The organism is Clostridium gallinarum (assembly GCF_014836325.1).
In the GTDB taxonomy this organism is placed as follows: domain Bacteria; phylum Bacillota; class Clostridia; order Clostridiales; family Clostridiaceae; genus Clostridium; species Clostridium gallinarum.
In genome coordinates, this window is the sequence record NZ_JACSQZ010000002.1 from 1 (window position 1) to 57,671 (window position 57,671).

At 26.8% G+C, this 57,671-nt stretch carries 55 protein-coding genes, 1 tRNA gene and 1 other annotated feature (1 of these 57 running past the window's edge); of the genes, 7 read left to right on the forward strand and 49 right to left on the reverse strand.

All coding sequences use genetic code 11. The annotated features are described in order from the left end of the window. Positions 1-9: 9 nt before the first annotated feature. A complete protein-coding gene (locus H9660_RS00550) occupies positions 10-1,014 on the reverse strand; it encodes a hypothetical protein (RefSeq protein ID WP_243190566.1) in 1,005 nt (334 codons plus the stop codon). An 11-nt stretch (positions 1,015-1,025) separates the two neighbouring features. Next, positions 1,026-1,847, reverse strand: coding sequence for a diaminopimelate epimerase (gene dapF, locus H9660_RS00555; protein ID WP_191747443.1), 822 nt, complete (start codon positions 1,845-1,847; stop codon positions 1,026-1,028). 95 nt (positions 1,848-1,942) lie between these two features. On the opposite strand from dapF, the gene H9660_RS00560 reads away from it, so the two are divergent. After that, a complete protein-coding gene (locus tag H9660_RS00560) occupies positions 1,943-3,691 on the forward strand; it encodes an Rqc2 family fibronectin-binding protein (RefSeq protein ID WP_191747444.1) in 1,749 nt (582 codons plus the stop codon). 52 nt (positions 3,692-3,743) lie between these two features. Here H9660_RS00560 and H9660_RS00565 read toward each other — a convergent pair whose 3' ends face one another. From H9660_RS00565 to ychF, 21 genes are all read right to left on the reverse strand, one after another. Continuing rightward, complete coding sequence (locus H9660_RS00565) at positions 3,744-4,901, reverse strand: THUMP domain-containing class I SAM-dependent RNA methyltransferase (RefSeq protein ID WP_191747446.1); 1,158 nt, start codon at positions 4,899-4,901, stop codon at positions 3,744-3,746. An 11-nt stretch (positions 4,902-4,912) separates the two neighbouring features. After that, the gene (gene pyrR / locus H9660_RS00570) at positions 4,913-5,452 is read right to left on the reverse strand and encodes a bifunctional pyr operon transcriptional regulator/uracil phosphoribosyltransferase PyrR (protein ID WP_191747447.1); all 540 of its coding nucleotides are present in this window, start codon (positions 5,450-5,452) and stop codon (positions 4,913-4,915) included. 10 nt (positions 5,453-5,462) lie between these two features. Continuing rightward, complete coding sequence (locus tag H9660_RS00575) at positions 5,463-6,377, reverse strand: RluA family pseudouridine synthase (protein ID WP_191747449.1); 915 nt, start codon at positions 6,375-6,377, stop codon at positions 5,463-5,465. Positions 6,378-6,480: 103 nt separating this feature from the next. Continuing rightward, complete coding sequence (locus H9660_RS00580; protein ID WP_191747451.1) at positions 6,481-7,080, reverse strand: DivIVA domain-containing protein; 600 nt, start codon at positions 7,078-7,080, stop codon at positions 6,481-6,483. A gap of 17 nt (positions 7,081-7,097) precedes the next feature. Next, positions 7,098-7,868: a YlmH/Sll1252 family protein gene (locus H9660_RS00585; protein WP_191747453.1), complete on the reverse strand. Its 771-nt coding sequence runs from the start codon at positions 7,866-7,868 to the stop codon at positions 7,098-7,100. Continuing rightward, a complete protein-coding gene (locus H9660_RS16640; protein WP_191747659.1) occupies positions 7,868-8,122 on the reverse strand; it encodes a YggT family protein in 255 nt (84 codons plus the stop codon). The genes H9660_RS00585 and H9660_RS16640 overlap by 1 nt, the downstream gene beginning before the upstream one ends. A 6-nt stretch (positions 8,123-8,128) precedes the next feature. Continuing rightward, positions 8,129-8,578 carry a cell division protein SepF gene (locus H9660_RS00595; protein ID WP_191747455.1) on the reverse strand — a complete coding sequence of 150 codons (450 nt, stop codon included), beginning with the start codon at positions 8,576-8,578 and terminating at the stop codon, positions 8,129-8,131. Beyond that, the gene (locus H9660_RS00600) at positions 8,571-9,248 is read right to left on the reverse strand and encodes a YggS family pyridoxal phosphate-dependent enzyme (RefSeq protein ID WP_191747457.1); all 678 of its coding nucleotides are present in this window, start codon (positions 9,246-9,248) and stop codon (positions 8,571-8,573) included. Before H9660_RS00600 ends, H9660_RS00595 begins: the two co-directional genes overlap by 8 nt. 90 nt (positions 9,249-9,338) lie before the next feature. Continuing rightward, positions 9,339-10,076: a DUF881 domain-containing protein gene (locus H9660_RS00605; RefSeq protein ID WP_191747459.1), complete on the reverse strand. Its 738-nt coding sequence runs from the start codon at positions 10,074-10,076 to the stop codon at positions 9,339-9,341. Beyond that, the gene (locus H9660_RS00610; RefSeq protein ID WP_191747461.1) at positions 10,077-10,427 is read right to left on the reverse strand and encodes a small basic family protein; all 351 of its coding nucleotides are present in this window, start codon (positions 10,425-10,427) and stop codon (positions 10,077-10,079) included. A gap of 15 nt (positions 10,428-10,442) precedes the next feature. After that, a complete protein-coding gene (locus H9660_RS00615; protein WP_191747463.1) occupies positions 10,443-11,153 on the reverse strand; it encodes a DUF881 domain-containing protein in 711 nt (236 codons plus the stop codon). 15 nt (positions 11,154-11,168) lie between these two features. Continuing rightward, the gene (locus tag H9660_RS00620) at positions 11,169-11,918 is read right to left on the reverse strand and encodes a cell division protein FtsQ/DivIB (RefSeq protein WP_191747465.1); all 750 of its coding nucleotides are present in this window, start codon (positions 11,916-11,918) and stop codon (positions 11,169-11,171) included. A 174-nt stretch (positions 11,919-12,092) separates the two neighbouring features. Beyond that, the gene (gene spoVE / locus H9660_RS00625) at positions 12,093-13,211 is read right to left on the reverse strand and encodes a stage V sporulation protein E (RefSeq protein WP_191747467.1); all 1,119 of its coding nucleotides are present in this window, start codon (positions 13,209-13,211) and stop codon (positions 12,093-12,095) included. A 21-nt stretch (positions 13,212-13,232) separates the two neighbouring features. Further along, positions 13,233-14,207: a phospho-N-acetylmuramoyl-pentapeptide-transferase gene (mraY, locus tag H9660_RS00630; RefSeq protein ID WP_191747469.1), complete on the reverse strand. Its 975-nt coding sequence runs from the start codon at positions 14,205-14,207 to the stop codon at positions 13,233-13,235. A gap of 35 nt (positions 14,208-14,242) precedes the next feature. After that, entirely contained in the window at positions 14,243-15,604 is a 1,362-nt protein-coding gene (locus H9660_RS00635; RefSeq protein WP_191747471.1) for a UDP-N-acetylmuramoyl-tripeptide--D-alanyl-D-alanine ligase, read from the reverse strand. An 11-nt stretch (positions 15,605-15,615) separates the two neighbouring features. Next, the gene (locus tag H9660_RS00640; protein ID WP_191747473.1) at positions 15,616-17,070 is read right to left on the reverse strand and encodes a UDP-N-acetylmuramoyl-L-alanyl-D-glutamate--2,6-diaminopimelate ligase; all 1,455 of its coding nucleotides are present in this window, start codon (positions 17,068-17,070) and stop codon (positions 15,616-15,618) included. A gap of 99 nt (positions 17,071-17,169) precedes the next feature. After that, entirely contained in the window at positions 17,170-19,365 is a 2,196-nt protein-coding gene (locus tag H9660_RS00645) for a stage V sporulation protein D (RefSeq protein ID WP_191747482.1), read from the reverse strand. 84 nt (positions 19,366-19,449) lie between these two features. Then, a complete protein-coding gene (locus H9660_RS00650) occupies positions 19,450-19,887 on the reverse strand; it encodes a cell division protein FtsL (RefSeq protein ID WP_191747484.1) in 438 nt (145 codons plus the stop codon). Positions 19,888-19,922: 35 nt separating this feature from the next. Continuing rightward, positions 19,923-20,855, reverse strand: a complete 933-nt coding sequence (rsmH, locus tag H9660_RS00655; RefSeq protein ID WP_191747486.1) for a 16S rRNA (cytosine(1402)-N(4))-methyltransferase RsmH — start codon at positions 20,853-20,855, stop codon at positions 19,923-19,925. Between the two features lie 11 nt (positions 20,856-20,866). Then, complete coding sequence (mraZ, locus tag H9660_RS00660; RefSeq protein WP_191747487.1) at positions 20,867-21,295, reverse strand: division/cell wall cluster transcriptional repressor MraZ; 429 nt, start codon at positions 21,293-21,295, stop codon at positions 20,867-20,869. Between the two features lie 235 nt (positions 21,296-21,530). Then, a complete protein-coding gene (ychF, locus tag H9660_RS00665) occupies positions 21,531-22,628 on the reverse strand; it encodes a redox-regulated ATPase YchF (RefSeq protein WP_191747489.1) in 1,098 nt (365 codons plus the stop codon). A gap of 186 nt (positions 22,629-22,814) precedes the next feature. Between ychF and pdaA the strand changes: the two genes are divergently transcribed. Next, positions 22,815-23,567, forward strand: coding sequence for a delta-lactam-biosynthetic de-N-acetylase (pdaA, locus tag H9660_RS00670; protein ID WP_423738997.1), 753 nt, complete (start codon positions 22,815-22,817; stop codon positions 23,565-23,567). Between the two features lie 11 nt (positions 23,568-23,578). Here the strand turns inward: pdaA and H9660_RS00675 are convergent, their stop codons facing one another. The 8 genes from H9660_RS00675 to H9660_RS00710 all read right to left on the reverse strand — a co-directional run bounded on the left by H9660_RS00675 (position 23,579) and on the right by H9660_RS00710 (position 32,947). Beyond that, positions 23,579-24,235: a cyclodeaminase/cyclohydrolase family protein gene (locus H9660_RS00675; RefSeq protein WP_191747491.1), complete on the reverse strand. Its 657-nt coding sequence runs from the start codon at positions 24,233-24,235 to the stop codon at positions 23,579-23,581. A gap of 1 nt (position 24,236) precedes the next feature. Continuing rightward, the gene (locus H9660_RS00680) at positions 24,237-25,385 is read right to left on the reverse strand and encodes a glycosyltransferase (protein WP_191747492.1); all 1,149 of its coding nucleotides are present in this window, start codon (positions 25,383-25,385) and stop codon (positions 24,237-24,239) included. A gap of 1 nt (position 25,386) precedes the next feature. Continuing rightward, the gene (locus H9660_RS00685; RefSeq protein WP_191747494.1) at positions 25,387-26,667 is read right to left on the reverse strand and encodes a glycosyltransferase family protein; all 1,281 of its coding nucleotides are present in this window, start codon (positions 26,665-26,667) and stop codon (positions 25,387-25,389) included. Then, a complete protein-coding gene (gene murJ, locus H9660_RS00690; RefSeq protein ID WP_191747496.1) occupies positions 26,668-28,203 on the reverse strand; it encodes a murein biosynthesis integral membrane protein MurJ in 1,536 nt (511 codons plus the stop codon). A gap of 3 nt (positions 28,204-28,206) precedes the next feature. Next, complete coding sequence (locus H9660_RS00695) at positions 28,207-28,929, reverse strand: WecB/TagA/CpsF family glycosyltransferase (protein ID WP_191747498.1); 723 nt, start codon at positions 28,927-28,929, stop codon at positions 28,207-28,209. A gap of 179 nt (positions 28,930-29,108) precedes the next feature. Further along, positions 29,109-30,197, reverse strand: coding sequence for a tetratricopeptide repeat protein (locus H9660_RS00700; RefSeq protein WP_191747500.1), 1,089 nt, complete (start codon positions 30,195-30,197; stop codon positions 29,109-29,111). A 310-nt stretch (positions 30,198-30,507) separates the two neighbouring features. Continuing rightward, positions 30,508-32,235 carry a phospho-sugar mutase gene (locus H9660_RS00705; RefSeq protein ID WP_191747502.1) on the reverse strand — a complete coding sequence of 576 codons (1,728 nt, stop codon included), beginning with the start codon at positions 32,233-32,235 and terminating at the stop codon, positions 30,508-30,510. Between the two features lie 112 nt (positions 32,236-32,347). After that, a complete protein-coding gene (locus H9660_RS00710) occupies positions 32,348-32,947 on the reverse strand; it encodes a 50S ribosomal protein L25 (protein ID WP_191747504.1) in 600 nt (199 codons plus the stop codon). A gap of 195 nt (positions 32,948-33,142) precedes the next feature. Between H9660_RS00710 and H9660_RS00715 the strand changes: the two genes are divergently transcribed. Continuing rightward, positions 33,143-34,606 carry an aminotransferase class I/II-fold pyridoxal phosphate-dependent enzyme gene (locus H9660_RS00715; protein ID WP_191747507.1) on the forward strand — a complete coding sequence of 488 codons (1,464 nt, stop codon included), beginning with the start codon at positions 33,143-33,145 and terminating at the stop codon, positions 34,604-34,606. A gap of 36 nt (positions 34,607-34,642) precedes the next feature. On the opposite strand, the gene H9660_RS00720 is transcribed toward H9660_RS00715, so the two are convergent. From H9660_RS00720 to ytxC, 14 genes are all read right to left on the reverse strand, one after another. Then, the gene (locus H9660_RS00720) at positions 34,643-35,755 is read right to left on the reverse strand and encodes a D-alanyl-D-alanine carboxypeptidase family protein (RefSeq protein WP_191747509.1); all 1,113 of its coding nucleotides are present in this window, start codon (positions 35,753-35,755) and stop codon (positions 34,643-34,645) included. Between the two features lie 39 nt (positions 35,756-35,794). Further along, positions 35,795-36,811: a hypothetical protein gene (locus H9660_RS00725; protein WP_191747511.1), complete on the reverse strand. Its 1,017-nt coding sequence runs from the start codon at positions 36,809-36,811 to the stop codon at positions 35,795-35,797. A 1-nt stretch (position 36,812) separates the two neighbouring features. Beyond that, entirely contained in the window at positions 36,813-37,262 is a 450-nt protein-coding gene (locus H9660_RS00730; RefSeq protein WP_191747513.1) for a 2-thiouracil desulfurase family protein, read from the reverse strand. Positions 37,263-37,347: 85 nt separating this feature from the next. Next, positions 37,348-39,705: an endonuclease MutS2 gene (locus tag H9660_RS00735; RefSeq protein WP_191747515.1), complete on the reverse strand. Its 2,358-nt coding sequence runs from the start codon at positions 39,703-39,705 to the stop codon at positions 37,348-37,350. A gap of 17 nt (positions 39,706-39,722) precedes the next feature. Beyond that, positions 39,723-42,074: a U32 family peptidase gene (locus tag H9660_RS00740; RefSeq protein ID WP_191747517.1), complete on the reverse strand. Its 2,352-nt coding sequence runs from the start codon at positions 42,072-42,074 to the stop codon at positions 39,723-39,725. Positions 42,075-42,216: 142 nt separating this feature from the next. Next, a complete protein-coding gene (locus H9660_RS00745) occupies positions 42,217-43,197 on the reverse strand; it encodes a cell division protein ZapA (protein ID WP_191747519.1) in 981 nt (326 codons plus the stop codon). 160 nt (positions 43,198-43,357) lie between these two features. Beyond that, a complete protein-coding gene (gene pheT, locus H9660_RS00750) occupies positions 43,358-45,733 on the reverse strand; it encodes a phenylalanine--tRNA ligase subunit beta (protein ID WP_191747521.1) in 2,376 nt (791 codons plus the stop codon). A gap of 19 nt (positions 45,734-45,752) precedes the next feature. Beyond that, positions 45,753-46,772: a phenylalanine--tRNA ligase subunit alpha gene (pheS, locus tag H9660_RS00755; RefSeq protein ID WP_191747523.1), complete on the reverse strand. Its 1,020-nt coding sequence runs from the start codon at positions 46,770-46,772 to the stop codon at positions 45,753-45,755. A gap of 132 nt (positions 46,773-46,904) precedes the next feature. Next, positions 46,905-47,125, reverse strand: a binding site (T-box leader). Positions 47,126-47,186: 61 nt separating this feature from the next. Continuing rightward, complete coding sequence (locus H9660_RS00760; protein ID WP_191747525.1) at positions 47,187-47,978, reverse strand: TrmH family RNA methyltransferase; 792 nt, start codon at positions 47,976-47,978, stop codon at positions 47,187-47,189. Positions 47,979-47,991: 13 nt separating this feature from the next. Then, positions 47,992-48,660, reverse strand: coding sequence for a potassium channel family protein (locus H9660_RS00765; RefSeq protein ID WP_191747527.1), 669 nt, complete (start codon positions 48,658-48,660; stop codon positions 47,992-47,994). A gap of 13 nt (positions 48,661-48,673) precedes the next feature. Then, positions 48,674-50,014: a TrkH family potassium uptake protein gene (locus H9660_RS00770; protein ID WP_191747529.1), complete on the reverse strand. Its 1,341-nt coding sequence runs from the start codon at positions 50,012-50,014 to the stop codon at positions 48,674-48,676. A gap of 107 nt (positions 50,015-50,121) precedes the next feature. Continuing rightward, positions 50,122-50,481: a 50S ribosomal protein L20 gene (gene rplT, locus H9660_RS00775; RefSeq protein ID WP_191747531.1), complete on the reverse strand. Its 360-nt coding sequence runs from the start codon at positions 50,479-50,481 to the stop codon at positions 50,122-50,124. Between the two features lie 19 nt (positions 50,482-50,500). Further along, positions 50,501-50,698, reverse strand: coding sequence for a 50S ribosomal protein L35 (gene rpmI / locus H9660_RS00780; RefSeq protein WP_008679235.1), 198 nt, complete (start codon positions 50,696-50,698; stop codon positions 50,501-50,503). A gap of 239 nt (positions 50,699-50,937) precedes the next feature. Next, a complete protein-coding gene (ytxC, locus tag H9660_RS00785) occupies positions 50,938-51,828 on the reverse strand; it encodes a putative sporulation protein YtxC (protein ID WP_191747533.1) in 891 nt (296 codons plus the stop codon). A 130-nt stretch (positions 51,829-51,958) separates the two neighbouring features. Here ytxC and H9660_RS00790 point away from each other — a divergent pair, with 130 nt between their 5' ends. Then, a complete protein-coding gene (locus H9660_RS00790) occupies positions 51,959-52,660 on the forward strand; it encodes a DUF6873 family GME fold protein (protein WP_191747535.1) in 702 nt (233 codons plus the stop codon). 247 nt (positions 52,661-52,907) lie between these two features. Here H9660_RS00790 and H9660_RS00795 read toward each other — a convergent pair whose 3' ends face one another. Then, positions 52,908-53,576, reverse strand: a complete 669-nt coding sequence (locus H9660_RS00795; protein WP_191747538.1) for an HD domain-containing protein — start codon at positions 53,574-53,576, stop codon at positions 52,908-52,910. Between the two features lie 94 nt (positions 53,577-53,670). On the opposite strand from H9660_RS00795, the gene H9660_RS00800 reads away from it, so the two are divergent. Further along, a tRNA-Cys gene (locus H9660_RS00800) sits at positions 53,671-53,745 on the forward strand. A gap of 159 nt (positions 53,746-53,904) precedes the next feature. Here H9660_RS00800 and hslO read toward each other — a convergent pair. The 3 genes from hslO to H9660_RS00815 all read right to left on the reverse strand — a co-directional run bounded on the left by hslO (position 53,905) and on the right by H9660_RS00815 (position 55,945). Further along, entirely contained in the window at positions 53,905-54,789 is an 885-nt protein-coding gene (hslO, locus tag H9660_RS00805) for an Hsp33 family molecular chaperone HslO (RefSeq protein WP_191747540.1), read from the reverse strand. Further along, a complete protein-coding gene (locus tag H9660_RS00810; protein WP_191747542.1) occupies positions 54,789-55,544 on the reverse strand; it encodes a class I SAM-dependent DNA methyltransferase in 756 nt (251 codons plus the stop codon). The genes hslO and H9660_RS00810 overlap by 1 nt, the downstream gene beginning before the upstream one ends. A gap of 149 nt (positions 55,545-55,693) precedes the next feature. Continuing rightward, the gene (locus H9660_RS00815; RefSeq protein ID WP_191747544.1) at positions 55,694-55,945 is read right to left on the reverse strand and encodes an alpha/beta-type small acid-soluble spore protein; all 252 of its coding nucleotides are present in this window, start codon (positions 55,943-55,945) and stop codon (positions 55,694-55,696) included. A 193-nt stretch (positions 55,946-56,138) separates the two neighbouring features. On the opposite strand from H9660_RS00815, the gene H9660_RS00820 reads away from it, so the two are divergent. Continuing rightward, positions 56,139-57,131, forward strand: coding sequence for an aspartate-semialdehyde dehydrogenase (locus H9660_RS00820; RefSeq protein WP_191747552.1), 993 nt, complete (start codon positions 56,139-56,141; stop codon positions 57,129-57,131). Continuing rightward, a protein-coding gene (dapA, locus tag H9660_RS00825; protein WP_191747554.1) for a 4-hydroxy-tetrahydrodipicolinate synthase crosses the window boundary here: on the forward strand, positions 57,131-57,671 show its 5' portion. 341 nt of this gene lie beyond the right edge of the window; only the first 541 of its 882 coding nucleotides appear in the window; its start codon is at positions 57,131-57,133; the stop codon falls past the right edge of the window. The genes H9660_RS00820 and dapA overlap by 1 nt, the downstream gene beginning before the upstream one ends.

Consider the following 57,671-nt stretch of genomic DNA (forward strand, 5'->3'; position numbering starts at 1 on the left):
TAAATACTCCTAATTATATTCTATAAAATAATAATTTCCATCTTCCACATCTATTGAACTTATTGCTTCATCAATACATATATATATTTTTTGATTATCTATATCTTCTCCTCCAACAAATAATATATTTCCTTCACTATCTTTTGATAATCCTTTTTCTAAATTTATTATTTTAGGAAAATCATAAACAAGCCTCTTTATTTTTCCATCTTTTAATTCATATAAAGAATAATTATTATTTTCTACTTTACCTAAAACAAATACTCCATTAGAAGTTTCTTCTATATCAATAGCTTCAACTATATTATTTAAAGAATAACTTACTTCACCAGTTTCATTAATAAATTTTAAATATTTTTGCTTGCCCTCCTTTTCTTGAAGGAATACTAATCCATTATCTAAAACTTTTAAATATTCAACGTATCCTGAGTCCAGTTTGTATAAAAGTTCTTCTGTTCCTTCCTTTATGTTATATATAAATAATCCGTTATTCTTATTTTTATCTACTCCGTAATAAACTAAAGTATCTTTATCTAACCAGTCTAGTAATTCTCCTGAAATATAAACATTACTATTAATATCTATATTTTTATTTTCAGCTAAATCTTTTATCTTTAAATCCAAATAACCATTTTTAACAAAATAACTTAAATAATTCCCACCTCTTGATAACTTAGCTGAATATATATTATCATTATCATTTTCATTTATTAAGAATTCTTCTCCTAAATAATTTACTTTAAATTCTCCATTTTGATTAAAAATAAAATTACCACTTTGTGAATCAAAGGATGTTATTACATATCCTAACTCTACTTTCTCATATATTCCATTACTAAAATTATAAACATTATATTCACCTGATTTTTCAATTGCTATTGCTCCACTATTTAAATCTACTTTAATATATTTTTCTTCTTTATTCTTACATCCGTAAAATATAGATACTACAAATATCATTAATATACTAAGGCTCAATCTTTTTCTTTTTGTTTTTCTTCCTATACTTCTCATATTTTACCTCTTTAAAACAATAATTCACCTTTGCAGATAAACTCTGCTCCTCCAATCATATAAATTTCTTCATTTATAATATTAACTTCTAAATTTCCTCCTAATGTTTTAACTTTTACTTTATTATTAGCTAATCCAAATTTATTTAATGTAGCTACAGATGCACAACATCCTGTTCCACAAGCTAATGTAGCTCCAGCACCTCTTTCCCATGTTTTTACTTCTATATTCCCTTTATCTATTATTTTTACTATATTTACATTAGTACCTTCTAAAAATAAATCATGTTTTTCTATTATTTTACCATCATCTATAGTATATTCATTATTATTATTTATTAATATAGTGTGAGGTACTCCTATTAAAAGACTAGTAATTTTATATAGTTTATTATTTATTAAAATTTCTTCATTTATTAATTCTTCTTTTAATTTTAGTGGTATATCTTCTCCTTTAAAGCTTACCTTACCCATTTTTACTTTAATCAAGTCAACTTTGTTATTTTTTAAATATAGTTCTACTTCTTTTATTCCATCACCTGTTTCAATTAATAACTTATTTCCTTTTATAAATTCTATTTCATATAAATATTTAGCAAAGCATCTTATAGCATTACCACACATATTAGCCCTAGACCCATCACTATTAATAATTATCATTTTTTTATGGCCATAATTAGATTCTCTAACTATAACCAATCCATCAGCTCCTACGCCAAATTTTCTATTGCAAACCTTTTTTGCAATTTGAATTTCATTTTCAATTATTTTTTCATCAGAATCATCAATTAAGATAAAATCATTTCCTAAAGCTTGCATCTTAATAAAATTCATAAAATCCCCTCCATTTCTCCTTATATACCATTGATAAAATTAACTATTAAATGTTATACTATGCTTATGTTATTACCAAAGAAAGGATGATAAATATGGCCTTTGATGGAATCTACTTATATAGTTTAGTACATGATTTCAAAAAATCAATATTAAATTCTAAAATAGATAAAATAAATCAACCAGAAAAAGATGAAGTTATTTTAACACTTAGAAAAGGAAGAGAAAACGTAAAATTATTAATATCTGCCTCTTCAAAATTTCCTAGAATTCATTTAACTAACATAAGTAAACCTAATCCTCTTCAAGCACCAATGTTCACAATGGTAATGAGAAAATACTTAATTGGTGGAAGAATAACTGATATAACTCAATTAAATGGTGATAGAATAATTAAATTACATATCGAATCTACCGATGAACTTGGATTCGATAGTAAATATATTTTAATAGTTGAAATCATGGGTAGACATAGTAATATTACTCTTGTTAGAGAAAGAGATAATAAAGTTATGGAGTGTATTAAACATATATCTTCTGATATAAACACCTTTAGAGTCTTATATCCAGGTGTAAATTATGTATATCCACCTAAATCTAACAAGTTAAACCCATTTGATTTCTCTCTTGATGATTATAATATGTTTTTATGTAATAAAGAAATACAATTTAATGAAGATTTCTTTACAAATGTTTTTACTGGAGTAGGAAAACCTTTATCTAGAAGTTTATATATAAATTTCCTACAAGATAATAATACCATAAATCTAAAAACAATTTTTAATTTCTTTAAATTTTTTATAGAAAATATAAAGAATAATTTTTCTTACTCTATCTATAAAGATAAAGATGTATTCAAAGATTTTTATTGTATTAATTTAGAAAATCTTCAGGATAAATATTTACAAATTAAATTTGATAATCCTAATTTATTATTAGATGAATTTTTTACCGTAAAAGATAAGCAAGATAGACTGTCAGCTAGAAGTATGGATTTACAAAGATTAATTTCTACTAACATAGAGAGATGTGTTAATAAAGAAAAAAAACTTAGATCCATATTAAAAGAGTGCAATGAAAAAGAAAAATTTAAAATTCAAGGAGATTTATTGACTTCGTATATTTATATGATAGAAAAAGGACAAAAGGAAATATCTTTATTAAATTTCTATAATGAAAATGAAGAAGAATATTTAACTATAAAATTAGATGAAAATAAATCAGCCTCTGAAAATATTCAAAAGTTATATAAAAAATATAATAAGCTAAAAAAATCAGAAGAATCTGCAATAGAACAACTTGAAAAAAACAATTCTGAAATAGAGTATCTTAATTCTGTATTAACAAATATTCTAAATTGTGAAGATTATGCAGAAATAGATGATATAAAAAAAGAACTTATAGAAACTGGATATTTAAAATTTAAAGGAAGCTCTAAAAAGAATAAAAAAGATAAAGGATCTAAGCCAATTCATATAATATCTTCTGATGGAACTGATATATATATAGGCAAAAATAATATACAAAACGATTATTTAACTTTAAAATTTGCAAATAAAAATTATTTATGGCTTCACACAAAAAATATTCCTGGTTCGCATGTTATACTTTGCAGCTTTGAACCATCTGATACAGCTATAGAGGAAGCAGCAATTCTTGCTTCTTATTACAGTAAAGCTAAAAACTCTACTAAAGTACCAGTAGATTATACTCTTGTTAAAAATATAAAAAAACCAAATGGTGCTAAACCTGGAATGGTTATATATAATACTAATTACACTATTTATACTGAACCAAGTGAATACAATAATTTAAAATTTGAAAATAATAAAATATTAAAATAATTGATAAAAGAGTTGTCGCATATTATTATGAAACAACTCTTTTTTAGAGACTTTATATATGATTTATAACCATATCTCCAGGGTTTTTAATTAATTCATTATCAAAGTATTGATAATAATAACATTTTAACTTACCATTATAAAGCTTTCTATTTTTGCTTGATTTTATTCCAAAAGGAACTTCAAATTTTTCATAGGAAGTAAGTATATTATAATCCCAATTTATAAATTTTTTCTTATAAGCTCCAAATATCTTATATAGTTCTTCTACTTCCTTCTTTTCTCCTAATCTTTCACCATATGGAGGATTAGAAATCATAAAACCATACTTTTCACCACTTGAAAACTCCTTGAAATCTCTTCTGTGAAACTCTATATACTTAGCTACTCCTGCTTTTTCTGCATTACTTCTAGCTACTCTTAATATTCTTCCATCTATATCATATCCTAATAATTTAATATCTTTATTTTTTATTGCTCTTTCAGCACCTTCTCTTACTTGTTCAAAAATATCTTCATCCATTGTAGGCCATGTTTCACAAGTAAAAGATCTACATAGTCCTGGCGCTATATTTTGCATTATCATAGCAGCTTCTATTAATATAGTTCCTGATCCACAAAAAGGATCTACTAAAACAAACTCCTCTTTCCATCTTGAAATTAAAACCATAGCAGCAGCTAAAGTTTCTTTTAAGGGAGCTGCACCAGCCTCTTCTCTATATCCTCTTTTATGAAGACCTGGGCCTGAGGTATCTATAGTTAATGTAACAACATCCTTTAAAATAGATACTTCTATTTTATATAATGGTCCATCTTCTGCAAATTGTGTAACACCATAAGAATCACTCATACTATCTACGATAGCTTTTTTTACTATAGATTGACAATCTGGAACGCTATGTAAAGTAGATTTTACTGATTTACCATTAACATGCATAAATCCATCTATAGGAATTAATTCACTCCATTTTATACTTTTAGTTCCTTGAAATAACTCTTCAAAACTCCTTGCTTCAAATTCTCCCATTTTTATTAAAATTCTATCAGCAGTTCTTAAATGAATATTTGCAATTGCAATATCCATTTCATCACCCTTAAAATGAACTTTACCATTTTCTGTTCTTAAATCCTCATATCCTAGTGCCTTTAACTCTTTAGCAGTAATACCTTCTAAACCAAAGGTTGTTGTTGCAATTAAATCATATTCCATACTTATCTCCTCTATTTTCCTTCGTAAATTTTAACAGAGTCTTCTCCGTCTATTTCTTCAATTTCTACAGCTATAATTTCACTTTTAGAAGTAGGAATATTCTTTCCAACATAATCTGCACGTATAGGTAATTCCTTATGCCCTCTATCTATTAATACTGCTAATTGTATTTGATCTGGTCTTCCTGAATCCATAACAGCATCTATTCCTGCTCTTACAGTTCTACATGTATATAAAACATCATCTACTAATATTACCTTTTTCCCTATTACTTCTACACCTAAATTAGAATTATTAACCTTTGGTGTATCTTTAATTTCCGTTATATCATCTCTATATAATGTAATATCTACTGAACCAACAGGAACTTTAATTCCTTCAATACTCTCAATATTTTTTGCAATTCTTTCTGCTATAGGATATCCTCTTCTTTTTATTCCTATTAAAACAACATCTTCAACGCCTTTATTTTTTTCTATTATTTCATGAGATATTCTAACTAAAGTTCTTCTTATAGCTTTATCATCTAATAAATTTGCTTTTAAATTCATTTTTTCACCTCTATTTTCTTAAAGTATTTAATAATTCTATATAATAATCTGGTAAATCAGAATCAAATTCCATATATTCATTTTTAGTTGGATGAATAAATCCTAAAGTTTTTGCATGCAAAACTTGCCCCTGTAATTTAAACTTTTGCCTTTTAAGTCCATATAAAGGATCTCCTACTAACGGATGACCAATAGATGCCATATGAACTCTAATTTGATGAGTCCTTCCAGTTTCTAATACACACTTAACTAAAGCTGTATTATTATTGTATTGTTCTAACACTTCATAATGTGTAACTGCTCTCTTCCCATCATCAACAATTGCCATCTTTAATCTATCTTTTTTATTTCTTCCTATTGGTTTATCTACTGTTCCTTCTAATTTATTAAACTTACCTTCTACTAGTGCATAATATTCTCTTTTTATACTATGCTCTTTAAATTGAGCAGCTAAAATATTATGTGCCTCATCATTTTTAGCTATAACTAATATACCAGAAGTATCTTTATCAATTCTATGTACAATCCCTGGTCTTATTACTCCATTTATTCCTGATAAATCTTTACAATGATAAAGTAATCCATTTACTAAAGTACCCGAGTAATTTCCAGGAGCTGGATGAACCACTACTCCTTGAGGTTTATTTAATACAATTACATCTTTATCTTCATAAATTATATTTAGTTCAATAGGTTCTGCTTTAACATCTAACTCAATAGGCTCTGGCATAGTAACTTCTATTTCATCTTGTAGCTTAAGCTTATAATTACTTTTAATTACTTTTTTATTTACAAGTATAGAATTTGAGTCTATCAACCCTTGAATAAATGACCTTGATTTTCCTTCAATTACATTTGATAAGTATTTGTCTATTCTTAAATTTTCATCATTTTCATTTGTTATTTTAAAAAATAATTTATCCATTATAATTCTCCAAAATTTTAATTCTTAACACATTATAATATAACAAACCTTTTCTCTCAATATATAAATTTATTAAAAACAAAAAATCCGTATTAAACGGATTTTATTCTTCTGTTTTAGCAAAAAAGCTTTTTATTTCATCCATATCTTCGGTATATACTTCATCTATCATTTCAATATTATTCGATGATATTTGTATACCTTTTTCTTCAATAAACTTTTCTGTAGGTTCAGAAACATTATAATGTTTAGTTAAATCTTTTTCTAGCTCATCAAAAGTTTCTGTTTGAGCATTCATAAAGTTTCTAAATTTAGCTCTAAATCTTACAAACTCTTGTTTTACTTTTTCATACTCATCATTAATAGATATTACATTATCATGTGCTTTATCTAAAATTTTCTTTGCTGCTTCATTTGCATTTTTTAATATCATGTCTGCTTCTTTTTGAGATGCCTCTCTAGCTTGCTCTGCAGCATTTTGAGCTAATAATAATGTATTTTGTATTGTATTTTCTATTTTAACATAATGCTCTAATTTTTCATTAACTCTTGATAAATTTTCCTTTAGTCTTGAATTTTCTTTAAATAATTCTTCATAATTATCTATTATTTCATTTATAAACTCATCTACTTCTTCAGTATCGTAGCCTCTAAATCCTTTTTTAAATTCCTTATTGCTTATATCCATTGGAGTAAGTTTCATACAATCACCTCTACACATTAAATATATTTTTTTATTATAACTCTCTTTTTACCACTTCTTGTTTCGCCAATAATCTCTCCAATTATATATTTGCCCTTTCCTCTTATGGTTACTCTTGAGCCCTTTAAAAGTTCTTGGCTTTTATCTTTAGTTTTTACATAATCCACCAAAACTTTACTGCTTTCTAAAAGTTCCAAAGCCTTAGCTCTAGATATATTGGATATTTTTGCAACTATATTATCTAATCTTAATGAAGATATATTTATTATTAATTCCTCAAAATTTACAGAAGGTATCATATTTAAATCATCTAAAATTTTTGTTTCAACTGGTGATCTACCAATACAATTCAAATTTGATAAAACATAACTACTTATTTCCTCTATAATAGGAAAATATGCTCTATTTTCTTTTACTACAATATCTCCTATTTTATTTCTTTCAATTCCTAAAGATAATATTGCACCTAAATAATCTTTATGTTCTAATTTAGAAAAATTAGATTTATTAATTACTTCAATAATATTAATAGGATAATCTAATTTATAGGGATTATTAAATGAAATCATTCTTCTTTCAGATTCATCAAAAATTCCATTAGTCTCAATTAATAAACTATTTTTATTACAATACTTTTCAAAGAAACTCCATATATTTGGAGAACAAAAACTACTTGTAAAAATAGTTATATCTTTTTCATAAGCTAACCTATAATTTTCATAAACTTTTATAGCTTCTTTTGCATCTTCATCAGAAAAGTTTTTAAGTAAAATTTCTTTAGTTAACATTAAAATAACATCCTAATATAAGATAATAACATTATTGCAAATAATGGTGAAAAATCTATTATATTATTCTTAAAAACTTTACTTTGTATAACTCTAAAAGGTTGCAAAATTGGATAATTAAAAGATGCTATAATATTATACAACGAATTCTCCCTTATATTAGGGAAAATAGATAATATAATTTCTAAAAAAATAGTTATTTCTAAAGCTCTAGTTAATAATCTAATTGCTAAAAAAACTATTTCTATTTTAATCTCCTCCTATTTGTTCCAATTAAATAACGCTTTGGAACTTAATTCATTTTTTAATTCATTTGTTACTTCAACATTTGAAGGCGATAATAAATAAACTCTATGCTCAATTTCTTGTAAAGTAGCACCTAAAACATAGCAAGAACCGCTTATAAAGTCTACTAATCTTTGAGCAACCTTAGTTTCTAAAGTTGTAGCGTTAACTAAAACTATTTTTCTAGCCTTTATTGCATCAGATATTTCTCTTGCATCATCATAATTAGCAGGTTTAGTAACCATTACCTTAGCTGTTGAAGCTGTATGTATGTTAACTACCTTATTACCTTTTTGTTTTGATATTATAGGTTCCATTTCTTCTTGATTTTCTTCTTCTACTTCTATTTCTTCTAAATCATCGAATTCATCCTCATAGTCTCCAAGCCCCATTATTTCCTTAAATTTTCCAAACATATTACTCATTAGTCAATCCTCCTATTATATTTCTTTTGCCAAAGATTCCTTCTCCAACTCTTATCAAGTTGGAACCTTCCTCTAAAGCTATTTTATAATCATGAGTCATACCCATTGATAAAATTTCCATTGTAATATTTTTGTATGATTTTTTACTTAAATTATCATATATTATTTTCATTTTTTTGAAATAATATCTATTTTCTTCATCATTTCCTTTAGGGATTATAGTCATTATTCCTTTTACCTTACAGTTATTGCAAGCTTCAACCTCATTTATAAAACTTTCTATATCTTCCTCAAAAATTCCACCCTTTGTTTCTTCTCTCCCTATATTTATTTGAATTAAAACATTAGCAATGCAATCTTTCTTCGCAAATTCTTCATCAATTTTTTTTAAAAGTTTTATACTCGATAAAGAATGTATTAAGTTCACTTTACCAACTAAATATTTTACTTTATTAGTTTGTAAATTTCCTATAAAATGCCATCTTATATCTTTAGGTAAGGATTCCTCTTTATCAATAAACTCCTGAACTTTATTTTCTCCAAAATCTCTTTGACCTAAATTATAAGCTATTTTTAAATCCTCTATAGGTTTAGTTTTAGATACTGCAACTAACGTAATATCTTTTGAAATATCATTTTTAATTTTATTTAAATTTTCTTCAATACTCAAGATATATCCTCCTAAAGAGCTTATTTACCTAATGTAATTATTCTTCAAAAAACCTTAAAATCCTTCAATTCTTATAGATTTTTTTAATATTTATTTTTCATCGTATCTTTGCATAAATTGTGGTTCTGTATTTTGCTTTGTTATAGGAATTATAACTTCGTCTTTAACCTCAATTTCTACTTTTATTTTTCTTGCTTTTAACCTTTGAATAACGCTATTTTCTGATAATAATATTGCCTTCATTTCTTCTGGATTTCCTATAACACTAATATAAAATGGTGCAAAAACACTAGATTCATCTTCAAATCCTATATAAGCCCAATAACAACTTACATTGGTATTAGTTAATATTCTATGATTATTAATTGATATTGCTTCTGCTCCTGCACTTCTTATATCATTTATAACTAAAGCCATATCATCTTCATGAATCATTTTTCTAGCTATTTCAGCTTGAGTATCCCAAACCCTATCTATTTCTTCATCTTGCATCTTTATTATTAGACCTGGTCCTTTAACTGCACTTGTTCCGCTTAGTTCACTATAATTTACTAGTTGATTTTTCATATCTTCAATAAGTTTTTCACTTTTTAAAGGATCATCACTATCATATTTACTAATTTGATATCTATAATCAATATTTTGACTTTTTATATCTTCTATATCCTTATAAAGCTGATTTCTCTCTTCAATAGCATTTTTATAATCAATAGCATTAAGAGATTGTATTCCATTGCTTACATCACTTAAATTAATACTATTTATAATTAAAAACCCCGTAATAATTGATGTACCTAAAATAAAAATTTTCCCTTTTATATTTTTCATTTATTCACCTCGCTTACGAGATTTTAAACTTTCTATTATTAATCTTCTTATTATAGCAAAGTTATCAAAAATTCTACCTCCAAATACAATAACTGCTGCTATATACATTGGTATTCCAAGCTTATCACCCAAGTAAGCAAGAGCCGCTGCTAAAGCTGCATTACCAAAAAAGCCTGATATAAATATATCTGCTTTAAAATTTTTAGATAAAGAAGCTCTTACCGCTCCAAAAACTGAATCTAAGCAAGCAAGTATTGCAACAGACATATAGGGAGATAAAGTTTCTGGAATATTAACATCTAATAATAACCCTAAAAGAACACCTAATAAAAGACCTATAAATGCTATCATTTTTAATCCCCCTTTCTAATTTACTGGCTTAATATACTCATTCTTTAAAGATTGAGTTGTTTTAGTTATTATAATTTCATCACTTTCACTAACTTCACTTTGATAATTACGTAAAGCTCCATAATCTAAGACCCCAATAAAATTAGCTGCTACTTTTAATGCTTGCTTATCTCCAATTGCCTTTATAACAATTTTTCCAGTGGGATCTATTTTAGATGTTCCAATCCAGATCCAATTACCTGAACTTTTAATACCTGTTTGAGGTGTTAGCCTATAATCATTAACAGATATAGCCTCTGCTTTTATATATCTTAATGAATTAACTACATGAACTATCTCATCTTCTGATATAGTTCTATTATCTGTATTAGATCCAAATATATTAGTCTTTGGTGTAATTGTTATAATAATTCCTGGTCCTTTTACATCTAATAATCCTAAATTCATTCTTGCATTATCTAGTTGCTTCTTAATTTCAGCTTCAAGTGCCCCATTATTAGATGCCTTTTCCTCTAATTCCTTAAGCTGTTCAGACAAATCACTATTAGTCTTACTTAATTCTTCTTTTTCTTTTTTTAAAGCTTCAATTTCTGCTATAATATCTCCATTTTGACTATTAACATTTATTTTATCTTTCTCATTAAGCAATTTAAATTGATGTGCTAGCAAAAAACCCAAAAATGCACAAACAATTGCTACAAAAATCTGCGATGTTAATTTTTTCATACTAATTCCCCCTTTCTATTCAACTTGATTAATCACAGGAGCTCCGTCAAAACTCATATCAATATATCCTTTTGTTATAATACCCTGCTCTATAATATTTAAAGCTATATTTACTTTATCAAATATATCAGTACTATCCCCTAATTTTATTTCTACATCCCCTATAATACAACTAATATTATTAAGATCGAAAATATTAATCTCTGAAATTTTATACTCTGGTGGCAAAACTTCTATCATTTTATAGAAATTTTCTAAAGTTGATGGCATATATGAATCTTCACATATCTTTTCACCAATTTTTTTATCTGAAACATCTATACCTGTTAACTTAGTTAAACTTCTATCACCTAGACTTTCTAAATCTTCTACTACTACCCCTTCAGTATTAATAGCTTTATACTTATCATTACTAATTAAATAATATGCAATTTTATCTTCCACAATATTTATTGAAATTTTATTAATACCTTTTTTACTTATTTTTACTTCTTTAATATATGGATTTTCCATCAGATCTTCTTCAATCTTATTATAATCTATTGTAAAAATGTTTTGCCCTATATTGTATTTTAATAATTCTTGTAAACTATCATTATTTAATGTTACTAGTCCTGTTATATTTATATTTTTTAAGTTGAACATTGGAGTTTTATATATAAAAATTATAATTCCAATGATCAATATAAATAATCCCAGTATTAATTTTTTAATTATTTTTTTTCTTTTTTTCTTAATTACAAATTTTCTTACATTAGTATTCATAGTTCTCCTACTTTTGCATAATATTATATATTATCATAATATCACTTTTTGGTTATTTTTTCATTATATATTTTACTAAATTTAAAGTTTTATTATAAATTAATATTATCTTTATATATTATCTAAGTAAATAAAAAAAGAGCTAATTTAAAATACTTAAACTAGCTCTTTTAACTATACTTCTTTTCCTTTAACCTGCCTTGATATGTTTAAAATAATTCCCATAGCCATCATATTTATTACTAAGGATGTTCCTCCATAACTTATAAACGGCATAGGAACTCCAGTTACAGGCATTGAACCTGTTACAACAGCAATATTTATAATTGCTTGAACTGCAATAATTGATGTTATTCCAATAGCAAGTAAAGTGCCATAACTATCCTTTGCATTAATTGCCACTTTTATTCCACGCCAAACAAAAAAGACAAATAATGAAACTATAAATAAACATCCAATTAAACCAAGCTCTTCACCAATTATTGAAAAAATAAAATCATTATGTGGCTCAGGCATGTATAAAGTTTTTTGTCTTGATTGACCAAGACCTAGTCCCGTTACTCCTCCTGCTCCTAATGCATAAAAAGATTGAATTAATTGATATCCATCTCCGGCTGGATCCTGCCATGGATTTAAGAAATTAAGCATTCTTGCTCTTCTATAATCTTCACCAAAAATAAATATCATTACAGCTACTAGTAAAACCGGTGCAACCTTGCCAAATAAATCTTGTAATCTTCCACCAGATACAAAAAGCATGATAAATGTAACAATCATTATAATAGCTGCTATACTTAAATTTTTCTCTGCTAAAATCATAGCTGCAAAAAAACCTGATACTCCTAAATAAGGAACTATACCCGTTAAAAATTTCTTCACCCCATCACCTTTAGCATCTAAGCTCATTGCTAAAAACATAACTACAGCATACTTAGTAAGCTCAGATGGTTGAAATGATAAAGGTCCTAGTTGTATCCATCTTTTAGCACCATTTACTGCTGGAAAGAAAAATACAGCTATTAGCAAAGGAACAGTTGTGATTAAAATATGAGGAGTAATTTTTTTTATTTTATGATAGTCAAAGCTAGATATAACAACCATACCAATTAATCCTGTTATTGCCCAAATTAATTGTTTTTTTAAATACATCATACTATCGCCCTCTTTAAACATTGCATAGTATGAGCTAGCTGAATAAATCATAATTACTCCTATAGCTAGCAAAATAATAACAGCATAGAAAATACCATAGTCCATTTCACCCATTCTATTTTTTTGTTTTGCTGTTCTCATAAAAACTCCTCCAATCAATGATTAAAGGGCTAAAAATCCTATAAAGCATAGCACTACAGTAATAACTGCAAAAATTGTTACTATCTTTGTCTCACTCCATCCTTCTTGTTCAAAATGATGATGTATTGGTGCCATTTTAAATAATCTTTTACCTCTTAACTTATATGATGAAACTTGTAAAATAACTGATAAAGTTTCAATAACATATATTCCACCTACTATTACTAGAATAAGTGGCATTTCTAATATTAATGCAATAGTTGCTATAGCACCACCTATTGCTAAAGATCCTGTATCTCCCATAAATACCTTTGCTGGATATGCATTAAACTTTAAGAAACCTAGTAATCCACCTGCTAAAACTAATGAGAAAACTGCTAATGATTCGTATCCCATAATAAAAGCTTCAACACCAAAGAAAGTTAAAACTAATACACTTACAGTAGCTGCTAAACCATCTAATCCATCCGTTAAATTAACAGCATTAGTAGCTCCTGCATAATATACTATAACAAATGGTACATATAAAATACCTAATGGTATTTTAGTTCCTAAAAATGGTATCTTTAAACTAGGCTCTAAATAGAAATATCCATAAACCGCAATTATAGTTGAAAAGATAAGTAGTAACAACATTTTTTGCCAAGCTTTTAAACCTTCATTTTCCTTTTTGATAATTTTTAATATATCATCTAAAAATCCAATAAATCCAAAAGCTAATAATGAATATAGTGCAATCATTCCCTCTTCTGTAGGATTGAATCTCATAACCAACATAACTATTAAGCTTGAAACTATAAAAATCAACCCACCAATAGTTGGAGTTCCTGCTTTTTTTAGATGGCTCTGAGGCCCTTCTTTTCTAATATTTTGACCAAATTTCAATTTTGTTAGCATAGGTATTATTATAGGTCCTAATATAATTGAAATTATAAAAGATAATACTAATCCTATTGCTACTTTTGATGTTATAATGTCTATTAATTTATCCCCCATTATTTCTGCCTAAATTAGGCAGGTCACCTCCTTTGTTATATTTCAGCCTCTTCTAATGAATTTACTATTTCTTCAAACTTCATACCTCTTGAAGCTTTAACTAAAATTACATCATTTTCTTTAATAACGTTCTTTAAATTATCTAAAAATTCTTCCTTGTTACTAAAAGTAATTATATTATCTTGTTTAAATCCATTCTTATAACAATCTTTATAATCACCTATAGCTACTAGTAATTCTACCTTTTCTTTTGCATAACACCCAACTTCAGTATGTGCATTTATTGCTTCATCACCAAGTTCATTCATAGTTCCAAGTATAGCTACTTTTCTTCCATTTTTATAAGTATTTAAAACCTCAATAGAAGATTTCATTGAATCAGGACTAGCATTATAGCAATCATTTATTATAGTAATTTTATCTTTTTTAATTACTTCTAATCTCATTGAAGTAGCTTCTAAATTATTTATTCCTCTTTCCATTTCTTCAAAAGAAACATTTAGTTTTTTTGCTACTCCTATTGCTAGCATAGAATTTAAAACATTATGCTTTCCAGCCATAGGTATATTAAATATATAATCCTGATTATTATCCTTAACTGAGAAGGTTGTATTATCTTCCTTTAGTATAATATTAAAAGCATGAACATCATATTCATGATTATAGCCAATTCTTAAAATTTCAAAACATTTATTATTTATTTTTAATAAATTTTCATCCTCACCATTTAATATTAATGTATTCTTTTCATCAAAATAATTAAAAATCTCACTTTTAGCTTTTAATATATTTTCTTGAGTCTTTAAATTTTCTATATGAGATAAACCTATATTAGTTATTACTGCTATATCAGGTCTAGCGCACTCTGCTAGTACATCTATTTCCCCAAGATTACTCATTCCCATTTCTAAAACAGCAACATCATAGCTACTATCTAGTTCTAATATCATAAGAGGAAGTCCTATTTGGTTATTAAAATTTCCTTTTGTTTTAAAAACTTTATATTTTTCACTTAAAAAAGCAGCTATTAAATCTTTTGTAGATGTTTTACCACAAGAACCAGTTACTCCAACTACTTTTAATCCAAGTTTTTTTCTATAAAACTTGGCTAAATCTAATAAAGCTTTTTCTGAATTTTCAACTTTAATTACCGTTCCAAGCCCTTCACAATCTTTAATATCAAATAAAATTTCATCTACTATTGCAATAGAAGCTCCTTTTGAAAAAGCCTCTATTACAAATTTGTTTCCATTAAACCTTTCTCCATTAATAGCTAAGTATATATTATCCTTTTGTATTTTCCTTGTATCTATACAAATATTATTAAATTCACTTTTTTTCTCTATTATTATTTCCCCAGAAGTAGCTTCTAGTATTTCAATTAAAGATAATTCCACTTTATCCACCTCTATTTTTTTCTTTTATCAGCTAAAATTTCATCTACAACTTCTCTTTCATCAAAATGAATAACACCTTCATTTGTTATTTGATAATTTTCATGTCCCTTTCCAGCAAGAACTACTACGTCTCCCTCTTCAGCCATATTTAATGCAAGTTTTATAGCTTCAGCTCTATTTTCTATAGCAATATAATTTGACTTACTTATACCTGATAATATTTCCTTTATAATAGCCATTGGATCTTCTTCTCTTGGATTATCTGAAGTTATAACAGCTAAATCAGCAAGTTCAGTTCCAATTCTACCAAGTTCAGAACGCTTTACCTTATCTCTGTCTCCACCACAACCATATACTGCTATTAATCTATTTTTTGTATAATCCTTTAGAGTCTCTAATATATTCTTTAATCCATCAGGTGTATGAGCAAAGTCAATTATTATATCATATGGAATATCATATTTATATCCTATTCTTTCACATCTTCCTGGAACAACTACATCAAGAAGGCCTTTTTTAACAAACTCATTGTCAATATCTAGTAAATTCATTGCACCAATTGCCCCTAACGCATTATATACATTATATTCTCCTGGTAAAACTGAATTATAATTATCCCCATTTACTTTAAAATGAATATCTCCTTCTTTTAACATTACCTCTGATGCTTTAAAGTCACTTTCATCTTTAATCGAGTACGTTTTAACTTCTTTATTTCCTATACTTTCAATATCTCTTACAATTCTATAGCCATAGTCATCATCTATATTGATAACGCATGCCTTACTTCTTTCAAATAGTTTAAATTTAGCATTATAATAATTTTCAAATGATTTATGGAAATCTAGATGATCTCTTGTTAAATTTGTAAAAATTCCCACTTCAAACTCACATCCATAAACTCTATCTAAATACAAGGAATGAGATGAAACTTCCATAACACAATACTCACAATTAGCATCAACCATATCCTTAAATAATTTTTGAAGTTCTAAAGATTCTGGAGTAGTTCTTTCTGATTTGACTTTTAAATCTCCAATATAATTAGCAATAGTTCCTACTAATCCTACTTTTTTACCTGCTTTTTCTAGCATAGATTTTAATAAATAAACAGTAGTTGTTTTCCCATTAGTTCCTGTAACACCTATTAATTTCAATTTTTCAGCTGGATGACCATAGTAATTGGCTGACATAGTTGCTAAAGCTTTTCTTCCTTCTCTAACTAATACAACTGTTATATCTTCATTAGTTATATTTATATCTTTTTCACATAATATAACTTTAGCCCCAGCTTCTATTGCCTTTGTAGCATAATTATGTCCATCAACCTCAAAGCCTGTAAGACAAACAAAAATATCACCTTCACCTATTTTTCTACTATCATATTGTATATGACTTACATCAATATCTAAATTTCCATTTAAAACTTCATAGTTTACTCCATTTAACAAATCTAATAACTTCATTTTACCATCTCCTTAATATTCTAAGCGAATTCCCTATGTCTTTTGTATATAAATTTAGCATGTGAGTGTCCCACATGCTAATGTAAAGGGATATTCTAATTAATCTCCATATTCTTCATCTAATACTAGCTTAACATTGGTACCCTTACTTATTAATTCACCCTTAGGAATACTTTGTTTAATTATACAACCTTCTCCTTCATAAGTAAAAATAATTTCTAAGTCATTTAATATTTTAGTAGCTGACTCTAAAGAGTACCCCCTTAAATCAGGCATAACAACATTTTTATTATAAGACTCAATTTCTCCTGTGTCTATATTAATCTTAGAATTTTCTTTAACAGTATAGCCTGGATAAGGTTTTACATCTGTTATTATAGACCCATTTCCATTAATATTATACTCTAAATTATATTCTTTTAGTATTTTTTTCCCTTCACTTATTGAAAGCCCTCTAATTTCAGGAACAACTATATCTTTAGTAATACTTTCAATATCATCTTTTGGCATATCCTCACTCATATAATTAAATATATCTGTAAATAATATATTAGCTAAAGGCGCTACTATTTGTCCTGCATAGTAAGTCCCTGTACCTGGTTCATCTATTGATATGAACACAGTAACCTGTGGATTATCAGCTGGTGCAAAACCTGCTAAAGATGAAATATATTTTCCTGCTTCATATCCTCCACCATTTGGATTTACTTTTTGAGCAGTTCCAGTTTTAGCACCTATATGATATCCTTCAACATAAGCTTTACTAGATCCACCATAAGATACTGTTCGTTCTAGATAATCTCTTAATATCTCAGTATTACTTTCACTTAAAACCTCTGTAATTTTAGGCTCAAAAGCTTCATCTACAACTAATTCACCATTTTCATTTGTTGATGTGATTTCTTTCATTATATGAGGTTGAATTAACTTTCCCCCATTTACAATACTATTAAATGCCGCCATATATTGTACTGCATTTACAGTGTTAGTTTGCCCAAATGAAATTGTAGCTAAATCCGCTTCAGTTATATCTTCCGTCTTTTTTATTATCCCTTTAGCTTCTCCTGGTAAATCTATTCCACTTACTTTTCCAAAACCTAACTTTTTAATATATTCATTTAAGCCTTCTCTGCCTATCCTCTTACCTATTTCCATAAAACCTACATTACAAGAGTTTTGTAATATTTCAGGTAATGTTAGTGTACCATGCCCAGATCGTTTCCAACATTTAATTGTATGTGGTCCTATTTTCAAACTACCATTACAATTGAAAGTATCAGTTTCTTTTACTAATCCTTCTTCTAAGTTACCTATCATTGTTACAACCTTAAAAATTGATCCTGGTTCAAAGGTATCATTGACCAAATGATTTCTCCACATTTTTTGAACCTTTTCAGCCAAATTAGCCCCTTCGTACTCCTCAGCACCTGAATATGGAGTATTAGGATCAAAATCTGGTTTATTTACCATAGCTAAAATTTCCCCATTATTAGGATTCATTATTATTATAGAAACTTGTTTAGCTTCATTATCTTTGTATCCTTTTTCAGCTACCTTTTCTGCAAAAGCTTGTAAGTTTGAATCTATAGTCAAAATAACATCTTTTCCATTAACAGGTGCAGTAAACTTTGAAATAGTATAAGGAAGTTCGTCATTATACTTACTAAGTTCTGATATTCTAAGCCCTGGAGTCCCTGATAAATATTTATTATATTCTAATTCAACTCCTGTTAATCCTTGTCCATCTATATTAGTACTTCCTAATACATGCGCTAAAAAATTACCACTTGGATAATATCTTTTTGTATCTGGGGATACTATAACTCCAGGAATATTTAACTCTTTTACTTTATCAGCTAGTTCTTTTTCAATTCTTCTAATTAAAATAGCAGCTCCAGCATCTGCACCACTAGGAAGTTTAGTATTTAACTTATCTAAAACCTTTTTTTCATCTAAACTTAAAGCTTCTGCTATTTTAGGAGCAATATCATTGTTAGTTAAATTTTCTTTTCTTAAGTGAGCTCTTATAGAATTTAAATCAAAGTCAATTCTATAAACATTAGCTGATATAGCTAGCTCTACTCCATTTCTATCAAGAATTCTTCCTCTTCTTGCGTCTATCTTAACCTCACTTGTCCATTGTTCTTCAGCTTTCGCTGAATATTCTTCCCTTTTAACTATCATTATGTAAGATAACCTAATTGCTAAAAGAGCAAATAAACATACTAATGTTGTAAGCGCTAATGATATTCTTTTTTTCATTAGCGCTTTATCTCTATAATTCCTTTTATTCACATCAATGCCTCCATGTAATTATTTAAAAACATGCAGAGTAAAAAATACTCTTTATCTGGCAAGTGTACTATTTTATTACTTATGTTACTCTCTAATATTTTCAAAAAAATCTTTTGTTATATTAACAGTAATGGTATCAGATTGCTTTGGCATTATCATACCATTATTGCTAGCAATTTCTTTTATTTCTCCTAAAGAAGAATATCTTAATAAATTTGCTCTTAATGCTTCACCTTCTGCAGTTACATTTTTAATTTCTTTTTTTACATTTATTAGATCATTTTGCATTTTATATACTTTTCCATCTCTTCCTATAGTTAAAACCCCTAAAACTAAAGCAATAGATGCTACTTGTAGAATATTCTTAACTACAGCTTTTTTAGCATTTCTTTCTCTTCTTTGTTGCTCTCTTCTTTTTCTTTCTAGATTTTCTCTTTCTTCTCTTCTTTTTACTTCATCATATTTTCTTTTTGGATTTAAAGCTGTATTGCCTCTTATATAATCATATTCTTTATTAACCATTTTATTACTTCCCCCATATTAATTTAATAGTTTTTTTAAAGCTTCTCAATTACTCTCAGTTTAGCACTTCTACTTCTTGGATTCATTTCAACTTCCTCTTTTGACGGATCTATTGCTTTTCTAGTAATAACCTTAACCTTAGCTTTTCCTCCACAAACACATATAGGGAATCCTTTAGGACAAGTACATGCAGTTGCTAATTCTTTAAATTTAAGCTTTACTATTCTATCTTCTAATGAATGGAAGGTTATTATAGCCATTCTTCCACCCTTATTTAATCTATTAACTCCATCTTCAATGGCTTTATTTAATATTGATAACTCACTATTTACCTCTATTCTAATAGCTTGAAATGTTCTTTTAGCTGGATGAGGCCCTTCTCTTCTAGCTTTTGCTGGAATAGCATTTTTAATAATTTCAACTAATTCTAGAGTAGTTTCTATTGGTTTTACTTCTCTATTTTCGACTATAAATCTAGCTATTCTCTTAGCAAATTTTTCTTCTCCATAATCCCTAATTATCCTATATATTTCTTCTTCATCATACTCATTTACAACTTCATAAGCTGATAAAGGATTTTCTCTATTCATTCTCATATCTAAAGGTGCATCTTGCATATAACTAAATCCTCTATCTCCAGTATCTAATTGATATGAGGAAACCCCTAAATCCATTAGCATTCCATCTATCTTTTCAATCTCTAAATTATTTAAGATAGAATCTATATTATAAAAATTACTATGAACATATTTTACATTTTCGTAATTATGTAATCTTAGTCCAGCAGCCTTTAATGCATCCTTATCTTGGTCTATACCTATTAATAGTCCATTCTTCGATAAATTTTTAAGAATTTCCGAAGAATGTCCTCCTCCACCTAAGGTACCATCTACGTATATTCCATCTTCTTTAATATTCAATCCCTCTATACACTCATTTAAAAGTACAGATACATGTTTAAATTCCATAATAATTCTCCTTATATTCCTAAATCACTCATTTTTTCTGCAATGGAGTCAAAATCTATATCCGATTCATTGTATTCTTCCCACTTTTCTTTGCTCCAAATTTCAACTCTTGTTAATACTCCTATACTTACTATTTCCTTTTCCATACCTGCATATTCTTTTAAGTTCTGAGGAATTAAACCTCTTCCTTGTTTATCAATTTCAACTTCACAAGCACCTGAAAAAAAGAATCTAACAAATGCTCTTGCATCTCTATTAGTAAGTGGTAATGATTTTAGCTTCACTTCTAAAGCCTTCCATTCTTCCATAGGATAAGCATAAAGACATCCATCAAGCCCCTTAGTAATAACAAATTTATTACCTAAGCCTTCTCTTAGTTTTGACGGAACTATCATTCTATTTTTCGCATCTATAGCATGCTGATATTCTCCAATAAACATCTTTAACCCTACCTTAAAATGAATTCTCCACCACTTTCAACCACTTTAAACCACTTTATATTATTATTTTATAATTTTTCTATAAATACTTCAAGGTTTATTTCAAAATTTGGTATTATTTATTTAAAAATTTGAGAAGGATATTAGTTTTGTTTAAACTTTATTTAAAATTATCAAAAAACTTCTTACTCTAAAAATGCAAAAAAAAAGATTGGTGTAATACCAATCTTAAAAACTATACATTAAATCTAAAGTTAACTACATCTCCATCTTTCATGACATAGTCTTTTCCTTCTAATCTGTAAAGACCTTTCTCCTTAGCTTGAGATTCTGATCCACATTCTACTAAAGCATCATATGATACAATTTCAGCTCTTATAAATCCTCTTTCTATATCTGAATGTATTTTTCCTGCCGCTTGAGGTGCTTTTGTTCCTTCTTTTATAGTCCATGCTCTTACTTCTTGAACTCCAGCTGTTAAATAGCTAATTAATCCAAGTAATCTATAACTTGCTCTTATAAGCTTATCTAAGCCTGATTCTGTTAATCCATATTCACTTAACATTTCAAGTTTTTCTTCATCTTCTAATCCTGATAATTCTTCTTCAAGCTTAGCACACACTACAACTACTCCTGAGTTTTCACTTTCTGCATACGCTTTAACCTTTTGAACATATTCATTATTTGTATTACCTTCCATCATATCATCTTCTGATATATTACAAGCATATAAAACTGGTTTTGAAGTTATTAAGAATAATCCCTTTATAATTTCTTCTTCTTCTTCAGTAACCTCTAATGTTCTTATTGGTAAATTTTGTTCTAAGTGAGCTTTAACTTTTTCCATTAAAGCATATTCTTCTTTTGCTTTTTTATCTCCTGATCTAACTTGTTTAAGTGATCTTTCCATTCTTCTTTCAAGAACTTCTAAATCTGCAAAAATAAGTTCTAAGTTTATTGTTTCTATATCTCTAATAGGATCTACAGAACCCTCAACGTGCACTACATTTCCATCATCAAAACATCTAACAACATGTACTATTGCTGATACTTCTCTTATATGAGATAAAAATTTATTACCTAAGCCTTCACCTTTTGAAGCACCCTTAACTAAACCAGCTATATCATAAAACTCAACTGCAGTATATACTTTCTTTTTTGTATTATACATTTTTTCTAAAACATCTAATCTCTTATCTGGTACGCTAACTACTCCTACATTGGGTTCTATAGTGCAAAAAGGGTAGTTTGCCGATTCTGCTCCTGCTTTTGTTATTGCATTAAATAAAGTACTTTTACCAACATTAGGTAAACCAACTATTCCTAAATTCATCTATGTACATTCCTTTCATATCTTATTCACATTATTACATCTTTAAAATTATACTCTACTATAAAAATTATTTCAATATATAAAGATTTATAGATAATTTCATTGTATTTCCAGAGTAAAAGATATATTTTAGATAAAAATATCTATAAGGAGGCGATTTCTTTGAAAATTTCAAAAAAGATCACTATTTTATTGATAACTTTATTTTCTATATTAAATTTATCTACAAACCAAGCAATAGCATCTGATGATTTAGAATTAAACTGGTATTTTGTAAAAAGAGAAAATGAAAAAATTCCCGAACCACCTAAGGAATCAGTGGACTTTTTTTCTAACTACTCAGCTTATTATGTAGGTGATACAAATTCAAAAGTTCTTTATTTAACTTTTGATCAAGGATATGAAAATGGCAATACACCTAAAATTTTAGATACATTAAAAGAGGAAAATGTTCCTGCTGCATTTTTCGTTGTAAAACCTTATATAAAACAAGAAGCTGATATTGTTAAAAGAATGGTTAACGAAGGACATTTAGTGTGTAATCATTCATCTCATCATCCTTCTATGGCATCTATAAAAGATAGTACTAAATTTAATTTAGAATTTACAGAAGTAGAAGATGAATTTAAAAATTTAATTGGAGAAGACATTCCTAAATTCTTTAGACCTCCAATGGGTAAGTATTCAAAAAACTCATTAAAAAGAACTCAAGATTTAGGTTATAAAACAATATTTTGGAGCTTTGCATATAAAGATTGGTTAGTTGATAATCAACCAGACGAAAGAACAGCCATAAAAAAAATATTAAACGGAGCTCATCCTGGTGCAATTATCTTATTACATTCAGTATCTGATACTAACACAAAAATTCTTAGAGAAGTTATTAAAGAATTAAAAAATCAAGGTTATGAATTTAAATCCCTAAAAGATTTACCCTAAAAAAGTCTCTATTAGAGACTTTTTTTAGGGTAAATAATATTATTAATTTCACTCATTAAATTAGATTTTTTTATATAAGATTCATTTAATAAACTACTACATTTATCTTCTATTTCCTTTGCAAAACTTTCATTTCTTAAGGAATTTAAATTCACTTTCACATTTATAATTGCACTTTCTATTGCTGAATTTAACAAAATAGTTGCTACCCCTGCATCAGAAATTAAATTTTTATTTCCGAATTTAACAGCAAACTCAATATTATCATAAAATTTTATACATTCCTCAGCTAAATTTAATGGAGTCTTCATTGCATTTATAGTATTTTCCTTAATTTTTTCTTTTCTATATTTGATTTCTTCTTCAGTATCTTTTGATAGCTTATAAGAACTCATTAATTCCAAGAAATCTTCTCTATCCTTTTCCATAAATTCCTTAGAAATTTCAATAAACTTCCTAGCTTCATTTTGTAAAGAAATCATCTTTTTCTTTTCTTCTTCATTTAAAATCTCATAAGCTTTTTTATCTATAGTTAATGAATAAACCATTGAATTCAATCCTCCAGCTAGAGCAGAAACTAAAGCAGCCGTACTACCTCCACCAGGAGAAGGTGCATCAGATGATAATTCAACTAAAAAATCATTTATTTTATATTCTTTAAATAGCATTTTATTTCCTTTCTATTAACACTTCATTGTATACTTCTAGTATCTCATCTATTATTTTTTTCTTAGAAAATCTTTCTATACATTCACTTCTTATTTTATCAGAATTATAGGATTTTATATTCTCTTTTATATTTTTCATTGCAATACCTAAAGCATCAACATCATTAACTTTAACTATCAAACCATTATTTTTATTTATTATATCTTCTGCTCCTCCATTAAAAGCCCCTATAATAGGTTTTCCTGAAGCTAAAGCTTCAATATATACAACACCAAAAGTCTCATATTTAGAAGGAAGTACAAATAAATCACATAAACTCATATATTTAGCTACTTCTTCTCTAGATAATCTTCCCAAAAATTCAACTTGGCTTTCAATTTCAAGCTCTTTAGTTAAATTAATCAAAAAAGATTTTTGACTTCCATCTCCTCCTATTAAAAGTCTTGTTTTACTATTCTTAAAATATTTAGAAAAGGCTTTTAACAAAATATCAAATCCTTTTTCTCCTTCTAAAAAAGCCAAAGAGAAAAATGTAAATTTAGAATTTTTATTATTAGAAATATAAAAATTTTCTACAGGTATTAAGTTATGTATTACTTTTATATCTCTTCTCCCTGTAATCTCTTGAATTTCCTTTTTCAAACCATTACCAACTGATATTAAAGTATCTGCTGATAAATAAGATTCTTTAATATATGGTTTATAACTATCTTTAATATATATAGCTGTCTTTAAAGAAGAGTGTTCAGTGATTATTAATGGAATACCATATTTCTTAGCAATATATGCTGCACTTATACCAGCCCAAAAAGAAGAATGGCAATGAATAATATCTACTTGCCCTTCTTTTTTCACTATTTCCTTATATAATTTTTCTAATCTCTTATTAAAAACATTAAACATTTTTGGGTTTTTAGGTAGAAAATTATAATTCTTATACCTATATGTTTTAAGCCCATCTTCTATTTCAAAGTTAATGCCTATTTTTTCTTTTACTCTAAAAAGTAATGTCAAAGGCCATACTTCATTATATGCAACTGTTATTTTCACTCCACTTTCCTGAAGAGCTAAAGCTTGCTCTTTAAAAAAACTTCCATGTACAGGATTTCTTTTATTGTGGTACCACGAAGGTATAAACATTACATGCATTTTAAGCCTCCCTTAAAATATTATCTAATTTTTTAGATATATTTTCCCACTCATATTCTTTTATTTCATTAGATATCTCACCATTTAATATTTTTACATATAATTCCTTTAACTCTTTTTTTATATCTTCTTCATCATTTTTAGTAACTTTACACTTTTCTAAATTACTAACTACATCAATTATAGGATCATTCTCATCACCTAAAACAACTAATATATAAGCAACACATCCAAAATAATCATATATTTTGGCAGGTATTTGTTTAGAATTTTTATTACCAAATAACAATAAAATATCAGCATTTACCATATAACCTAAGGCTTCATTATATGGTATTCTATTTGAAACTCTTACATTTTCAAGAGTTAATAATTCTTCTTTTATTTCTTCACTATCTATATTACCAAAAAACAATATATTTAATTTATTATATAATTCTATATTTTCTTTTTTTAATATATTAATAGCTCTGATAAAAGGTCTTATATCTCTAAGTTTTGAGAATATCTCTCCTGCATAAACTATATTTATTTTATTTATATCTATATATTGGGGAATATTTTTTTTCTTTATTTCATTATATACATTTTTATCATAACCTCTAGTTATAATAGCAGTATCCTCTATTTTTAAATTATAAGTTTTCATATAGTCATTTCTATTAGCTTTTGTTACAAAAATATGCTTATTAGCCAAATCAACAACCTTTTTCTCATAATGACCTTCAATTCTTTTTCTAATATAACTTGAACCTTCTCTTGTTGAATCTTTAAGCCAAGGATCACTCCAATAAGCTATCCACTTAAAATTTGAAAATCTTTTCTTTATTAAATATGCACAAATATGACTTGATGGAGGTTCATGCATAGAAAACATTACATCGAAATTTTCTTTTTTCATTAAATTTATTCCATACCTACTTGCTCTAAGGGCCCAATAAAAATACATATCTGGAATAGCAAATATTTTTTTTACTTTCTTAAGATAAATTTTAATCTTACCTTTTATAAAATTATTCTTTTCAATTTGCTTTACATTACTTTTCTTTGGCATTATTTTTTCAAAGACTTTTCCACCTGAAATTATATGAAGTTTAATATTTTTATCTAACATACTAAAAATATATTCATCATAATAAATTGAGTTTTGAGGAAAATTTACAGTTAACAAATGAATTTCATTGCCATTAATTTTTGCTAAATTATTTAAATATTGAAGCGTTTCAATTGACGCCGAATTATTTATTAATGGTGAATAACATGCAATAAATAAAATTTTCATTTATCTTTTCCTCCTATTAAACTTATTCAATATAATTTCTAGTCCTTCATTAAATTCTTCTATTCTTAAAACTTTACACATAATTAAATATATAAAAGCCCCTATAATTCCATCACACAAAACTTTCAAAATTGAATTATTAGTATCTATAAATCTATTTAATGTAATTAAAAAAATTATCATTATAAAAGAACTAAATAAAATCTTTATAATTTTAAATATAATATCTCTAAATTTGAAGTTTCCTATTAAATTTATTGTTGATTTAAGTAATAGCATAGCTATAACTATAGCTGAAATAGATGTTGCAATCGCTATACCTAATACTCCAAAATACTTTGACAAAGTGATACTTAAAATTATATTTACAACTACTCCAATAACTCCATTTAAAGTAGTTATTTTTGTCTTTTTCATTGAAAATAAAGATGAATTTAAAATATCTCTTACCCCTAAAAAAGGTAATTGAATAGAATATCCTAATAAAGCCATTGATGTTAACATAACAGCATTAGAGTTAAACTTTCCTCTTTCATATATTATTTTTATAATATCATCACTTAAAAATACTGTTCCAAATGTAATTGGTATTAAAAATAAACAAATTACAACTATTGATTTACTTAAATATTTTAAGAATCCATCTTTGTCACCTTTATTAAGTCTATTTGCCATTATAGGATAAATTACAGATACTAAAGAAGTTGTAATAGCTGTACTAACAAATTGAATTAATCTTTGTGAGTATTCTAAAGCAGCCATAGATCCAGTAATAAGATTCGATGCAACACTTTTATCAACAAGCATATTTATGGAGTTTGCTCCAGCTCCTATTATTACAGGTATTATTAAAATAAGCATAGTTTTTAGTTTTCTATCTTTTAAATTAATATGTAAATTAAGTCTATAGCCTTGTTTGTATAAAGAAGGAATTTGTATTAAAACTCTTATTAGGTTTCCTAAAACATTTGCAATAGCTAAACCGACAACTGTAACGTTTTTAAATAATAATAAGTATATAATTATAGGAATATTAAAAAATATACCTAACAGTGATGGTATTATAAAGTCTTCACAAACTTGTAGTATAGATAAAAAACAAGAATTTATACAAAGGAAAATTACATTAAATAATGTTATTCTTGTAAGAAAAATTGTTAACTCTATTTTATCACTTGAAAAATTAGGTACAAAAACATTAACTATTTCTTTGGTAAATATTAATCCTAAAATTGTAATTACTATTGAAATTAAAGATAAAATATTTATTACATTACTTGAAAACTTAAACATTTCTTCTTTATTTTTATTATGCCTAATTTCACTTAACATAGGTATAAAGGTTGTTGAAATTGCAAGACCAATGATCATAAATACTGATTCTGGTATTGCTACAGCTGCTACATAAATATCATATGTGCTTTCTACACCAAAATGAAAAGCTGCTAAAATATCTCTTCCAAACCCTATAACTCTACTTAAAATAGTCATAATCATGACTATAAATGTCGCTTTGAATACTTTGTTCCTACTCATAGTTTACCTTTTTCCCCTTATGACAAGTATTAAAAACTTTGGAATGCTACCTAATCTCTTTATTCTCCAAGGTTCTTTTAACACTCTATACATCCATTCTAAACCTAATTTTATCATCCAATTTGGAGCCCTATTTACTTTTTCTGCAATAACATCAAAACTCCCCCCAACTCCCATAAAAATTCTACACGGAAGCTCATTCATATATTTAACTATAAACTCTTCTTGTCTTGGGCACCCCATAGCTACAAATAATGCATATGGTTTTTTTTCTTTAATATCTTTTAAAATTTCATTTGAATTATCTATATCGAAATAACCATTTTTATATCCTAATATATTTATTTTAGGATAATTAGCTACTAAATTTGCAACACAAGCTTTTAAATTTTCATCTGTTGTTCCAATTAAATATATTCCTTTACTATCTTCAGAAGACTTTTTAATTAATTCTTTCATTAAATCTATACCTGCTATTTTTTCCTTTACAGGTGTTTTTAAATACCTTGCAGCTATTTGTATTCCTACTCCATCCGGTATTATAAGTGATTTTTGTGATGTAAAGTTATCAAAAAGCTTATTATTGTTTAATCCTGTATAAAGTACTTCTGGATTACCTGAAACTATATGAATTTTATCAAAATTATCTATATACTCAATAGCTTCATTTAAGCTTCTTCTAAATATTTTATATCCTAGTACATTAATAAAATTATTATCGCTCATTTTATCTCCTCAATAACATTTAAGTAAAATTATCCATACTTATGATACCATACTTATATATAGTAGCAAAGTCAGCTCGAATAAATTTAATATCTAAAATTTCACTAACAAATATAAAAATAAAAAATCCTTTAATAATTATAAAAATTGGAAGTCTAAAAACTTCCAATTTAGTCTACTTATTTATTTAACATTTTTTCTAAATCTTTAACTATTTCATCATCAGGATTTAGCTTTTTAGCTATTTCTAAATGTAACTTAGCTTCTTCATAATTATTTAAATTCATATAACACATTACTATATTTGTACAAATTTCTACTTCCTTTGTTGCTTCAAAAGCCTTTTTAAAGTATTTAATTGCACTTTCAAAATCATTTAAACAAGCATAATTTATGCCAATCTCTACTATTACTTCATATATTCCACTTTCTCTTTCAATACTTTCTTGTAAATAGTAAATTGCTTTTTCATAGTTTTCAAGCTTTCTATAAGCAACACCTAAGTAGTAATAAATTAAAGGATTTTTATCAAAAGTCTTAAGTAAATCCAATAACATTTTTATAGTTTTAACTGGATCATCATTTAAATGTTCTATCGCTATTTCATAACTTGATATATTATTAATATCATTAACTATAACATTAATTTCTTCTGTAATCTTTCCACCCTTATTAACAAACTCATTAATAGCTACTTTAGCAGCTTTATAATCTTCATCATCCTTTAATATTAATGCCTTATATAAATATATTTCAGGTATATTTAATATGTTTTCCTCGCAATATTCTATATCACTTAATAAAATTTCCTTAAAAGCACTATCTTTTTCCCTTATACTTTCTCCTACTAATAAAAGCTTTTTCATAACTTCAATATCTTTTGAAACCCTATAATATCCCTTTAAAAGCAAATATCCATCTATAAGATTTTCATCTTTTATTTTTTTAGATATTACACTCCTTATACAATTGTCAGTATCCTTTATATAAGATAATATAGTTTCATAATCATTATTAAATCTTAATTTTTCATCTGCTCCTATAGCTAGAAACATTCCTTCTATAAAATAAAATATTGGTAAATTCTTTATTTTTATTTCATCTTGAATATTTTTAGTTATATATTCAGAAGGTATTGGTAGGTATAAATCCTTATTGTCAAAAGAAACATAACTTGGAATACCAATACTCCTTTTAAATCCCTCTTTATCTATTTCTAAAAACAACAATTTACTTAGTTTTTCTTTAAAAGCTGCATTATAATCCAAATAGATTCCTCCCTTTCTTTAGCTTAAATAAATAATACTATATATTTAATAACCTTTCAAATATGATTTCATTTATATTTTTAAAAATGGTTTTACTAAAATTTAAATAATTAATATAAATATAAAATAGGAATTTAATTATATTATAAAATTAATTAATAAAAAAGAGATAAACATTATATTCCTTGCTCCGTCGCATGCGCTCCAAGTCACCGTCATACAATGTTTATCTCTTTGCAAACTGAAGGAATGAAATTATAAAAAAAGCTTATTTAGGCTACTAAAAATTGTCCCAAATAAGCTTTTTATACTAATTTAACTTCTTATTAACTAATTCAACAACCTCTGATTTAAATCTTTCTAACTTTTCTTCAGCATCTAATAATCCTGTTCCTTGTACTGCAACGTAAGCTTTCATTTTAGGTTCAGTTCCAGAAGGTCTAACTACAAACCAAGAACCATTATCTAATACGAATTTAAGTACATTGGATTTTGGAAGATTTATTTCCTTCTTATCTCCAGTAGCCACATTTTCTTCAACACTTAATTTATAATCATACTTCGTATTAACTTTTGCATCACTAATTTCATTAAGTTTTTCATTTCTTAAAGATTCTATACATTGTGCTATTTTTTCCGCACCTTCTTTTCCCTTTAATTCAAATGAAACTAATGCTTCTTTAAAATATCCATACTTCTCATATAAATCAATTAACCCATCATAAAGACTCTTACCATGTTCTTTATAATATAAGGTCATTTCTGCAATTAACATAGATGCAATTACAGCATCCTTATCTCTTACAAAATCTCCCGCTAAATAGCCATAACTTTCTTCAAATCCAAAAAGATAAGTTTTGCTATTATTTTTTTTAAACTCTTGAATTTTTTCACCAATATATTTAAATCCTGTTAAAACTTCTATAAGTTCAATATTATAATTTTTAGCTATATTTTTTGCTCCATCTGTAGTAACTATAGTTTTTATTATAGCTCCATTTTCAGGTAATCTATTTTCTTCCTTAAGGGCACTTAAAACATATTCAGTAAGTAATAATCCTGTTTGATTTCCAGTTAAAACTCTATATTCACCCTCGCTATCTTTAACAACAACTCCTATTCTATCGCAATCTGGATCTGTTGCAAATATAACATCTGGATTTTCTTCTTTAGCCATTTCTAAAGCCAATTTAAATACAGCTGGCTCTTCTGGATTTGGATATGATGCAGTTGGGAAATTACCATCTGGTAACTCTTGTTCTTTAACAACTGATACACCTGTATAACCAAGTTCTTTTAATATTCTTCTAACTGGCATATTTCCAGATCCATGTATTGGTGTATAAATAACTTTTAAATCCTTTGCTTTTTCCTCTACTAAATCTTTTCTAATAGTTAAAGATTTTACAGATTCTATATAAGCTTTATCTACATCTTCTCCAATATAAACTAATAAGTTATTTTTAATTGCTACCTCTTCTGAAATAGTTTTTATCATATCAAAGCTTTTTACATTGTTAACTTCATTAATTATTATATTGGCCTTTTCATCTGTTACTTGACCACCAAATTCATCGTAAACTTTGTATCCGTTATATTCCTTAGGATTATGAGAAGCCGTAACTACTATACCTCCATCACAATTTAAATGTCTAACAGCAAATGAAAGCATTGGAGTAGGTCTTAAACTTTCATACAAATAAACTTTTACATTATTCGCTGCAAGAGTTAAAGCTGCAGCTTTTGAAAATTCCTTTGACATATTTCTTGAGTCATAAGCAATTGCAACTGTTGGATTATCAAATCTATTATTTAAATAGTTTGCAAAACCTTGTGTCGCTTTTGATACTGTGTAAATATTCATTCTATTGCTACCAGCACCAATTATACCTCTAAGACCACCTGTCCCAAAATCAAGTTCCTTATAGAATCTATCTTCAATTTCCTTTTCATCTTCTATATTTCTTAATTCATCTTTCATTTCATTATCAATAATTTCAGATAATAACCACTCATTATATTTTTCCTTATATAACATCTTATACCTCCAAAAATTAATATCAGGTAATATTATACACTAAATAAATTGTTTTTAAAATAAAAAAATGTAAAGAGACAGAGTATTCTATCCCCTTACATTTTAGAATATACTATTTATTCTTATTATTTAATTCTTCTGCTAATTCCATATCATCACTTACAGTTTTTCTTTCATAAGTTACTGAAGCTATAACTGTATTTAAATCATCAATTATTGATAATTCGGAAGCTACTTCTAAATCTCCTGCTCTATATACATATCCATTATCACTTCCATTTATATTTATTTTTATATATTTAGGAAGTTTATTAGCATCACATTCAACTTTAATAGAATCCTTTTCTTTTTGTAATACCATTCCTTTTTTCTTTAAATAACCTTCACCTTCAAATTGAATCGGTACAGTAGATATAATTTTTTGACTATGATCTAATTCTTCTAAATCTAAATGGATTATTTTATGAGTTACCGGATCTCTTTGAACATCTTTTATTAAAGCTTGATAATCTTCACCATTAATATCTAAATTTATTATCCCATGTTCTCCATTTTGTGCTATTTCTCTACATAACTCTAACTCACCAACTTCAAATAAAAATTCATTTATTTTTTTTCCATAAAGTACACCTGGTACCCTACCCATTCTTCTTATTTTTTTTGCGTTATTAGGTATATTAACATCTCTTTTATTTAAATTTAAACTATTCACACATAACTCCTCCTATAAATATACTTTCTCTTCAAATATTGTTAGCATAATAATTAATTTTTATTCAAATTTACTATTTATTAATTAAATTTAAGTATTATATTGCATAGTTTTTATTATTAAAATATAATAAGTTATGTTTGTATAAATCTTTTAAAACAACCAATAATATTCTAAAGAAAGAGGGTGCTTTGAGTGTATAAAATGAATCAAAATGAAACTCCACTATTTAATGCTCTAATGGAATACGTAAATAGGGAAACTCTACCTTTCCATGTACCAGGGCATAAAAAAGGAATTGGTATTGATAAAGAATTTAAAGAATTTATGGGAGATAATCCCTTTAAGATAGATGTTACTGTCTTTAAATTAGTAGATAGTTTACATCATCCAACAGGACCAATAAAAGCTGCCCAAGAACTAGCTTCAGATGCTTATGGTTCTGATGCTTCATTTTTCTCAATACATGGTACATCTGGAGCAATACAAGCCATGATACTTTCAGTTGTTAATGATGGTGATAAAATTATAGTTCCAAGAAATGTTCATAAATCAGTTACCTCTGGTATAATTTTAAGTGGAGCTAAACCAGTATTTATGGAGCCTGAAATTGATAAAAAATTAGGTATTGCCCATGGCGTAACTCCAAATACTGTTTCTAATGCATTAAAAGAAAATCCAGATGCTAAAGCAGTTTTAATAATAAACCCAACTTATTATGGAGTTGCAACAGATATAAAAGAAATTGCAGATATCGTCCATAGTTATGACATACCTTTAATAGTTGATGAAGCTCATGGACCTCATTTAGCTTTTTCAAAAAATCTTCCAATGTCAGCTTTAGAAGCTGGTGCTGATATATGTGCTCAAAGTACACATAAAATAATAGGATCATTAACACAAGGTTCATTATTGCATGTTAAAAGTAAATATGTTAGTCCTAAAAGAGTTCAACAGATACTAAATCTTTTACATACAACATCACCGTCTTATATATTAATGGCTTCTTTAGATTGTGCTAGAAGACAAATTGCATTAGAAGGTGAAACACTATTAAACGATGCTATAGAATTATGTAAATATACTAGAGATGAAATAAATAAAATCCCTGGATTTTATTGTTTTGGAGAAGAAGTTTTAGGAAAACCAGGTTCTTATTCTTTTGATCCAACAAAGCTTACTATTTCATCAAAGGAACTTGGTATTACTGGTTTTGAATTAGATATGATTCTAGCAGATAAATATCATATTCAAATGGAACTTTCGGACTTCTATAACGTTCTTGCTGTTGGTTCATTTGGTGATACTAAAGAAAGTATGGATAAATTAATTAATGCTTTAAATGAAATATCAGAAGAATTCTACGGAAAAAGAAATCCTGTTCCAGACTTTTTAGATATTCCTAGTATTCCTAAAAAAATATTAGAACCAAGAGAAGCTTTCTATAGTGATAAAATTTCTATACCATTAAAAGAAAGTATAGGCGAAATTTCTGGCGAATTTTTACTTGCTTATCCACCTGGAATTCCAGTTCTTTGTCCTGGTGAAATAATAACAAAAGAAGTTGTAGATTATGTTTATGACTTAAAAAGAGCTAATTTATACGTTCAAGGAACTGAAGATTCCACTGTAGAAAATATAAAAATAGTAAAAAAATAAAAAATTAATGAGCTATATTTGTAGCTCATTAATTTTTTATACGCCTAAATATTCTTCTAAAGTTAAATCACTATTTTCAAAGTTCTTACTATCATTAACACCTATATATCTAAAGTGCCAAGATTCATGCATATACCCTGTAATCCATTCTTTACCTTCAGGATATCTTAAAATAAATCCGTACTTAGTACAATTATTTTTAAGCCATTTTGCTTCTTCAGTATATTTAAAATCTTCTTCAGCCCATAAAGATCTATCAACACCACCTATATCAAAAGCAAGTCCAGTTTGATGTTCACTAAATCCAGCCTTAGCAGAAAATGTGTCAGTAGGATCTTGTCCATAATTTGCTACATAATTTGAGTAAAGTCTATCTTGACTCCAATAACTTCTATATGTTGAAAAGGCATTTAAATATATACCTTCATTTGCTGCATCTGATTTCATTTTTTCAAAAGCTTCTCTTGCTTCAGTACTTTCTCCCGGCGCAAATGTATCTGGAAGTCCAAATTCTTTATTTACTAACAATATTCCATTTATATATTTAGGTTCTCTTAAACTAGCATCCTCACTTGCTTTTTCTTCATATGTCTCATCTATTTTTCTCTTATTTGCTATCTTCTTAGTTTCATTTATATACTGATTTAACTCATCTAATTTTTCTTTTGCTAATTTATAATTTTTATCAGAAAATAAAGTATTATATTCATTGATAATTTTATTTACTTCATTAGATTCTTCATCATTAAAGTTCTTTATACTGCCTTCAGTTATACTATTAAAATACTCCTCTAATTCTCTTTCATTTGAAGCACTCAAATCGTTAACCTTAGACTTCAATTCCAAAACTAAATTTTCTACTTCAATTGTTACTCCATTACTTAAATTATCTTCAATAGATTGTATTAAAGTTTTTATTTCAGCTAACTTATTTTCATCTCCATAAAAATTACTATAATTAGATTTTATATCCTTAAAGTATTGAATAGTTTCTAAATTCTCATTAAATATTTCTCCTGCTTTAACTTCATTTCTTATTAAAGTAAAGTGCTTAACCTTTATAGGTATGTATAAAACTATCCATAAAATAAATATAAATAATATAACTTTTATAAATCTAAACCTTTTATTTCTTAACTTCTTTTTCAATCTTTCTCCTCCGTAAACATATACTACTCAAAAATATTTTTATTCATTAATAAGTTTTTTTAGAGTTTGTCTTAAGTTTTTATCTAATGAATATTCACTTAAGTAATACAGCTTACTATTTATATCATCATCATTTTTATCTAATGAATAATAGGTTATTGCAGCCTCTATACTTAATTTATCATTTAATTTAGGCAAATTAATAACTTTAGGATCATCATCTTCTAAAGTCATTATTTCCTCTAAATTAATTACACCCTTATTCATAGCAACTTCTTTCAAAAACTTTAAATGTCCATTAGTATATCTTTCAGCTGCATTTATAAGATGATTTAAAGATTTATATGCAAATTCAATTTCACCACTCTTAGCAAAAGTTTTATAAAAATGTTGAATTAGTCCTATAACTTGATTATTATTTTTTATTTGTGACATAAATCCTAATATTTTTATTTTATTTTCGTCATTAAATGCAATCAAATTATTCATTATCCAATTAACTATTCTATCTACTTCAATATCCTCACTTGCTAATTTACATAATAAATTTGTTGCTTTTAAGTTTAAATTAGAGTTTTTTTGTGAAATTCTTTGTAAAATATCTATAGAGTCTTTTCCATAACTATATATAATCATAAGTATAGAATTTTCAACTACCACTGACCAATATCCTTCATCGATATATTTATTTATATATTTTGTTGGTCTATTTATTTTTCCGTTTAAGAATTTAGGAATTTCTATTATATTTTCTCTTCCTATATTTTTAGCAGCTTCTTTTGCTACTAATTTAACTTTGTCAAAATCATCATAAACATCTATAACTTTTAATATTTCTGAATTAATTAATTCATCAACTTCCTCTTTGCTTAGTTTTAATTCTTCTTTTACTTCTTCCTCTACTTCTATTTCTTCAATATCAGACTCTATATATTTACTTTCAATAGTATCTTCAATTTTATTTATCTCTTCATCATAATCTTCTTCAATTTCATCATAATCATAATACTCATTATTTTTTTCTTTCAATCTTCTAAAAAAATTAATAAATCCCATTTTATTTTCCTCCAAAGTCAACTTCACTTAAAACTTCTATTCCATTTTCTTCTAGAATAGTTGCTGTTATACCTTTCCCATTTATCCTTATACCTTCAAAACTACCATCATAAACATAATTAACACCACAAGAAGGGCTTCCATCTTTAAGAATTGCTTTTTTTATTTTACTTAATTTGGCTATATGTAAAGTTTCATAAGCTCCTTTTAAGAAAGCCTCTGTAACATCAATATTATCTTTTGTAACTACTATATCTACTTTGTTTATAACACCCCTAGCTGTACCCTTTATTTCTGCAGGTGTTCTAGGTGTTGAAAGGCCTCCAAGTTTCTCTGGACATGCTAATATAGCCTTTCCTTCATTGAAAAGATTTAAACATTTTTCATTCAAATTATTACCACCACTGTATTTACAATTAACTCCACACAAACAGCTGCTTATAAGATACATTTTAAACACCTCTTTTCTTTATACAATTATACCATAAAAAGAGACTCTTAAAAATGAGTCTCTTTATCTTAATATTATTTTAATATTATTTTAGTATTGCTATAGTAACACCGTCTCCACCTTCACCATATTCACCAAGCCTATAACTTTTTACATGTGGATGTCTCTTTAACATATCATTGATAGCTTTTCTAAGAACTCCAGTACCTTTACCATGTACTATAGTAACTTCACCTAAATTTGCTATATATGCCTCATCTAAATATTTATCTACTTTATAGCAAGCTTCTTCAGAATCCATTCCTCTTAAATCTATTCTACTATCAACAGATTTTAAATTTAAATTTAACTCTCTTTTTTTCTTTTCTTTTTTAGTTGTTTTATTATTTAATTTTCTTAAATCTTTAAGTTTAACATTTATCTTCATAATTCCTGCTTCAACTTGAACTTCTCCTTTTGAATCAGGCATTGAAATTATAATAACATTTTGGTTTAAAGAAGGTAGATAAGCATCCATTCCCAAAGTTACCTTCTCTATTAATTCTCCTTTGCTTTCCTTTTCTTTATAAATAGAAGCTTCTTTTTTCTCTAAACTATCCTTAAGTTTTTTTCTTTCTTCTTCTAGTCTAGCTCTTCCGCCTTGCGCAATTCCTAATTTTTCAAGTTCTCTCATTGCTTTTAATATTTCATCTGCTTCATCTTTTGCTTTTGAAATTATATCTCTCGCTTCTCTTCTTGCTTCTCCATAGGCTTTATCTCTTATTTCATCTAATTTTTTAAGTTTTTCATCATACTTATTCTTTAATTCTTCAGCTTCTAATTTTATTTTCTTAGCTTCTCTTGCATCTCTATTAGCTAAGATACTTTTTTCTTGTAAATCTCTAATTAAATCTTCAAATTTAAGATTTTCTGATGCTATATTTTCTTTTGCTTTATTTATTACATCCTCTTTTAACCCTAATCTTTTAGATATTTCAAAAGCATTAGATTTTCCAGGAACACCTATTAATAATCTATATGTTGGTTTTAATGTCTCTACATCAAATTCTACAGAAGCATTTTCAATACCAGTTGTTCTAAGTGCATATCCCTTTAATTCACTATAGTGAGTAGTTGCAATTATTCTAGCTCCTTGCTCTCTTAGAGTTTCAAGTACTGCAACCGCAAGCGCTGCTCCTTCAACAGGATCAGTTCCTGACCCAATTTCATCAAATAATACTAATGAATTTTCATCCGCTTTATCCATTATTTTAACAATATTGGTCATATGAGATGAAAAAGTTGATAATGATTGTTCTATACTTTGTTCATCTCCTATATCCGCAAAAATCCTTGTAAAGAAACTAATACTCGAATTATCTTTAGCAGGTATCAACAATCCACTTAATCCCATTAAATGTAATAATCCAACAGTCTTTAAAGTAACAGTTTTACCTCCAGTATTAGGTCCAGTAATCATTAAGGTATCAAATTCTTTTCCTAAATATATATCCGAAGGTACTACAAACTTTGCATCAATAAGCGGGTGTCTACCTTGTATTATATCAAAGCTTTTATCTTCATTAACATCAGGACAAATAGCATTTAAGCTTGATCCATATTTTCCCTTAGCAAAGATAAAATCTAACTCCGTAAGAATTTTATAGTTACTTTCAACAGTGTCTATAACTTCATATACCCTATTAGATAAATCCATAAGTATTCTTTCAATTTCTGCTTTTTCTTTAAGCTTAATCTCTTTTATTTCATTATTTAAATTAACTAAACTCATAGGTTCAATGAAAAGAGTTGCACCAGTCGAGCTCTGATCATGAACTAATCCTGGAACTGAAGATTTATGTTCTGCTTTAACAGGTAAAACATATCTATCTCCTCTCATAGTATACAATGAATCTTGCAAATACTTTGCATTTGCTCTAACTATCGAATTTATTTTATCCCTTACAGAAGAATTTTTTTCTTTTAAATTTCTTCTTATAGAATTTAAAAGGGAACTTGCTCTATCACTTATTTCTTCTTCAGAAATTATCGATATTTCTATAATTTCTTCTAAGTGTTTTACTGGTGTTAAAATATATGCTAAGTCTTCTAAAATTATATGAGGTGTTTCATCCTCTCTTCTTGATATATAATCCTTAAATCTTCTAGAACATTTAAGCATTCCTCCAATTTTAAGTAATTGTCCAGCTGATAATATTCCACCTTTTTTAGCTCTTTCTACAGCATCTTTAACATCATGTAATCCTTCAAAAGGAGGATTCCCTTTTGTTATTAATAAATTTAATGCTTCTTCCGTTTCTTTTAATTTATTTTTAACTTCAAATATAGTGTCATAAGGCTTTAATTCATCTACTAAAGACTTACCACCTTTAGTTACTGCATAATCCTTTATTTTCTCCTTTATTTTATTAAATTCTAATATTTTAAGAGTTCTTTCTTCCATAAAATCACCTCACTTATCTATTCTATACCTCTTCTATAATGTCCCTTAGTATATTCTTTAGAATTAATTTCTTCTTCATGCCTTATCATTTTAAATACTTTTTTTACTTCATTATAGCTTTCGTCTCTAAATTCAACTCTAAATGAATTTACGCCTAAAGATACTAAATCTTCTTTTTCTTCAATAAGATTCAATGGACTCGGATTTAATATATAGCTTCTACAGAAAATATCCGTCATAACTCTAAATTTCTCATTCATTCTATCAATTAATGTAAATTTATCTCTAGTGCAAGCTAAATTACAATCCTTACATGAAGATTTTTCTCCAAATGTACTTCCTATTGGACAATATTCGCTTATCATAAGCTCAGTTTTCCCATATACGATACCTTGTATGTTTCCTTTATTACCTTTTAGCATAGTTTTAATTTCTTTTCTATTTAATTCTAAACTAAGAGTTGGAACATGTATTTCTTTTTGATAAAACTTTAAAGCTTCGGAGTTTATTATATTAAGTTTATAATCTCCAATTATTATTAATTCATTTTGATATTTTCTTATTATACCAGCATTAACTGTTACTATACCCTTTATATAATTTTTAACTTTTTCTATTAAATTTACTACAGTATTAAACTCACTTTTTATTATATTTGGTATCTTTAAATATATATTCACATTTTTCTCTTCATATAAATTAATTATATCTTGAATTTTTAAAGCATCCTTATCTCTATTAAATACATCTATAATTATATCAGTAGCTCCTTCTTCTAGAATAGCCTTTAATTGTTCTTTTGTTATACATTGATACATTATATCAAAAGAAACTTTTTTATTAATCTCTTCTTTTATCTTTTCATTCTTTTCTGGTCTTTTTCTTCTGTAAGATTTAGTTATAGATTTTTGTATAGATTCAAGCGCTTCTCTTCTTAAGTTATTTACATCGCTAATCCTTAAAAACCCATCTTCAAAATTTATAAATTCTATTTCATTTAACTTAAACACGCTATCAGAGGATTTACTTAGTGCTTCAATTATTCTTTCTTTACTTAAAGGTTTTTTCTCAGCTTTATTAACTATTTCTCCTAAGAAAGTATATTCTTTATCATTATAAGTAACAATCAGCTTCAAAGGCTCAGAAATTTTAAAGCTAACCTTTGCAGTTAAATCTATCTTCCTATTATAAGGCTTTAAAGAATCTTCAAGAGATTGAAAAAGCTTTTTATCTAAAGATTTAAAAATCTCATCTCCTATTTTATAAGCCTTTGGGAAAATCTTAACTTTCTCTCCTCTTTTAGCTTCCTTAACCTCTAATCCATCTTTAATTATTTTATTTATATTAAAACCAGTATCTCTGAATCTAAATCCATCACCTAAAGCAATATTTTCTTTTAATATTATTTCACCGGACTTCTCTATTTTTCCTAAAGGAACTCCGGTATTTCTAGGATGATTAAAGCTCATCATATCTTTACCTAAATTTTTATGTAAATATGCATTAGAAAATCCACCTCTATTAAATAATTGAAGCAATTCTCTTTTTCCTTTATTTACATTATATTCAGTTTTATATAATTCTTTTTCAACAGCTTTTTTATAATTATCAACTACACCGGCAACATATTCAGCTCTTTTCATTCTTCCTTCAATCTTTAATGAATATGTTCCAGAATCAATTATATCTTTTACATTTTCTATAGTACATGTATCCTTAGGACTTAATAGATATGCTTTTCTTTCTCCTGAATTTATACCTTTTAATGTATATTCCATTCTACAAGGCTGAGCACATCTTCCTCTATTTCCACTTCTTCCTCCAATCATTGAACTCATAAGACATTGACCAGAGTAAGAAATGCATAAAGCACCATGAACAAAAATTTCCGTTTCTATTCCTAAATCCTTAGAAATATACTTTACTTCATCTATTGATAACTCTCTTGATAAAACTATTCTATGGAATCCCTTTTCCTTAAAAAATAAAGCTCCTTCTCCATTATGTATAGTCATTTGAGTTGACGCATGAATTTCAAAATCAGGAAATTCCTCTTTTATTCTTTTAAATAAACCTAAATCCTGTAGTATTATAGCATCTACTCCTATTTCATATAAAAAACCTACATATCTTACAGCTTCTTCAATTTCATTTTCTTTTAAAATTGTATTTAATGTTACATAAACTTTAGCTCCATAACTATGAACATAATCAACTGCTTTTATCATATTATCATTATCAAAATTAGAGGCATACGCCCTTGCCGAAAATTTATTACCGCCTAAATAAACAGCATCTGCACCTTTATTCATTGCTGCAATAAGACTTTCCATGCTCCCAGCTGGAGCTAAAATCTCTATTCTATTCATAAATACTTCTCCTAAACTTTTGTTTATTTATGTTTATCTAAATCATCTTTATTATATATAACATACTTCTAGTTTTTTTTCTATCATCAGTTTAATATCTCCTAATAAACTCTAAAAGGAGATGTTAAATCATCTCCATAAATTATTGTTTTAATAAAACATTTTCCCTTCTTTTTTCCTTTACAAGGTTAATTTGAGCATCTAGAAGCTTCTTTTCTAAATCTAAAACTTTGTATTTTAAATTTTGCAAGTTAAACTTAGTCTCTTTATTTATATCTTTCAGCTTGTCCCTTTGTATTTTTATCTTATTATAATCTTCTTTCATAACTCTAAATTCTTCATCTAATTTATTTAAATTATCTTTATGTTGCGCTTCATTAATTCTACATTCTTCCATTAGCTTATTAAGATTATTTTTATATGTTTCTTCTCTTAATTTATGCTCTTTCATTAAATTATTTATCCTATCTTTATAGTTTTCTTCTCTTATTTCATACTCTTCAGTTAATTTATTTATTTTATCCTTATTTGTTTCTTCTTTTAATCTATAATCTTCAGCTAATTTATTTATCTTACCTTTATATTTTTCTTCATTCAATTTATATTCTCTACTAAGCTTATCTATCTTATCCTTACTTGATTTTTCTATCATCTTATATTCTTCATTTAACTTATCTATTTTATTTTTATATAAATTTTCTTTTTCATTAAGGTTCTTATTATTTTCTTTAATTACTTCTATTTCACTAGAGTAATTTTCTATTTCATTTCTAAGTAAATCATTCTCACTTTTAAGTTCTTCTATTATCTTACTCAATTCATCAATTTTTGTTGTGTCTTCAACAACATTCTTAACTTTTTCATCTAATTTAGTATTTTCCTCTTCTAATAAAGCATTCTTATTATATAAATTTTCTATTTCTTTATCAGCCTTATATAATTCATCTGCTATATTTATAGCTGCTAAAGTTGCTGCTGCTGTAGTACTTAACTTTCTATTATTTTCACTTAAATCTTTAATTTTTCCTTCTACATAATTAGCTATTTGTAATAAATATTCTTCCGTTTCTCTTCCTTTTAAATTATATTCCATTCCATTTATATTTATAGTAACAGTACTCATAATACACCTCATAACATAATAATTATATTAATTTAATTTTAACATAAATTTGTCTATTTACATATTAAAATATAATCTAATTATAAAGAAAATAATAAAAAATTATTAAAACTTCTAAAAAAAATAAAGCTACATCTTCACGCAGCTTTATTTTTTAAATTTATCTTAAAGTAGCTCCAAGTTTATGCTCTAAGCTTCTTAGAATTTTATCATGAACTTTATTTACATCATTATCAGTTAATGTTTTTCTTTCATCTCTATAAGCTATTGCATAGGCTATACTCTTCTTACCTTCTGGAATTTGAGCTCCCTTATAAATATCAAATAACTCAACCTTTTCTACTAAGTTTCCACCAGCTCTTTTAATAGTATCTTCTATTTCTTGAACTAAAACTTCATCATTTACAAGTAAAGCAATATCTCTTGTAACTGCTGGGAATTTAGGTAAAGCTTTATATTTCTTATTTATTTTAGAGTAATCAAATAGTAAATCTAAGTTTAGCTCAGCTAAATAACAGTTTACATCTACTCCATAGTTTTCTGATACATCTGGATGAACTTCTCCCAATACTCCAACCTTAGTGTTTCCAATCATTAAAGCAGCTGTTTTACCTGGATGATAACTTGGATTATCACTTTCTCTTGTAAACATAACCTTATTCAATCCTAAAGCTTCAAGAGCATTTTCAACTATTCCTTTTAAATCTAAGTAATCACAATTACCATACATTCCAATAGTTAATATATTCTTTTCAGTTGGAATAACAGTTTCATCTTCATTTGGAATATATACTTTTCCTATTTCAAATAATCTTGCATAGCCATTATTTCTTGAGTAGTTTCTACCTAAACATTCCATCATTGAATGAATAGTTGTAGTTCTCATTACTGAGTAATCTTCTCCTAATGGATTTTTTATTTTTACTACTTTTCTTAACTCACTATCTTCTGGTAAACTTATTTTATCAAAAACCTTTGGTGATATAAATGAATAACTTATAGATTGATTTAATCCACTAGATACCATAGTTCTAACCATTAAATCTCTTAATAATTCATTCTTATATTTCGGCTCTCTTCCAGTTGAAATATTAAATATAGTTGTTGGTATTTTATCATATCCATATATTCTTGCTACTTCCTCAGCTATATCTTCCTTAATAGCAATATCTATTCTAAAAGTAGGTATTGTTATATTTAAATTTTCTCCATTTATTTCTGTTTTTAACTCTAATGAATCAAGATACTTTTTCATATCCTCTTTAGAAATTTCTGTTCCTAAGAACTTGTTTATCCATTTAGAATCTACAGTAATATATCCCTCTTCTTTTTTAGAGTTATATATATCTATAGTTCCTTCCATTACTTCTCCACAACCAAGCTCACATACTAATGCACAAGCTCTATTTATAGCTAATTCTGCAAGATTTGGATCTATATCTTTTTCAAATCTAGCTGAACTTTCACTTCTTAAGTTAAGCTTTTTAGAGTTAACTCTAATATTTGTTCCATCAAAATTAGCTGCTTCAAATATTACTTCTGTAGTATCTTCTTGTATTTCAGAATTTAATCCGCCCATTATTCCAGCAAGACCAATTGATCTATTATCATCTTTTATGCAAAGGAATGATGAATCTAAAGTTCTTTCAACTTCATCTAAAGTAATAAACTTTTCATTATCATTAGCTCTTTCAACTACTATTTTACCACTTTTAATTTCTCTAGCATCAAAAGCATGCATAGGTTCACCAATTTCTAACATAACAAAATTAGTAATATCTACTATATTGTTAATAGGTCTTACCCCTGCTTCTAATAATCTTTCTTGCATCCAACCTGGTGAAGGCATTATTTTAACATTCTTAACACCTCTTGCCATATATCTTCTACATAAAGCATCTCTAACTTCTACTTTAATTTTATCATTTATATTTTCATTAGATTTTACTTCATAATTTAAGTTTGGCATTTTATAATTAGTTCTAAGAGTTGCTGCTGTTTCTCTTGCCATACCAACTATACTTAAACAATCTGGTCTATTTGAAGTAATATCAAAATCTAAAATTGATTTATTAAGATTTAAATATTCCTTTATATCCATTCCTAAAGGTGCATCCTCTGGTAATATCATAAGTCCATGAACTGGCTCATCTCCTGCTATTCCAAGTTCTTCTTCTGAACAGAACATACCATTTGATACTACTCCTCTAAGTTTACCTTTTTTAATTTCTGTTCCATCAGCTAATATTGATTTATGTAGTGCAACAGGAACTACATCTTGCTCTTCCATATTAGTAGCTGCTGTAACTATTTGAATTGTTTCATTTCCAATGTCAACTTGACAAACTTTTAATTTATCCGCATCTGGATGTTGTGTTATTTCAACTATTTTACCTGTAACAATATTTTTTATTTCATCACCTTGAGTAATAACTTCTTCTAAAGCTGATCCAGATAAAGTTAATTTATCTCCAAGTTCTTTTGCGTCTATATTTACTTCAACATAATCTTTTAACCAATTAAATGGTACTTTCATATCCTTTACCTCCTGTTAATTAAAATTGATTTAAAAATCTCATATCACTTTCATATAATAATCTGATGTCATCTATACCGTACTTAAGCATAACCATTCTATCAACACCAAACCCGAAGGCAAATCCACTATAAACTTCTGGATCTATACCACAATTTCTAAGAACTTCTGGGTGAACCATTCCACATCCTAAAAGTTCTATCCAGCCACTTCCTTTACAAACTCTACACCCTTTTCCTTCACATACAAAGCAAGTTGCATCCATTTCTGCTGATGGCTCCGTAAATGGGAAATGATGAGGTCTAAATTTAGTTTTAACATTTTCACCAAACATCTTTTTAGCAAATAATTCTAAAGTTCCTTTAAGATCTGCAAAAGTAACTCCCTTATCTATAACTAAACCTTCCATTTGATAAAATATTGGTGAGTGAGTTGCATCTACAGCATCTGATCTATAAACTTTACCTGGAGCAATCATTTTTATTGGTGGTTTTTGATTTTCCATAACTCTTATTTGAACAGGTGATGTTTGAGTTCTAAGAACTAAATTATCATTTACATAAAATGTATCTTGTTCACTTCTAGCAGGATGATTTTTAGGAATATTTAAAGCTTCAAAATTATAATAGTCTAATTCAACTTCTGGACCTTCTTCAACAGTAAAGCCCATAGAAATAAAGATATCTTTCATACTTTCTAAAGTTAAATCAAGAGGATGTCTCTTACCAATTATATTTTTCTTACCTGGCATAGATATATCTATTACCTCTGAAGCTAACTTAGCATTTTTTTCTTTTTCTTTAATTGAAGTAAGCATTTCTTCTATCTTATCTTCAACTTCTTTCTTAACTTCATTAACAAGCTTACCAACTACTGGTCTTTCCTCTTTAGATAAGCCCCCCATACTTCTTAGTATAGTTGTTAGCTCTCCTTTTTTTCCCAGATACTTTACTCTAATTTCTTCTAACTTTGCACTATTAATAGCATCTTTTAATTCATTAAATGCATTTTCTTTAATAGACATTAATTGTTCTTGCATTTTACTTCCTCCCTTACTGATATAAACAAAACAGATTGATAACTGTTTTTAGATATAAATTTCAATTTATTTAAATAAAATTTAATAGCTATATTATATATTTAATACAAAATAAAAAAACTTCGTCCCCATAAAAGGGACGAAGTATCGCGTTACCACCCTAATTGGTTAAAAATAAGCTTTTTAACCCAACTTAATTTAATTAACGGAAAAAACCGCTAGAAACTACTATTATTTCACTTCTAGGACTCCTGAGGGAACTTCAATATAAATTTCCTTAAAGTGGCTTTCAGTCCAAGACCACTTCTCCCTGAAAAGTCTTTTATATCTACTTTCTCATTCACAGTCTTTACATATTTAATTTATAATTTATTATACAAATAAATTTATCATATTTCAATAGTAAGTTTTTTATTATAAATTAATTAAATTTTGTCTTACTTTTTCAAATAATATAATTGATGTTGCTATAGATACATTTAAAGACTCTGCTCCTCCAGGCATTGGAATTTTAACTTTTTTATCTGCTAATTCAAAAAGTTCATTACTAATTCCATTCCCTTCATTACCTACAGCTAATATTATTTTACCATGTAAATTTTCATCAAAAAAATTTTTAGATTCTTTTAACGATGTTGCAACTAAACTAAATCCTTCTTCTTTAAGATTTTTTATAATAGTAAAATTGCTATCATCATAAAATATAGGTATATAAAATATAGAACCCATTGTAGATCTTATTGTTTTATCGTTATATATATCTACAGTTCCTTTTGTTAATATAATCCCGTGTACTCCTGCTGCATGAGCTGTTCTAATAATCGTTCCTAAATTCCCAGGATCTTGAACCTTATCACAAACTAAAAAGAAATTTCCTTCTTCTAAATTGTATTTATAGTTTTTCTTTTTAGTAACAGCTATAATCCCTTGAGAGTTTTCTGTTGAAGAAACTTGAGAAAATAAATTATTGGAAAAAACATTAATTTTATTTTCAAAAGCTACATTTTCACTAAAAAATTTTTTAAATTTTTCTTCATAATCTCTTGAAATTATAATATACTCTATTTCCATGTTAGCTTTAATAGCTTCCTCTATTAAACGAAACCCTTCTAAGATAAACATACCCTCTTTATCTCTAGATTTTCTATCTTTTAATTTTTTTACAAATTTAAATAAGTTATTATCCTTACTTTCTATATAAACCAAAAAATCCACCTCATTAGTTTGATTTCACTATCATACCTTCTAATCTGCTTAAATCCTCTGCAGAACCAATAGCAACTATAATATCATTATCTTCAACTATATCTTCTGCTGATGGAGATAAATTTACTTCATCCCCTCTTTTAATTGCCATAACATTAATGCCATACTTACTTCTAAGTCTTAAATCATTTAAGCTTTTTCCAGTCCAATCATCAAGAACCTGGATTTCCATAACACTATAGTCTTCTGATAGTTCAATATAATCTAATATATTAGCAGATACTAAATTATGAGCTACTCTTACTCCCATATCTTTCTCTGGAAGTACTACTCTATCTGCACCTATTTTATATAAAACTTTAGCGTGTAAATCACTATGTCCTTTAGCAATTATATACTTTACTCCTAATTCTTTAACTAATAATGTTGCCATCACACTTGCTTGAATATTATCACCTATTGTTACTACAGCAACATCAAAGTTTCTAATACCTAGAGACCTTAAAGCATTCTCATCTGTTGCATCTAATTGAACAGCATGAGTTACACTATCTGCTATTTCTTGAACTATATCCTCATCCTTATCTATAGCTAATACATCATTTCCTAACGAATATAAAGTTTTTGCAATAGAATAACCAAATCTACCTAGACCTATAATTACAAATTGCTTATTTCCCATTCTATTCATCTCCCTAACCAATTAAAATTTTTCCTTCTGGATATTTGTATCCTGATTTCTTACGTTTTCTAGTTAATGATAAAACTACAGTAAGAGGACCCACTCTACCAAAATACATCATTAAAATCATAAGTATTTTTCCTATTGGACTTAAACTTGGTGTAAGACCTAATGTTAAACCAACTGTTCCAAATCCGGAAGTTGCTTCATATAACAAATCTATAAAACTTGCTCCAACCTCTGTATAAGATAGTATCATTGTAGATATCATAACTAAAGATACACCAATAAACAATAAAGTAAATGCTTTATACACTAATTCTTTAGTAAATCTTCTTCCAAATACTTCTGTATCTTCTCTTCCCTTAATAACTGATATAACAGTTAATACTAAAAGTCCAAATGTTACTGTTTTTAATCCTCCTGCTGTTGAACCAGGTGATCCACCAATAAACATTAATACAATAGTCAAAAATTTACCAGCTAAAGTCATACCCTCTGTTGGGACACTATTAAACCCTGCTGTTCTTGGACTTACTGATGCAAAGAAAGAATTTAATAATTTATCTTTTATATTCATATTTCCAATACTTTCAGGATTGTTAAATTCAAATAATAGCATTAAAATAGTACCACCAAATACTAGTATTACAGTTGTTATTATTACTAATTTAGAATGGATAGATAATTTTTTAATCCCTTTAAATTCGTATATTTCTAAAAGTACCGCAAAACCTAATCCACCTATTATTATTAATGCACTTATTACTAAAATAACTACACTATTGTCATAATAATTTATAAGACTTGTTCCAAACAAATCAAATCCTGCATTACAAAAAGCAGAAATAGAATGAAATACACTATAAAAAATCCCTCTCCCTATTCCATACTCTGGAACAAATTGAGTAGACAGTAATAATGCTCCAAAAAACTGCACAGAAAAAGTAAAAATAAGAATATATTTTACCATCCTTACAAGCCCTTGAATAGAATATGTATTCATAGCTTCTTGCATAACTAATCTTTCTCTTAAAGTTATCTTTTTTCCTAGTATTAGAGAAATCAATACTGCAAAGGACATAAAGCCTAACCCACCAATTTCTATTAAAGTCATTATAACAATTTGACCAAATGTACTCCAATGTGCACTAGTATTCAAAGTTATTAACCCTGTTACACAAACTGCTGAAGTTGATGTAAATATAGCATCTACGAAATTAGTAGCTTCACCACTTTTAGATGATATAGGCAATGATAATATTATTGCACCTATAAAAATTGCTACTAAAAATCCTAATGCTAATATTTGTACCCCTTTTAATTTTATTTTACCTTTTAAACTAAACTGCATATCTTCACCTCTTAGATACACTAAATTTTATATTACCTATTATACACTATTTTCTAGTTATTTATTTATATTATATATAAAAAATGCGACCTATAGGTCGCAGTATGTTATTTACTTAATTGACTTTTTGCTAATTCTACTAGATCTGCAAATGCTTTTGGATCATTAATAGCAATTTCAGATAACATTTTTCTGTTCATATCTATTCCAGCTAACTTAATTCCATTTATGAATTTTGAATAAGAAAGACCATTCATTCTTGTAGCTGCATTAATTCTAGCTATCCAAAGTCTTCTAAAATCTCTCTTCTTTAATCTTCTTCCAACATAAGCGTTTCTTAAAGCTCTTATTACAGATTCATTAGCAGTTTTAAATAATCTACTCTTTCCACCGTAGTAACCTTTTGCAAGCTTTAATACTTTTTTATGATTTTTACGTGAATTTACCGCTCTTTTAACTCTTGCCATGTTTCAAACCTCCTACATACTATAAATATGGTAATAATTTTTTCATTGCTTTTTCTTGAGTAGTTGAAACATAAGCTGTTTTTCTTAAGTTTCTCTTTCTCTTAGAGCTTTTCTTAGTTAATATATGGCTTTTAAAAGCTTTAGCTCTCTTTAATTTTCCAGTTCCAGTCTTTTTAAATCTTTTTGCTGCACCTCTGTGTGTTTTCATTTTTGGCATAATAAAATCCTCCTCTCAAATTATGCTTAATAATAAACTTTTAAACATTATTAAAAGTTTATAAAATAAAAAAGACAGCATAATGCCGTCCTCGTAATATCCATTTTTTAATTTAATTTATGATAAATTAAAACATAATATATATACCTTACTAAGCTTTGCCGTAAGGTGAGAAACGGCTTTGTTCCTTCTTGACACTAGTTATTATATTATTTGCTAAAAAACTTGTCAACATTATTTTAAAATTTAACTTGTTTTTCAGCGCATAAATTACAATCTTTGCAAAAACTCACCTTATTTCCAAAAACATTTTCAATTGTATTAATAAATTCCTTGTTAATACAATTTTCCTTACCATGTATCACTACACTCTTTGGAGCATTAGTTATTAATCCGCTAATAATTATATCCTCCATTTTTACTTCATTATCTACTTTACACTCTATAATTTCCTTCATAAATTCACTAAAAATATCTTTTTTATCAATATCTACTATTGAGTAATTTCCTTCTCCATCAATAATAATATTTACTTTTTCAATTTTACTTTCTTGAATTTCAACAAAATATTTTAGCAATTTAATAAATTCCCTATATTCTTTTTCTACCATATAAGTTTCAATTACTTTATCTACTATACTCTCTATATCTTCTCTAAGTTCTTTCATTCTAAATCTTATAAATCCATTAATATTTATTTCAGAATTTTCCTCTAAGCAAATCTTAATTTTTTCTATTATATTATTTATTTTATTAAGACAATATATTAAATTGTCAAAGCTAATTGAATCATTATTAAATAATACCTTCATTATTTGATCTTCAATTTCTATTATCTCATCTTGCTTTAAAAAGAAATAATTTTCTGTTAAATAATCAAACATTTCTTTATTTTTATATTCTTCTAATACAATTTTATATAGTATATTGCTTATATATAAATTTACAATTTCTTTAACTCTTTCATTATAACTACTATCATCACATAAAATTTTTACTATATGGTTTTCTAATTCCACACTTTCTACTATTCCTATTTTGATGTCTTTTTTCTTAAGTAAAGATCTTAATTCTTGAATTTCACTAATAAAATCCAAGTTATTATTATAAACAAGTCTTAAAACAAGCATGGATTCCACTCCCTTTCTAATAATAGTATGTATAAAAAAATCAACTATATTCAAAAATTATTTCTTACTAATCGACAAATAATAATAAATATTTTATAATAAAAAAAATAAAATTGATTAGGAGATTATAATGTTTTGCTTTGTAGATTATAGAACTAGTTGTCATGAAAAAGAAATTTTAAGCTCTCTAAATTTAGATATAATTGAAATTCCTCGTTACCCTAACTTATATAAAGCTATTGATGGGCATGTAGATATACAAGTGCATATATTAGATAAAAGCCAAAAAAAAATTTTAATAAATAGAGATATGGATATTAAATTTAAAAACACTTTAAATAATTTAAATATTTCTTATATAGATAGTAAAAGCTTTTTAAAAACAAATTATCCAAATAATATATGTTTAAACGCTCTTAATATTAGTAATTACTTCATTCATAATTTGAAATATACTGATGAAAATTTATTGTTTTATAATAAAGATAAAAATTTAATTAATGTAAAGCAAGGTTACACTAAATGCTCATGTTTGCCAGTTTCAGATAAAGCCCTTATAACTAACGATATTGGAATATATAAAACTTTATTAAAATACAATTTTGATATATTACTTTTACCTCCTGGAGATATAGTACTAGAAGGGTTAGATTATGGTTTTATCGGAGGTACTGGAGGATTAATAACACCTGACACAATGGCCTTCTTTGGTAATTTAGACTTTTATAAATATGGTGAAGAAGTAAAGATATTTTTAAGTAAATATGACGTTAAACCAGTTTATCTTAAAAATACAAAATTAATTGATAGAGGTAGCCTTTTTGTGCTTTAGTCTTTATTATAATACGTATTATTAATATAAATGTTTCTAAATTTATATTAATATATCTTATAAAGAATAAAATAAGAGATAAACATTATATTCCTTGCTCCGTCGCATGCGCTCCAAGTCGCCGTCATACAATGTTTATCTCTTTTCAAACTAAAGGAAGAAAAGTATAAATAGTTAATAATAAGGCATAACTTTTTATACTTTCATATACATAAAAAACATTGTAATTAAATAGGAGGAAAACCTCCTATTTAATTACAATGTCGTTTATTTTTTGTAACCTTTTACTAATTTCAATATTTATATTCGCTTCATATCTTTCTATCTTTTCTAAAATAAATTCAACTTCATTAATAGTATCTATTTTCTCTTCTATACCTTTACTTCCTCTACCTAATTTATCACATATAAACAATAATATTATATCATTATAATTGCTGCTTTTAATTAGTTTTTCAATATCTGCAAAAGGTAAATCCTTTAATATATAAATGTGGTGCATATGGAATCTAACTATTTCTGAAATATTTACAGCCTCTTCTTCATTCATATAATTTTTTAATATTTTATATGTAATTTTTTCTCCTTCTATATCATGATTATATGACCTATATCTTCCTTTAATAAATCTAGTAGTTTTAACTTTTCCTATATCATGAAATATTGAACTCCACATAAAGTTTTTACTATTTTCTGAATACTCTTTTATTCTTGCTGCTAAATCTACAACCATCTTAGTATGATTCCATACATTACCTTCAGGATGAAATTTTTTATCTTGAGGTACATTTTTCAAATCCCCTATAATCCTAAAGTCACTTTTTATAAACTCATCTTCTTTAAATAGCTTTTCTAATTCTATTGAAGGTTTATTACTATTCAAAAGAATATCATTTATCTTATTAAAAACACTCATTATATCACCTCCTATATATTATTATATTTATCAATAAATTTTATTAAAAATAGTGTCAAAATTTTAAAACAAGCATAATCTATTATTATAACTAGGCACTATAGCCAAGCGGTAAGGCAGAGGTCTGCAAAACCTTTATTCCCCAGTTCAAATCTGGGTGGTGCCTCCAATATATTATATTAAATTAAAAATCCCCAAATAGTTAACAAATATTTACCTCTAAAGGTATTTTTAAATTTGTCTACTATATGGGGATTCTCTATATTGCTATACTTTTAAAATTAAATTTTATTATTTAACTTAAACTCACAATACTTATATCTTAAAATTATTTATTTCTAGCTTTGTTTAAAATTTCTCCAATTTCTTCATGAGTAAACTTATAAGCAGCATTACAGAAATTGCATCTTACTTCTTCTTCTTTTTTATCATTATATATTTCTTCTAAATCCTTTTCTCCAATAGAAACTAAAACTGACTCAACTCTTTCTCTTGTACAATCACATTTAAATTCTGGTTGCATCTCTTCTAATATATTTAAATCCATATCTTCAAATATAAATTCTATAACTTTTTCAATGCTTCCATGCTCTAATAACATTGTGGTTAAAGAAGGTAACTCTTCTAATCTATATGTAAGCAAGTCTGATAATAACTCATCAGCATCTGGCATCATTTGTATTATAAATCCTCCAGCCATTTTAATTGAATAATCCGTATCAACTAAAACTCCTAATGCAACTGCAGATGGTGTTTGCTCTGAAACAGTAAAGTAATATGCTAAATCTTCAGCTACTTCACCTGTATATATAGGAACTTGACCTATATAAGGATCCTTCATTCCTAAGTCTCTAATTACAGTAAATTCTCCATTAGTTCCTATATATCCACCAACATCTAATTTACCCTTAGAGTTAAGAGGTAACTCTCCATAAGGATTTCCAATATAACCTTTTACTATTCCACCTTCATAAGCTGTAACTGTTATACCTTTTGCTTCTCCTCCACCATTAATTTTTAAAGTAATTACATCCTTATCTGATTTTAATGTTACTCCCATTAAAGAACCAGCTGTTAGCATTCTTCCTAGCGCTGCAGCTGCAACTGGAGAGCATTCATGAACACTTGTACCTGTATTAACTAAATTTGTTGTTTCTCCAGCAATAATTCTAATCATCCCATCTTTTGCCGTAGCTCTTATAATTTTATCCATTAAAATTCCTCCATTTTATTCATCTTTTTTACAACATACACTATTCTTTCCGTGTTATTGGAAACACTTAAATTAGTGTAGCCATCAAATTTACCTATAAGATTAAATCCTACTTTTTTTAAGTTTTCTTCTATAAACTCCTCAGTATAGGCTCTTTCCAAATGTTCTTCTTCAAATCTTTCATATAATTCCCCTCTTTTTACAAAGAAAGTTAAATACATACTTAATATTTCTTCTTCAAATACATTTTCCCAAGTATAAAAAACATCTTCTTCACTATATGTATATATATTATTTCCTAAAATACTTGAAAGTTTATAGTATGAATTTATATCGAAAATAAATACTCCATTATCATCTAAATGATTTTTTACACTTCTTAAATAATTAATAAATTTATCTTCTTCAATTATATAATTGCTAGAATCTAATACTGATGTTATTAAATCAAACTTTCTATTTAATGTTAGTTCGCTCATGTCTTGGCAAAGTATTTTACATTTTACTTTTTCTTTTTTTAACTTTTCAAAAGCTTCTCTTAACATATCTTCTGATAAGTCAACAGCAAAAGCTTCTTTAAAATTTTTAGCTAATCTTAAAGTTACATTCCCTGTTCCACAAGCTATATCTAAGTAGTTATTAAAATTTATTTTTTGCTCTTTACAAATTTCTATTATCCTAGAACACATAGAATCATAATCAATGTCTTCATATATTAATTCATCGTAAATTTCAGCAAAATCTCCGTATGCCAAAGTAATACCCCCATTGCTATTATATAGTAATAATAAGTATTCTACATCTAATCTAACTATATTTTAAATCATAGTAATTTACTTCATTATATATATTAAATGTAAAATTTATTTTAGTCAATGAGTTAATGAAAGCATTGTAAATTTCTCTATTTTCTTCCCAATATTTCATCATTAGTTGGTATTTTAAGCATTCTCTTTCTTTTAGTCATAATACCTCCAATTCTTCCAGTTTCTTCTGCTGTTAGTCCTCCCCATCCATATGTATCTACTTTTTCCTTTAATCCTAATTCATCTGCAATTTCATATTTAATTTTCTCTCTTAATATTTCAGCATCTGTAAGTTCCTTATTTGATTTTATTTTTGATTTTATTATCTTTTTTAATGGTGTTTTACTCATTTTATTACCCCCTATAAATTTAATATTTATATTTTCCCCAATATTTTTTTCAATATGCAAATAAATTTATTTATCACTTTATACAAGAAAATTTTATATATTATAATAAAGTATTGAATTTTTTCAATTATTTAACTATAGTTATTAGTAAGTATATTTTTATATTTACTTATAATAAAAGGGGGAAAAGTTTATGTACAATGTTGCTATAGTTGGGGCTACTGGTAATGTAGGTCGAAAGTTTTTAGAAATTCTAGAAGAAAGGAATTTTCCTATTAAAAATCTATATCTTTTTGCATCAAAAAGATCTGCTGGTTTGGAGCTATCATTTAAAGGCAATAAGTATTTTGTTGAAGAAACATCCGAAGAAAATATTAAAAATAAGAAAATTGATTTTGCTTTATTTTCAGCTGGTGGAGATGTTAGTTTAAAATTCTCACCAATATTTTCATCTTATGGTGCTGTTGTTATAGATAATTCTAGTGCTTTTAGAATGGATAAAAATGTTCCTTTAGTTGTTCCTGAGGTTAATCCTGAGGATATTAAACTTCATAATGGAATTATAGCTAATCCGAACTGTTCTACAATACAAGCAATGATTCCATTAAAAGCTCTAATGGATAATTACGGAATAAAAAGAATAGTATATTCTACTTATCAAGCAGTCTCAGGTGCAGGTGTTCAAGGAATATCTGATTTAGAAGATGGGTTAAATGGAAAACCACCTAAGAAATTCCCTTATCCAATAGCTGGTAATTGTTTACCTCAAATAGATGTATTCTTAGAAAATGGTTATACAAAAGAAGAAATTAAAATGATCGAAGAAACAAAAAAAATTCTTCACAATAATAATTTAAAAATTACAGCAACTACTGTTAGAGTACCTGTATTAAATAGTCATAGCGAAAGTATAAATGTTGAACTTGAAAAACCATTTGAATTAAGTGATATATTTGACTTATTTAATAATACAAATGGTATAACACTTTATGATGATATTAATAATTTAAAGTATCCTACACCTCTAATGGCAAGTGGTAAAGATGGTGTTTTTATTGGACGTGTTAGAAGGGATTTTAGCATAGATAATGGATTAAACCTATGGGTAGTTGCTGATAATATTAGAAAAGGAGCTGCACTTAATGCAGTCCAAATAGCTGAACTATTAATAGGGAGTGATATGTAATGTCAATATTCAAAGGATCAGCAGTAGCAATAGTAACACCTTTCTATGATAATAATGAAGTTAATTATAAAAAATTAAAAGAATTAATTGAATGGCATATTGAAGAGAAAACTGATGCTATTGTAATTTGTGGTACCACTGGTGAATCTAGTACAATGACAAATGAAGAGAAAGAAAAAGTCATTAAATTCACTGTAGATACTGTTAATAAAAGAGTACCTGTTATCGCAGGCACAGGAACCAATGACACTAATGTGTCTATTGAAATGAGTAAATACGCAGAATCCGTAGGTGTAGATGCACTACTTATAATAACACCTTATTATAATAAAACATCTACAAATGGATTGTACAAGCATTATGAAGCAATTAATAATGCAGTAAATACTCCTATTATATTATATAATGTTCCAAGTAGAACCGGTGTAAATATTTCTCCAAAACAATTATTAGAGTTAACTAAATTAAATAATATAGTTGCTATTAAGGAAGCTAGTGGGAATATAAGCCAAATAGCAGAAATGAAATCTCTTTGTCAAG

Bases quoted from the DNA above. Each gene is read 5' to 3' on its own strand.
- H9660_RS00550 (WP_243190566.1), bottom strand. From the start codon at position 1,014: ATGAGAAGTATAGGAAGAAAAACAAAAAGAAAAAGATTGAGCCTTAGT.
- dapF (WP_191747443.1), bottom strand. From the start codon at position 1,847: ATGAATTTTATTAAGATGCAAGCTTTAGGAAATGATTTTATCTTAATT.
- H9660_RS00560 (WP_191747444.1), top strand. From the start codon at position 1,943: ATGGCCTTTGATGGAATCTACTTATATAGTTTAGTACATGATTTCAAA.
- H9660_RS00565 (WP_191747446.1), bottom strand. From the start codon at position 4,901: ATGGAATATGATTTAATTGCAACAACAACCTTTGGTTTAGAAGGTATT.
- pyrR (WP_191747447.1), bottom strand. From the start codon at position 5,452: ATGAATTTAAAAGCAAATTTATTAGATGATAAAGCTATAAGAAGAACT.
- H9660_RS00575 (WP_191747449.1), bottom strand. From the start codon at position 6,377: ATGGATAAATTATTTTTTAAAATAACAAATGAAAATGATGAAAATTTA.
- H9660_RS00580 (WP_191747451.1), bottom strand. From the start codon at position 7,080: ATGAAACTTACTCCAATGGATATAAGCAATAAGGAATTTAAAAAAGGA.
- H9660_RS00585 (WP_191747453.1), bottom strand. From the start codon at position 7,868: ATGTTAACTAAAGAAATTTTACTTAAAAACTTTTCTGATGAAGATGCA.
- H9660_RS00595 (WP_191747455.1), bottom strand. From the start codon at position 8,578: ATGAGTAATATGTTTGGAAAATTTAAGGAAATAATGGGGCTTGGAGAC.
- H9660_RS00605 (WP_191747459.1), bottom strand. From the start codon at position 10,076: ATGAAAAATATAAAAGGGAAAATTTTTATTTTAGGTACATCAATTATT.
- H9660_RS00610 (WP_191747461.1), bottom strand. From the start codon at position 10,427: ATGATAGCATTTATAGGTCTTTTATTAGGTGTTCTTTTAGGGTTATTA.
- H9660_RS00615 (WP_191747463.1), bottom strand. From the start codon at position 11,153: ATGAAAAAATTAACATCGCAGATTTTTGTAGCAATTGTTTGTGCATTT.
- H9660_RS00620 (WP_191747465.1), bottom strand. From the start codon at position 11,918: ATGAATACTAATGTAAGAAAATTTGTAATTAAGAAAAAAAGAAAAAAA.
- spoVE (WP_191747467.1), bottom strand. From the start codon at position 13,211: ATGAGAACAGCAAAACAAAAAAATAGAATGGGTGAAATGGACTATGGT.
- mraY (WP_191747469.1), bottom strand. From the start codon at position 14,207: ATGGGGGATAAATTAATAGACATTATAACATCAAAAGTAGCAATAGGA.
- H9660_RS00640 (WP_191747473.1), bottom strand. From the start codon at position 17,070: ATGAAGTTATTAGATTTGTTAAATGGAGTAAACTATGAAGTTTTAAAT.
- H9660_RS00650 (WP_191747484.1), bottom strand. From the start codon at position 19,887: ATGGTTAATAAAGAATATGATTATATAAGAGGCAATACAGCTTTAAAT.
- rsmH (WP_191747486.1), bottom strand. From the start codon at position 20,855: ATGGAATTTAAACATGTATCTGTACTTTTAAATGAGTGTATAGAGGGA.
- mraZ (WP_191747487.1), bottom strand. From the start codon at position 21,295: ATGTTTATTGGAGAATATCAGCATGCTATAGATGCGAAAAATAGAATG.
- ychF (WP_191747489.1), bottom strand. From the start codon at position 22,628: ATGAATTTAGGAATAGTTGGTTTACCTAATGTTGGTAAAAGTACTTTA.
- H9660_RS00675 (WP_191747491.1), bottom strand. From the start codon at position 24,235: ATGCTATTTAAAGAATATAAAATAAATGATTTTTTAGTTGAATTATCA.
- H9660_RS00680 (WP_191747492.1), bottom strand. From the start codon at position 25,385: ATGCATGTAATGTTTATACCTTCGTGGTACCACAATAAAAGAAATCCT.
- H9660_RS00685 (WP_191747494.1), bottom strand. From the start codon at position 26,667: ATGAAAATTTTATTTATTGCATGTTATTCACCATTAATAAATAATTCG.
- murJ (WP_191747496.1), bottom strand. From the start codon at position 28,203: ATGAGTAGGAACAAAGTATTCAAAGCGACATTTATAGTCATGATTATG.
- H9660_RS00695 (WP_191747498.1), bottom strand. From the start codon at position 28,929: ATGAGCGATAATAATTTTATTAATGTACTAGGATATAAAATATTTAGA.
- H9660_RS00705 (WP_191747502.1), bottom strand. From the start codon at position 32,235: ATGTTATATAAGGAAAAATATAATGAGTGGTTATTATCTGAAATTATT.
- H9660_RS00725 (WP_191747511.1), bottom strand. From the start codon at position 36,811: ATGGGATTTATTAATTTTTTTAGAAGATTGAAAGAAAAAAATAATGAG.
- H9660_RS00730 (WP_191747513.1), bottom strand. From the start codon at position 37,262: ATGTATCTTATAAGCAGCTGTTTGTGTGGAGTTAATTGTAAATACAGT.
- H9660_RS00735 (WP_191747515.1), bottom strand. From the start codon at position 39,705: ATGGAAGAAAGAACTCTTAAAATATTAGAATTTAATAAAATAAAGGAG.
- H9660_RS00740 (WP_191747517.1), bottom strand. From the start codon at position 42,074: ATGAATAGAATAGAGATTTTAGCTCCAGCTGGGAGCATGGAAAGTCTT.
- H9660_RS00745 (WP_191747519.1), bottom strand. From the start codon at position 43,197: ATGAGTACTGTTACTATAAATATAAATGGAATGGAATATAATTTAAAA.
- pheT (WP_191747521.1), bottom strand. From the start codon at position 45,733: ATGAAAGTACCATTTAATTGGTTAAAAGATTATGTTGAAGTAAATATA.
- pheS (WP_191747523.1), bottom strand. From the start codon at position 46,772: ATGCAAGAACAATTAATGTCTATTAAAGAAAATGCATTTAATGAATTA.
- H9660_RS00765 (WP_191747527.1), bottom strand. From the start codon at position 48,660: ATGGGAAATAAGCAATTTGTAATTATAGGTCTAGGTAGATTTGGTTAT.
- H9660_RS00770 (WP_191747529.1), bottom strand. From the start codon at position 50,014: ATGCAGTTTAGTTTAAAAGGTAAAATAAAATTAAAAGGGGTACAAATA.
- rplT (WP_191747531.1), bottom strand. From the start codon at position 50,481: ATGGCAAGAGTTAAAAGAGCGGTAAATTCACGTAAAAATCATAAAAAA.
- rpmI (WP_008679235.1), bottom strand. From the start codon at position 50,698: ATGCCAAAAATGAAAACACACAGAGGTGCAGCAAAAAGATTTAAAAAG.
- ytxC (WP_191747533.1), bottom strand. From the start codon at position 51,828: ATGCTTGTTTTAAGACTTGTTTATAATAATAACTTGGATTTTATTAGT.
- H9660_RS00790 (WP_191747535.1), top strand. From the start codon at position 51,959: ATGTTTTGCTTTGTAGATTATAGAACTAGTTGTCATGAAAAAGAAATT.
- H9660_RS00795 (WP_191747538.1), bottom strand. From the start codon at position 53,576: ATGAGTGTTTTTAATAAGATAAATGATATTCTTTTGAATAGTAATAAA.
- hslO (WP_191747540.1), bottom strand. From the start codon at position 54,789: ATGGATAAAATTATAAGAGCTACGGCAAAAGATGGGATGATTAGAATT.
- H9660_RS00815 (WP_191747544.1), bottom strand. From the start codon at position 55,945: ATGAGTAAAACACCATTAAAAAAGATAATAAAATCAAAAATAAAATCA.
- H9660_RS00820 (WP_191747552.1), top strand. From the start codon at position 56,139: ATGTACAATGTTGCTATAGTTGGGGCTACTGGTAATGTAGGTCGAAAG.